The organism is Actinomadura sp. B10D3 (assembly GCF_039871695.1).
GTDB classification, from domain to species: domain Bacteria; phylum Actinomycetota; class Actinomycetes; order Streptosporangiales; family Streptosporangiaceae; genus Spirillospora; species Spirillospora madurae.
Genome location: NZ_JBDPLY010000047.1, coordinates 1 through 46622, shown reverse-complemented (window position 1 = coordinate 46622; position 46622 = coordinate 1). Strand labels below are relative to the sequence as shown.

The 46622-nt window shown below is 72.0% G+C and carries 47 protein-coding genes, 1 tRNA gene and 2 pseudogenes; 37 read left to right on the top strand and 13 right to left on the bottom strand.

The features are described from left to right. The coding region (locus ABGB11_RS40450; RefSeq protein ID WP_347640888.1) for an AAA family ATPase at positions 1-1412 on the top strand (1412 nt) is incomplete at its 5' end. Between the two features lie 215 nt (positions 1413-1627). Here the strand turns inward: ABGB11_RS40450 and ABGB11_RS40445 are convergent. Beyond that, positions 1628-1711, bottom strand: a pseudogene (locus ABGB11_RS40445) (IS200/IS605 family transposase); the annotation flags it as partial. Positions 1712-1733: 22 nt separating this feature from the next. Between ABGB11_RS40445 and ABGB11_RS40440 the strand changes: the two are divergent. The 5 genes from ABGB11_RS40440 to ABGB11_RS40420 all read left to right on the top strand — a co-directional run bounded on the left by ABGB11_RS40440 (position 1734) and on the right by ABGB11_RS40420 (position 6664). Next, positions 1734-2906 (top strand): transposase, encoded by a 1173-nt coding sequence (locus ABGB11_RS40440; RefSeq protein ID WP_347640887.1) that lies wholly within the window; start codon positions 1734-1736, stop codon positions 2904-2906. Between the two features lie 125 nt (positions 2907-3031). Continuing rightward, positions 3032-4993, top strand: a complete 1962-nt coding sequence (locus tag ABGB11_RS40435) for an AAA family ATPase (RefSeq protein WP_347640885.1) — start codon at positions 3032-3034, stop codon at positions 4991-4993. A 758-nt stretch (positions 4994-5751) separates the two neighbouring features. Beyond that, positions 5752-6129, top strand: coding sequence for a signal peptidase I (locus tag ABGB11_RS40430; protein ID WP_347640883.1), 378 nt, complete (start codon positions 5752-5754; stop codon positions 6127-6129). A 59-nt stretch (positions 6130-6188) separates the two neighbouring features. Then, positions 6189-6277: transfer RNA gene (locus ABGB11_RS40425), tRNA-Ser, on the top strand. Positions 6278-6499: 222 nt separating this feature from the next. After that, positions 6500-6664, top strand: a complete 165-nt coding sequence (locus tag ABGB11_RS40420; protein ID WP_347640882.1) for a hypothetical protein — start codon at positions 6500-6502, stop codon at positions 6662-6664. A gap of 3 nt (positions 6665-6667) precedes the next feature. Here the strand turns inward: ABGB11_RS40420 and ABGB11_RS40415 are convergent, their stop codons facing one another. Beyond that, positions 6668-7417: a M15 family metallopeptidase gene (locus ABGB11_RS40415; protein ID WP_347640880.1), complete on the bottom strand. Its 750-nt coding sequence runs from the start codon at positions 7415-7417 to the stop codon at positions 6668-6670. Positions 7418-7570: 153 nt separating this feature from the next. On the opposite strand from ABGB11_RS40415, the gene ABGB11_RS40410 reads away from it, so the two are divergent. After that, positions 7571-7993, top strand: a complete 423-nt coding sequence (locus ABGB11_RS40410) for a hypothetical protein (protein WP_347640878.1) — start codon at positions 7571-7573, stop codon at positions 7991-7993. Here ABGB11_RS40410 and ABGB11_RS40405 read toward each other — a convergent pair. Continuing rightward, the gene (locus ABGB11_RS40405) at positions 7990-8448 is read right to left on the bottom strand and encodes a MarR family transcriptional regulator (protein ID WP_347640876.1); all 459 of its coding nucleotides are present in this window, start codon (positions 8446-8448) and stop codon (positions 7990-7992) included. The genes ABGB11_RS40410 and ABGB11_RS40405 overlap by 4 nt on opposite strands. 141 nt (positions 8449-8589) lie before the next feature. Between ABGB11_RS40405 and ABGB11_RS40400 the strand changes: the two genes are divergently transcribed. From ABGB11_RS40400 to ABGB11_RS40390, 3 genes are all read left to right on the top strand, one after another. After that, the gene (locus ABGB11_RS40400; RefSeq protein ID WP_347640874.1) at positions 8590-9600 is read left to right on the top strand and encodes a pirin family protein; all 1011 of its coding nucleotides are present in this window, start codon (positions 8590-8592) and stop codon (positions 9598-9600) included. 287 nt (positions 9601-9887) lie between these two features. Beyond that, complete coding sequence (locus ABGB11_RS40395; protein WP_347640873.1) at positions 9888-11081, top strand: ATP-binding protein; 1194 nt, start codon at positions 9888-9890, stop codon at positions 11079-11081. 249 nt (positions 11082-11330) lie between these two features. Continuing rightward, positions 11331-11492: a hypothetical protein gene (locus ABGB11_RS40390; RefSeq protein ID WP_347640871.1), complete on the top strand. Its 162-nt coding sequence runs from the start codon at positions 11331-11333 to the stop codon at positions 11490-11492. A gap of 53 nt (positions 11493-11545) precedes the next feature. Here the strand turns inward: ABGB11_RS40390 and ABGB11_RS40385 are convergent, their stop codons facing one another. Together ABGB11_RS40385 and ABGB11_RS40380 are read right to left on the bottom strand one after the other, a co-directional pair. Continuing rightward, positions 11546-12361: a MauE/DoxX family redox-associated membrane protein gene (locus ABGB11_RS40385; protein WP_347640870.1), complete on the bottom strand. Its 816-nt coding sequence runs from the start codon at positions 12359-12361 to the stop codon at positions 11546-11548. Next, positions 12355-13293, bottom strand: a complete 939-nt coding sequence (locus tag ABGB11_RS40380; protein WP_347640869.1) for a hypothetical protein — start codon at positions 13291-13293, stop codon at positions 12355-12357. Before ABGB11_RS40380 ends, ABGB11_RS40385 begins: the two co-directional genes overlap by 7 nt. 278 nt (positions 13294-13571) lie before the next feature. Between ABGB11_RS40380 and ABGB11_RS40375 the strand changes: the two genes are divergently transcribed. The 3 genes from ABGB11_RS40375 (at position 13572) to ABGB11_RS40365 (ending at position 17683) form a co-directional block, all read left to right on the top strand. Next, a complete protein-coding gene (locus tag ABGB11_RS40375) occupies positions 13572-14051 on the top strand; it encodes a SigE family RNA polymerase sigma factor (RefSeq protein ID WP_347640868.1) in 480 nt (159 codons plus the stop codon). A gap of 201 nt (positions 14052-14252) precedes the next feature. After that, positions 14253-15875, top strand: a complete 1623-nt coding sequence (locus ABGB11_RS40370; RefSeq protein WP_347640867.1) for a long-chain fatty acid--CoA ligase — start codon at positions 14253-14255, stop codon at positions 15873-15875. A 206-nt stretch (positions 15876-16081) separates the two neighbouring features. Then, positions 16082-17683 (top strand): sigma-70 family RNA polymerase sigma factor, encoded by a 1602-nt coding sequence (locus ABGB11_RS40365; RefSeq protein ID WP_347640866.1) that lies wholly within the window; start codon positions 16082-16084, stop codon positions 17681-17683. Positions 17684-17687: 4 nt separating this feature from the next. Here the strand turns inward: ABGB11_RS40365 and ABGB11_RS40360 are convergent, their stop codons facing one another. After that, complete coding sequence (locus tag ABGB11_RS40360; RefSeq protein ID WP_347640865.1) at positions 17688-18458, bottom strand: MerR family transcriptional regulator; 771 nt, start codon at positions 18456-18458, stop codon at positions 17688-17690. A gap of 62 nt (positions 18459-18520) precedes the next feature. Here ABGB11_RS40360 and ABGB11_RS40355 point away from each other — a divergent pair, with 62 nt between their 5' ends. Both ABGB11_RS40355 and ABGB11_RS40350 read left to right on the top strand, forming a co-directional pair. After that, positions 18521-19498 (top strand): adenylate/guanylate cyclase domain-containing protein, encoded by a 978-nt coding sequence (locus ABGB11_RS40355; RefSeq protein WP_347640864.1) that lies wholly within the window; start codon positions 18521-18523, stop codon positions 19496-19498. Further along, a complete protein-coding gene (locus ABGB11_RS40350) occupies positions 19491-19766 on the top strand; it encodes a hypothetical protein (protein WP_347640863.1) in 276 nt (91 codons plus the stop codon). The genes ABGB11_RS40355 and ABGB11_RS40350 overlap by 8 nt, the downstream gene beginning before the upstream one ends. On the opposite strand, the gene ABGB11_RS40345 is transcribed toward ABGB11_RS40350, so the two are convergent. Then, positions 19763-20218: a MarR family transcriptional regulator gene (locus ABGB11_RS40345; protein WP_347640862.1), complete on the bottom strand. Its 456-nt coding sequence runs from the start codon at positions 20216-20218 to the stop codon at positions 19763-19765. The genes ABGB11_RS40350 and ABGB11_RS40345 overlap by 4 nt on opposite strands. A 114-nt stretch (positions 20219-20332) precedes the next feature. On the opposite strand from ABGB11_RS40345, the pseudogene ABGB11_RS40340 reads away from it, so the two are divergent. Next, positions 20333-20569: pseudogene (locus ABGB11_RS40340) on the top strand (SAM-dependent methyltransferase); the annotation flags it as partial. Between the two features lie 58 nt (positions 20570-20627). Here the strand turns inward: ABGB11_RS40340 and ABGB11_RS40335 are convergent. After that, positions 20628-21038 carry a hypothetical protein gene (locus ABGB11_RS40335; RefSeq protein WP_347640861.1) on the bottom strand — a complete coding sequence of 137 codons (411 nt, stop codon included), beginning with the start codon at positions 21036-21038 and terminating at the stop codon, positions 20628-20630. On the opposite strand from ABGB11_RS40335, the gene ABGB11_RS40330 reads away from it, so the two are divergent. Both ABGB11_RS40330 and ABGB11_RS40325 read left to right on the top strand, forming a co-directional pair. Further along, positions 21018-21392: a helix-turn-helix domain-containing protein gene (locus tag ABGB11_RS40330; RefSeq protein ID WP_347640860.1), complete on the top strand. Its 375-nt coding sequence runs from the start codon at positions 21018-21020 to the stop codon at positions 21390-21392. The genes ABGB11_RS40335 and ABGB11_RS40330 overlap by 21 nt on opposite strands. A gap of 104 nt (positions 21393-21496) precedes the next feature. Continuing rightward, complete coding sequence (locus tag ABGB11_RS40325) at positions 21497-22585, top strand: helix-turn-helix domain-containing protein (RefSeq protein WP_347640859.1); 1089 nt, start codon at positions 21497-21499, stop codon at positions 22583-22585. On the opposite strand, the gene ABGB11_RS40320 is transcribed toward ABGB11_RS40325, so the two are convergent. Continuing rightward, positions 22569-23474: a CocE/NonD family hydrolase gene (locus ABGB11_RS40320; RefSeq protein ID WP_347640858.1), complete on the bottom strand. Its 906-nt coding sequence runs from the start codon at positions 23472-23474 to the stop codon at positions 22569-22571. The genes ABGB11_RS40325 and ABGB11_RS40320 overlap by 17 nt on opposite strands. A 199-nt stretch (positions 23475-23673) precedes the next feature. Here ABGB11_RS40320 and ABGB11_RS40315 point away from each other — a divergent pair, with 199 nt between their 5' ends. The 12 genes from ABGB11_RS40315 (at position 23674) to ABGB11_RS40260 (ending at position 37935) form a co-directional block, all read left to right on the top strand. Then, a complete protein-coding gene (locus ABGB11_RS40315; protein WP_347640857.1) occupies positions 23674-24720 on the top strand; it encodes a hypothetical protein in 1047 nt (348 codons plus the stop codon). Between the two features lie 11 nt (positions 24721-24731). Further along, positions 24732-25772: a thiamine pyrophosphate-dependent dehydrogenase E1 component subunit alpha gene (locus ABGB11_RS40310; RefSeq protein WP_347640856.1), complete on the top strand. Its 1041-nt coding sequence runs from the start codon at positions 24732-24734 to the stop codon at positions 25770-25772. Further along, on the top strand, positions 25765-26742 hold the full coding sequence (locus ABGB11_RS40305; protein ID WP_347640855.1) for an alpha-ketoacid dehydrogenase subunit beta: 978 nt from the start codon (positions 25765-25767) through the stop codon (positions 26740-26742). The genes ABGB11_RS40310 and ABGB11_RS40305 overlap by 8 nt, the downstream gene beginning before the upstream one ends. A gap of 35 nt (positions 26743-26777) precedes the next feature. After that, the gene (locus ABGB11_RS40300; RefSeq protein WP_347640854.1) at positions 26778-28865 is read left to right on the top strand and encodes a hydantoinase/oxoprolinase family protein; all 2088 of its coding nucleotides are present in this window, start codon (positions 26778-26780) and stop codon (positions 28863-28865) included. Positions 28866-28867: 2 nt separating this feature from the next. Next, positions 28868-30619, top strand: a complete 1752-nt coding sequence (locus ABGB11_RS40295; RefSeq protein WP_347640853.1) for a hydantoinase B/oxoprolinase family protein — start codon at positions 28868-28870, stop codon at positions 30617-30619. A 33-nt stretch (positions 30620-30652) separates the two neighbouring features. After that, on the top strand, positions 30653-31972 hold the full coding sequence (sucB, locus tag ABGB11_RS40290) for a 2-oxoglutarate dehydrogenase, E2 component, dihydrolipoamide succinyltransferase (RefSeq protein ID WP_347640851.1): 1320 nt from the start codon (positions 30653-30655) through the stop codon (positions 31970-31972). A 150-nt stretch (positions 31973-32122) separates the two neighbouring features. After that, positions 32123-32980 (top strand): LLM class F420-dependent oxidoreductase, encoded by an 858-nt coding sequence (locus tag ABGB11_RS40285; RefSeq protein WP_347640850.1) that lies wholly within the window; start codon positions 32123-32125, stop codon positions 32978-32980. Between the two features lie 186 nt (positions 32981-33166). Next, positions 33167-34399, top strand: a complete 1233-nt coding sequence (locus ABGB11_RS40280; protein ID WP_347640848.1) for an ABC transporter substrate-binding protein — start codon at positions 33167-33169, stop codon at positions 34397-34399. Beyond that, entirely contained in the window at positions 34396-35160 is a 765-nt protein-coding gene (locus ABGB11_RS40275; RefSeq protein WP_347640847.1) for an ABC transporter ATP-binding protein, read from the top strand. Before ABGB11_RS40280 ends, ABGB11_RS40275 begins: the two co-directional genes overlap by 4 nt. After that, the gene (locus ABGB11_RS40270; protein ID WP_347640846.1) at positions 35157-35915 is read left to right on the top strand and encodes an ABC transporter ATP-binding protein; all 759 of its coding nucleotides are present in this window, start codon (positions 35157-35159) and stop codon (positions 35913-35915) included. Before ABGB11_RS40275 ends, ABGB11_RS40270 begins: the two co-directional genes overlap by 4 nt. Continuing rightward, entirely contained in the window at positions 35912-36796 is an 885-nt protein-coding gene (locus ABGB11_RS40265) for a branched-chain amino acid ABC transporter permease (protein ID WP_347640845.1), read from the top strand. The genes ABGB11_RS40270 and ABGB11_RS40265 overlap by 4 nt, the downstream gene beginning before the upstream one ends. Further along, on the top strand, positions 36796-37935 hold the full coding sequence (locus tag ABGB11_RS40260; RefSeq protein ID WP_347640843.1) for a branched-chain amino acid ABC transporter permease: 1140 nt from the start codon (positions 36796-36798) through the stop codon (positions 37933-37935). The genes ABGB11_RS40265 and ABGB11_RS40260 overlap by 1 nt, the downstream gene beginning before the upstream one ends. 71 nt (positions 37936-38006) lie before the next feature. Here ABGB11_RS40260 and ABGB11_RS40255 read toward each other — a convergent pair whose 3' ends face one another. After that, positions 38007-38948, bottom strand: coding sequence for a PDR/VanB family oxidoreductase (locus tag ABGB11_RS40255; protein ID WP_347640842.1), 942 nt, complete (start codon positions 38946-38948; stop codon positions 38007-38009). 1 nt (position 38949) lies between these two features. Further along, positions 38950-39675 (bottom strand): MSMEG_1061 family FMN-dependent PPOX-type flavoprotein, encoded by a 726-nt coding sequence (locus ABGB11_RS40250; protein ID WP_347640840.1) that lies wholly within the window; start codon positions 39673-39675, stop codon positions 38950-38952. Positions 39676-39890: 215 nt separating this feature from the next. Here ABGB11_RS40250 and ABGB11_RS40245 point away from each other — a divergent pair, with 215 nt between their 5' ends. After that, on the top strand, positions 39891-40715 hold the full coding sequence (locus ABGB11_RS40245; protein ID WP_347640839.1) for an IclR family transcriptional regulator: 825 nt from the start codon (positions 39891-39893) through the stop codon (positions 40713-40715). Between the two features lie 96 nt (positions 40716-40811). On the opposite strand, the gene ABGB11_RS40240 is transcribed toward ABGB11_RS40245, so the two are convergent. Continuing rightward, the gene (locus ABGB11_RS40240; RefSeq protein WP_347640838.1) at positions 40812-41333 is read right to left on the bottom strand and encodes an ATP-binding protein; all 522 of its coding nucleotides are present in this window, start codon (positions 41331-41333) and stop codon (positions 40812-40814) included. A 175-nt stretch (positions 41334-41508) separates the two neighbouring features. Between ABGB11_RS40240 and ABGB11_RS40235 the strand changes: the two genes are divergently transcribed. The 6 genes from ABGB11_RS40235 (at position 41509) to ABGB11_RS40210 (ending at position 45938) form a co-directional block, all read left to right on the top strand. Next, positions 41509-42585 (top strand): winged helix DNA-binding domain-containing protein, encoded by a 1077-nt coding sequence (locus ABGB11_RS40235; RefSeq protein ID WP_347640837.1) that lies wholly within the window; start codon positions 41509-41511, stop codon positions 42583-42585. A gap of 94 nt (positions 42586-42679) precedes the next feature. Beyond that, the gene (locus ABGB11_RS40230; RefSeq protein ID WP_347640836.1) at positions 42680-43678 is read left to right on the top strand and encodes an RNA polymerase subunit sigma-70; all 999 of its coding nucleotides are present in this window, start codon (positions 42680-42682) and stop codon (positions 43676-43678) included. A 4-nt stretch (positions 43679-43682) separates the two neighbouring features. Further along, positions 43683-43988: a hypothetical protein gene (locus ABGB11_RS40225; RefSeq protein WP_347640834.1), complete on the top strand. Its 306-nt coding sequence runs from the start codon at positions 43683-43685 to the stop codon at positions 43986-43988. A 96-nt stretch (positions 43989-44084) separates the two neighbouring features. Further along, entirely contained in the window at positions 44085-44795 is a 711-nt protein-coding gene (locus tag ABGB11_RS40220; RefSeq protein ID WP_347640833.1) for a DUF4386 domain-containing protein, read from the top strand. A 33-nt stretch (positions 44796-44828) separates the two neighbouring features. Then, positions 44829-44978: a VOC family protein gene (locus tag ABGB11_RS40215; protein WP_347640832.1), complete on the top strand. Its 150-nt coding sequence runs from the start codon at positions 44829-44831 to the stop codon at positions 44976-44978. A gap of 129 nt (positions 44979-45107) precedes the next feature. Beyond that, positions 45108-45938, top strand: coding sequence for an LLM class flavin-dependent oxidoreductase (locus ABGB11_RS40210; protein WP_347640830.1), 831 nt, complete (start codon positions 45108-45110; stop codon positions 45936-45938). Positions 45939-46236: 298 nt separating this feature from the next. Here ABGB11_RS40210 and ABGB11_RS40205 read toward each other — a convergent pair whose 3' ends face one another. Further along, entirely contained in the window at positions 46237-46455 is a 219-nt protein-coding gene (locus tag ABGB11_RS40205; RefSeq protein WP_347640829.1) for a hypothetical protein, read from the bottom strand. Between the last annotated feature and the right edge of the window lie 167 nt (positions 46456-46622).

Sequence of the window (46622 nt, the reverse complement as noted above, 5' to 3'; positions counted from 1 at the left end):
GCCAGCCGTTCCCGCCGGTCGACCCGAACACGGGCCAGCCGTACCAGCCGCCGGTTGATCCCAACACCGGCCAGCCGTTCCCGCCGGTCGATCCCAGCACGGGCCAGCCGTACCAGCCGCCGGTTGATCCCAACACCGGCCAGCCGTTCCCGCCGGTCGACCCGAACACGGGCCAGCCGTACCAGCCGCCGGTTGATCCCAACACCGGCCAGCCGTTCCCGCCGGTCGACCCGAACACGGGCCAGCCGTACCAGCCGCCGGTTGATCCCAACACCGGCCAGCCGTTCCCGCCGGTCGATCCCAGCACGGGCCAGCCGTACCAGCCGCCGGTTGACCCGAACACCGGCCAGCCGTACCCGCAGCCGGGCTACGGATACCCCGCCGGGCCCCCGCAGGACCAGTCGCAGTACCCGCACGCGCTCAACCAGATGATGCGGCCGGACCAGCCCGCCCAGCAGCAGCCGCTCCAGCCGCAGAGCACCGACAACCTCAGCTCCGAGAACCTGCTCGGCGAGCGCAAGATCGCGCCGTCCTCCGGCTGGCGGCGCGCGGTCTACAAGGCGACCGCCGGCAGCATCCACCCCGGCGAGTCGCAGAACGACCTGCGCCGCAAGGACCTCGTCGCGCGGGCGCGCACCCCCGTGATCGGCGGGCACCACCGGGTGGCCGTGATGTCGCTGAAGGGCGGCGTCGGCAAGACGACCACGACGACCGGCCTCGGCTCGATGCTGGGGTCGCTGCGCGGCGACCGGGTCATCGCGGTGGACGCCAACCCCGACCGCGGGACCCTGTCGGACAAGGTCCGGCTGGAGACCGCCGCGACCGTCCGCGACCTGCTGAACAACCGCGAGCAGATCCACCGGTACGCCGACGTCCGCGCGTTCACCTCGCAGAACGAGGCGCGCCTGGAGATCCTCGCGTCCGACCGCGACCCGGCGGTCAGCGAGGCGTTCAGCGCGGAGGACTACGCCGCCGTCGCGGTCGTTCTGGAGCGGTACTACTCGGTCTGCATCACCGACTGCGGCACCGGCCTGCTGCACTCGGCGATGGCGGGCGTGCTGAGCCTCGCCGACCAGCTCGTCCTGGTCAGCTCCCCGTCGGTGGACGGCGCCCGCTCCGCGAGCGCGACCCTCGACTGGCTGGAGGCGCACGACCACGGCCACCTCGTCCGCAACGGCGTCGTCGTGCTGTCGATGGTCCGCAACCGCACCCGCAGCCAGGTCGACCTGGACAAGCTCCAGTCCCACTTCGAGAGCCGCTGCCGCGCCGTCGTCCGCATCCCCTATGACGACCACCTGGAGGAGGGAGCCGAGGTCGAGCTGGAGCAGCTCGCCCCCGGGACCCGCGAGGCCTACCTGACCCTCGCCGCCGTGGTCGGCGACGGCTTCGCCTACCAGCGCCCGCAGACCTGACCGTCCCGCCGCGACCGGTACCGGTCTCCGCTTCTGTGCCCTTTTCTCACGTCCGCGCGCCGGATGGGTGGAAAAGTGGTCGGCCGGAGACGCTGCGTGGTCGAGGGGTGGCGGATTGGACGATCAGGAGCTGAAGGCGGCTCAGGGGAAGGTCGCGACGCGTCCCGCATGATCTGCTCCATGCGCCCCAGATGTGTCCCCCTGAACACCGGATGCCGGATTTTGGTCACAAAGACCAAGTGCGCGTGTAGTGCGGAAACGCAGTGCCTACCGGTTCTGATGTCGCCGTGTTCTGTCATAGGCCGGTAGGAGGATCGGGGTATGCAGCTCAGGTACCAGTTCCGGCTCTACCCGACCCCCGGCCAGCAACAGTCGCTGGCGCGGGCGTTCGGGTGTGCGCGGGTGGTGTTCAACGACGCACTGCGCGCACGGCAGGAGGCGCATGCGGCCGGGCTGCCGTACGTGTCGGACGGGGAGTTGTCCAAGCGGGTCATCACCCAGGCGAAGAAGACCGGCGAGCGGGCATGGTTGGGCGAGGTGTCGGCCGTTGTGCTCCAGCAGGCCTTGGCGGACTTGAGCACCGCGTACCGGAATTTCTTCGCGTCGGTGTCGGGGAAGCGCAACGGCCGCAAGGTCGCGCCGCCCCGGTTCCGGTCGCGCAAGGACCGGCGGCAGGCGATCCGGTTCACCCGCAACGCCCGCTTCACGGTCACGAAGAGTGGGAGGCTGCGCCTGCCGAAGATCGGGGATGTGCGGGTGCGGTGGTCGCGGGACCTGCCGTCCGCTCCGTCGTCGGTGACGGTGATCAAGGATGCGGCGGGCCGGTATTTCGCGTCGTTCGTGGTCGAGACGGCCGACGAGCCGTTGCCGGAGGTGGCGGCCGAGGTCGGTATCGATCTGGGATTGACGCATTTCGCGGTGTTATCGGACGGCCGGAAGATCACCAGCCCGAGGTTCCTGCGCCGCGCCGAACGCCGTCTCCGCAAGGCGCAGCAGGCGCTGTCTCGCAAGCAGAAGGGCTCGGCGAACCGCCGCAAGGCCGTTGCGAAAGTAGCGCGGCTGCATGCCCGCGTGGCGGACGCGCGGCGGGACCATCACCACAAGCTCTCCACACGACTGATCCGCGACAACCAAGCGGTCTACGTGGAGGACCTCGCGGTGAACGGTCTGGCCCGCACCCGGCTCGCCAAGTCCGTGCACGACGCGGGCTGGTCCACGTTCGTCGGGATGCTGGAGTACAAGGCGAAGCGGCACGGCCGTACCTTCGCGAAAGTCGACCGGTGGTTCCCCTCGTCCAAGCTGTGCTCGGCGTGCGGGGCTGTGGCCGAGTCGATGCCGCTGAGCGTCCGCGTGTGGGCCTGCCCATGCGGCACGGTCCACGACCGCGACATCAACGCAGCCGACAACATCCTCGCCGCCGGACGGGCGGAGAGACAAAACGCCTGCGGAGGGACCGTAAGCCCCGGCCGCCTAGCGGAGGGCAGGACCCGGTGAAACAGGAAGCCACAGAAGTGCCACGCACGCGGCACAGGCTGAATCCCCGGCCTTCAGGCCAGGGAGCGCGTCAAATCGTCCACAAGGAACAGAGAGACCCCGTCCCGACCGTCCTGCCGTACTCGATGATCGTCGGCCAGGAGGAGCTGCGCTCGGCCCTGGAGATCGCCTACGTCGCGGACGCGGTCGGCGGCGTGCTGGCGACCGGGCAGCGCGGCACCGCGAAGACCACCACGGTCCGCGCGTTCACGCGGATGCTGACCGACGAGCTCCCGGTCACGCTGCCGATCGGCGCCACCGACGACCGGGTGCTCGGCGGCTGGAAGATCGACAAGCTGATGAAGGGGGACCCGGAGCCTCAGGACGGGCTGCTGCTAGAGGCGTCCAGGTCCAAGGCCGGCATCCTCTACATCGACGAGGTCAACCTGCTCGACGACTACCTGGTGAACATCATCCTGGACGTCGTGTCCACGGGCGTGCTGAACGTCGAGCGCGACAACCTCGCGGCGAAGGCGGTCCCCGCGCGGTTCACGCTGGTCGGCACGATGAACCCGGACGAGGGCAGCCTGCGCCCCCAGCTGCTCGACCGGTTCGGGCTGGTCGCCGAGGTGCGGCCGGAGAACGACGCGGACCGCCGCGCCGAGATCATGGACGCGGTGCTGACCTTCCAGGACGACCCTGACTCCGCGCGGGTGGCTGAGGCGAGACGGCGCGACCTGGAGACGCGGGAGGCGCTGGCCGCGGCGAAGGAGCGGGTCGGGCAGGTCCGCTTCGCCGAGGGCGTGCTCGCGGGCTGCGCGCGGGTCGCGAAGGAGTTCGGGCTCGCCGGGCACCGCGGCGAGCTGGTGCTGGCCTGCGCGGCGCGTGCCGCGCGGCCCTCGACGGCGTGCCGGAGGTCACCGCCGCGCATGTCGCGCAGGTCGCCCGGCCCGCGCTGGTGCACCGCAGGTCGAGCGACGATTCCGGACGGCTGCCGGAGTGGGGCCCGGAGCAGACCGAGCGGGTCGTGGCACGGCTCCAGGGGACGTGAGGGTGGGCACGCTCGACCGGGTGCGCACGCTGCTGAGCTGCCTGGCGGCGGAACCCCGGCTGGGCGGTGTGCTGTTCCACGACCTCGACCCCTTCCTGCTGGCCCCGCTGGCGCGGCTGCTCACCGGCGCCCTGCCGGAGTCCCCGGCGACCGTGGTGCTCGGCCCGGGTTCCGCGGACGAGGGCCTGTGGGTCCGGATGCGGCCGGACGGGGACGCGCTGCGCCTCGCGCCGGGGCCGCTCGCCGCCGCCGGCGGCGCGGTGGTGCTCGTCCCCGACCTCGGGCAGGCCGACCCGGCGGTGGCGCGGTGGCGGAGGACGCGCTGCGGCGGGTCGTCGACCTGCTGCCGCCCGGCCCGAGCAGGCGGCGCGACCTCGCGCTCGCCCGGATCGCGCGGGCGGTCGGGGGCTTCGCGGGAGCGGCGGAGACCGGGGCGGCGCACGTCGACGAGGCGGCGGGGCTGCTCGGCATCGCGGTGGCGGGCGGCGGGCCCGGCGCCCCTCCGGCCTCGGAGCCGCCACCGCACGGGACGGCGCCGCTCGCGCCCCGCCGTCCGGAACCGGAACCGCCCGCGGCGGGCGCCCGTGTGGAGGCGACCGCGCCCGGGGCCGCCCGGCGGGTGGTGACGCGGACCGGGGAGCCCGTCACGCTGCCGGACGCCGCGGCGGCCGGCCCGTGGCCGTATCCGGAGGACGATCCCGGCGCGCTGTCGCGGATCGGCACGCTGCGGCCGCCGCCCGGCCGCCGGACCCGGGCGGGCCGGCTGCGCGGCCGCCCGGTCGGGGTGCGCCCGGCGTCCGGTCCCCGCGATCTCGCGATCGTCGCGACCGTGGTGGAGGCGGCGAAGTTCCAGGCGGTCCGGCGGGCGCACCGGCCGGACGCGCCGCCGGGGCTGCTGATCAGCCCGGCCGACCTGCGGCGCCCGCGGCGCGCCGCCGAGCCGGGGGCGGCGCTCGTCCTCGTCCTCGACCACTCCTGCTGGCGGCACTGGGACCGCGGCCCGGCCTCGCCGCGTTCCTGCGCGCGGCCCACCGCGACGACGCCGCCGTCACCGTGATCGAGTTCGGCCACCGGGACACGCCCGGAGAGCTGGCCGCCGTCGCTACCGGGCGCGGACGCTGCTTGACCCGCGGCTGCCGGTGTCCCTGCGGCGGCGCCCCGGCCGCGCCACCCCGCTCGCGCACGGGCTGGACCTCGCGGACCCGCGCCGGCGTCCAGCGGGTTGAGGGACGGGATGAGCTCGGGGTCCGTTGTGAGGTCCCGCAGCAGCTGAGCGGTCTCCGCGCGGACCCACGGGTCGTCGCTGCCGTGCAGCAGGCGGAGCGCCTCCGACCGTTCCGGCTCGGCGAAGTCGGTGTTCCGCAGGATCAGGTACTCGCCGTCCGGCTCGTGCAGGCGGCCCCACAGTCCCGGGTCGGCGGCGACCGCGCGGATGCCGAGCCGGATGACCCGCGCGGAGAACCGGTCGGCCCGCTGCTGACGTGCCGGCCCAGGAACACCTTTCCCATGCTCCCGGCGCCGAGCACCTTGAGCAGCCGGAACTTGCCGAGTTGGACGGGGGCGCCCGGGTCGAGTTCGCGCACGGCGCCCCTATGCGGGCTCTGCGGGAGAGACGTCGAAGATCATGGAACCCCCGTTCCGAATCGCCATGACCTGGCAGGACGCCCGAGCATCGCATCGCGACCCCGGTCGCTTGGCGTCATACGGCACAGATGGCCACATCGGGTCACGGAATGTGATCAAGTACAACCGGATCGTGGTCACGCGCGTCCCGGGCCGCCTCTCAGGGAACGCACCGCGCTAACGTTGCGGTCCGTGGACGGTGTGTACGTGGGGAAGGCGGGGCCGGACGCGGCCGGCGACCGCGGATGGCTGCTCGGTCACTTCAAGCCGTCCGGCGACCTCCGGTACAGCGAGGACGTCGAGATCAAGTGGGGCGTGCACCCCCGAGGCGAGCGCCGCGCCGAGTGGACGAACGGCGAGAAGCGCACCGCCCTCCTCGTCCTCATCAGCGGCCGCTTCCGCATGGAGTTCCCCGAACGCGACGTCGTCCTCAAGGAACAGGGCGACTACGTCGTCTGGGGACGCGGCGTCGATCACTCCTGGGAGGCCGAGGAGGAATCGATCGTGATGACCGTCCGCTGGCCCTCGATCCCCGGCTACCGCGTGGAACCGCCCGCGGCCTCAGGATGAAGTCGGGATATGCGGTCGAAGGACCAGGGTGCGCCCGCTATCGTTGGCGATGGTCACCAGGAGAGTTCGCATAGTGGACTAGTGCAGGCGCCTTGAAAGCGCCCAGGGCTGGGGACAGTCCTCGTGGGTTCGAATCCCACACTCTCCGCTGTGTTTCCCAGGGGGAGCGCCCCCCTGGAACCCCCCGTCACGACGCAGGGCATGCGTGCTGCGCTTGCTCCGCGCGCCTGCCCGTAACCCCGGCTGAGCTTCAAGCCCCAAAGGGGTTGATTCGTGCCATTCCCGGGAGCTGGGGTTCGGGGGTGGGTGTGGGGGTGTGCGTGACGAAACGGTCCGTCTGGGGCGGAAGGCATCCGTTACCCTCTTCGGCATGTCGCAGACACCGCAGGATCCGGCAGGTACGACGCACCAGTTCCAGAACTTCGCCAATCAGGCGCAGCCGGAGAAGTCCGGCCCCAATGTCGGCGTGATCGTGGGCATCGTCGCCGTGGTCGCCGTCGTCGCGATCCTCGCGGTCGCGCTCATGATGATGTGACGCTCAGCGTCCCGAGTCGGAGAAGTGCTGGTAGTCCTTGGCGCCGCTCCACTCGCCGCCCCATCCCCAGCCGATCGAGGCGAACGCCTTGACGACCTTGTCATCGGCGTGGATGACGCCCGGGTCGTCGTTCTTTCGGTTCTTGTACTTGGCGCAGTCCTTGTGGGCGGTGCGCCCGTCCGCGTAGACGTAGGGGTTCTCGCACGGGTTGATGTCCACCGCGAGGCCGTACGCGTGCTGGGAGAACGAGCTCGACCCGGTCGCCTGGCGGCAGTTGAACGCCGAGGTGTTGTCGGCCTCGATGGAGTCGAAGTCGCTGCCCTTGTACTTGTCGACCGGCTCCATGCGCTTGATCGGGTAGCGCATCGTGTAGAGCTTCTTGAACACCTTGACGAGGTCGTCGGCCGCCCTGGCGTTGACGACGAGGCGCCCGCCGGTGTGCGGCTTGTCGTCCATCCCCCAGTAGGTCATCTCGATCATGCGGAGCCCGGACGGCGCCACCGGGCAGCCCTTGCGCCAGGAGTGCTTCAGGTCCTTGGCGGTCACCTTCTTGACGGTCGCCTGGAAGCCCTGCTTCGTCGGGGACGGGGAGGGCGGGGCCGCGGACGGGGCGGACGCCGTCGGCGGCGTCGCGGGCGGTGCGGTGGCGTCGCCCCCGTCGTCGGAGCCGCGGCCACATCCGGCCGCGACGATGGGCACGGCCAGCAGCGCGGTCAGGAAAGTCGCGGTTCGACGTGTGCCTCTACCTGGCATCTTTGCAGCATACGCAGTCGGCGGAGGGCCGAGGATTCGCTACCGTGCGTTTGAAGGCGCGCCCGCCGGAAAGGGGCCGGGACGGACGGGCCGTGATCGATTACCTGCCGTTGGGCATGGCGTCCGGCGGCGTCCGGTCCCAAGGGAGCCGGGATGGCGGAGTCTCACGAGAGGGACCTCCCAAGCCTCGAAGACGAGATCTTCGCGGTGGCGCACAGCGTGGAGGTCGAGCCGGCGGCGCACGCGCAGCCGCGGCTGCGGACGGACAAGGCGCACGATCTCGCCGAGCGGGCGCGGGCGTACCTCGGCAGGGACGTCAAGGCGCTCGCGGCGGGCTTCGGCATGTTCGTGTTCGTCGACGCCGTGATGATGTACGCGCCGCTGATGATGAGCCGCCGGCCGAGCCTGCTGCCGCAGTTCATCACGCTGCTGGTGCTGGCGTTCGGGCTCGGCGGCCTGCTCGTGTGGAAGGTCGGCGGGCGGTGGCGAACGTTCGGCGTCGGGATGATGCTCGCCTGGACGTTCCTGACCCTGGTGTCCGTCGGCTTCCTGACCGGGGTGACCGTGCCGCTCTAGGAGGGGCCGAGCCGCTTGCGCACGAGGCTGAACGCACGCCCGATGGCTTCGAGGTCCTCGGGCTCGATGACGTCGATGAAGAACGTCCGGACCGTCTCGACGTGGTCGCGGGCGGCGCGTTCGAGCGTCGCGAAGCCCTCGTCGGTCAGCTGGGCGAAGACGCCGCGCTTGTCGTTGGGGCAGCTGTCCCGCTTGACCAGGCCCTTCTTCTCCAGGCGGGAGCAGGTGTGCGACAGGCGGCTGCGCGACTGGCTGGCGTTCTCGGCGAGCTCCGCCATCCGCAGCCGGCGGCCGGGAGCCTCCGACAGCCGGACGAGGATCTCGTACTCCGACACCGACAGCCCGTGCCTGGTCTTCAGGTCGCGGTCCATGGCCTCGGTGAGCCGGACGCTGCCGTCCACATACGCCCGCCAGTCGCGCTGCTGGGCGGCATCGAGCCAGCGAGGTTCGCTCATGTCGGAAGTATAGAACACATGTTGAAGATTCAACTAAGCCAGGCTATTGTCACGGTATCAGGACACCGCGGATCCGCCCGCGGAAATAGTTGAAGCATCAACTACGTTGCCCAGGGCAGACCCGAACGAGGGGAGAGCCCGATGCCCGCCGTGATCGCCGACCCGCTGACCCTGCCCCGCCTCCCGCTGCTGCCCGAGGGCGGCACCGGCTGGCGCCGCGTGGCGAAGGTCGTGACCGCCAAACGCCAGCTCGAAGGCGAGGGATTCGAGGTCAGGCGCCCGTTCCCGGGCATCGACCTGTCCCTGGCCGACCCGTTCCTGCTCCTCGACCACATGGGCGCCGTCGAGTACGCGCCGGGCGAGGCGAAAGGCACCCCGTGGCATCCGCACCGCGGGTTCGAGACCGTCACCTACATCATCGACGGGGCGTTCCAGCACCAGGACCCCACCGGCGGCGGCGGCCTCATCGCCGACGGCGCCACCCAGTGGATGACGGCCGCGTCCGGCATCCAGCACATCGAGCAGCCGCCGCCCGAACTCGTCGCCAAGGGCGGCCTGTTCCACGGCATACAGCTCTGGGTGAACCTGCCGCGCGCCCAGAAGTGGGTCCCGCCGCGCTACCAGGACATCGAGGCCCGCGACGTCAAGCTGCTGGCGTCCGACGACGGGTCGTCCCTCGTCCGCGTCATCGCCGGATCCGTCGCCGGTCATGACGGCCCCGGCGTCACCTACACGCCGATCAACTACCTGCACGCGACCGTGGCACCCGGTGCGCGTCTCGCGCTGCCGTGGCCGCACGACTTCAACGCGCTGGTCTACGTCCTCTCCGGGCGCGGGACGGTCGGCGTCGAGGAGGCCGGCCTGGACGAGGGGCAGCTGGCCGTCCTCGCCGGTTCCCACCACAAGGGCGACGGTGACGGCATCGTCGTCCGCGCCGCCGGCGGCCAGCCGCTCGCCAGCGCGAACGGGTGGGAGATCCTCATCCTCGGCGGCCTGCCGATCCGCGAGCCGATCGCCCGGTACGGCCCGTTCGTGATGAACACGCGCGACGAGATCATCCAGGCGTTCGAGGACTTCCAGGCCGGACGCATGGGCACGGTCCCCGCCGACAAGGTGCCCCACCGGTCGTCGGAGGACGAACCGCTCGCCTGAGCGGTTCCGCGCTCCCGGTCGCGGTGGTGGTGCCGCGACCGGGTTCTCCTTGCCGGGTTCGCGTGACGGGGGGAGAAGGCATGCGCTAGTGTGTTCGAATAGTCGAACAGAGATTCGACTGACGATGTTCGGACGCGCTCGCCCGGGGAGGCGGCATGGTGGCGACGGCCATGAGGGGAGCCGAGGCTCCCGCGCGCTGCGGGCGGCGCCGGGGGCCCGCGACACGCCGCAGCGTTTTCTACGCAAATCTACGGCCGCAGCTATATCGCCTCATAGAGTCCGAGAGCGTGGACCCCGTGCGCAATCCCTATGCCCCTGGCGCCGGGCAGCGCCCTCCCGAGCTGGCCGGCCGCGACCGCGAGCTCCGGCAGTTCGAGGTCGTGCTCGAACGCGTGGCCCGGGGCCGTCCCGAGCGCAGCATGATCGTCACCGGGCTGCGCGGGGTGGGCAAGACCGTGCTGCTCAACGCGTTCCGGTCGATGGCCATCCAGCGGCTGTGGGGGACGGGCAAGATCGAGGCCCGGCCCGACCAGTCGATCCGGCGGCCGGTCGCCTCGGCGCTGCACCGCGCCGTCCGGGAGCTGGCGCCCCGGCACCGCGCGCCCGACCGCATCGAGGAGTTCCTCGGCGTGCTCAAGGCGTTCGCGCAGGCCGAGCCGGAGCCGTCCGGCAAGGGCAAGGCGCGGGCGCACCGCTGGCAGCCCGGTATCGACGTGCCCGCCACCCGGGGCCGCGCCGACTCCGGCGACCTGGAGATCGACCTCACCGAGCTGTTCGTGGACGCCGCGTCCGTCGCCACCGACGTCGGCGTCGGCATCGCCCTGTTCGTCGACGAGATGCAGGACATCCCCGCCGACGACGTGTCCGCGCTGTGCGCCGCGTGCCACGAGCTGTCGCAGGTCGGCGGCCCGCTGATCGTGGTGGGGGCGGGGCTGCCGCACCTGCCGGCCGTCCTGTCCGCCAGCAAGTCCTACTCCGAGCGGCTCTTCCGGTACGCCCGCATCGACCGGCTCGACCGCGAGTCGGCCGACGTCGCCCTGCTCGCCCCGGCCGAGCGCGAGGACGTCACCTTCACCAAGGACGCCCTCGACGCGCTGTACGGCGCGGCCGACGGCTACCCCTACTTCGTCCAGGCGTACGCGAAGGTCGTCTGGGACGTCGCGCCCGACACCCCGATCACCGCCGACGACATCAAGGTCGCCGCGCCCGAGGCGGAGAGCGAGCTCGCCGTCGGCTTCTTCGGGAGCCGGTACGAGCGCGCCACGCCCGCCGAGCGCGACTACATGCGCGCCATGGCCATGCTCGGCGACGACCCGGTGCCCACCGCGTCCGTCGCGGACGAGCTGGGCCGCAAACCGTCCAGCCTGTCTCCCGCCCGCGACGGGCTCATCAAGAAGGGCCTCATCTACAGCGCCGAGCGCGGCCTGGTGGCGTTCACCGTCCCGCACTTCGGCAAGTTCCTCCGCTCCCAGCCCGCCTGACTACCGCCCATCGAGCTCTCTAGCGAGAAAGCTAGAGAGCGGTAGAAAGCTGCATCGAACACCGTCGTCCGGTGAGTATTCGGCTCTCTAGCGACCACCCTAGAAAGCCGTAGATTCCACTCGCCCGCCGTCTGCTTTTCTCTAAGTCTTTCTAGGGAAATTCCTAGAAAGACGTAGAGAGTCGAACTCGTGACCCGGGGTAGGACCCGCCCGGGTGCCCGTGAGCGGGCGCGCATCTCGGGGGGAACCATGACAGACCGATTCCGCGGCCAGAACCTGGACAGCGAGTTCACCAGCGAGGACGAGAACATCGCCTGGGACGCCGAGCACGACGAACCACCGATGCAGGAGGAACAGGACGAGGAAACGCAGCGTCCCGAGACCGACGAGGAGTCCCGCGCCGACTGGTGATCCACCCGATCGCAGGACTGTCTAACCGGTTATCGGACGTATCCAAGAAACCGCTAGACGGCCGCAGAGACCACGGGCCGCGCGACCCCGGACCGGACGACCCGGTCGCGTTCGGCGGTCGACACCGCGAACACGATCTCCGCGTCCCGCTCGTCCACCCGGGCCGGGAAGACCACGAACCGCCAGCAGCCCTCCCGCCACACGTCCAGCGGCACGGCGCTCGCGATCACGTTCTCGTGCTCGGCCCACGCGGGGCTCGCGTGGAGGGTCGCGTACGTCTCCCGCATCGGGCTGCGGCGCCGCTCGCACGGGACGGCCGCGCGCTGCCCGAGCCCGGCCAGCTCCGCCAGCTCGGGGGACAGGGCCGCGAACAGCGCCAGCTCCAGCGCGAACACCAGCCCCACCTGCACCTGGGCGTCCCGGAGCACGTCCACGCCGGCCAGCGGCGCGCCCAGCGACGCGATCGCCGCGCACGTGAACAGCACGGCCCGCAGCACGCTGCGGCGGTCGACCCTCTTGCTGCTCAGCGCGCCGAAACACCCGCACCCGGCGTCCGGCCGCCCCACCCGCAGCTCGCCGACGACCCACGTCGCCGCGGCGAAGGCCACCGTCGTCGCGAGCCGGACCGACAGGTGCGACGTCACCAGCAGCGCCAGCCCCAGCAGGCCCTCGCCCACACCGAGCCCGACCGTCATCCCCCGGCTGCGCCGCAGCGCCGTCAGCCGGGCGGCCCCCGCGGGCACCGGCACGCCGTGCACGTGGTCCGGCACGTCCGCCGCCCGCTCCCGGACCGTCAGCTTCGCCAGGCACGCGGCGAGCAGCACCGCCGCCAGCAGCAGCACCTGCGTGTTCTGGAACGCCGTCACCATTCCGCTTCCACCCCCCGTGGCACGTGCGGCCGGACGGCCGCGTTGAAACAGCCGGCCTCCAGCTCGCCGCCGAGCCCGGCGAACGCGGCCGGCGTCAGCTCGACGATCCGGCCGCGCGGCGACGCGGCGCACTCCACGCACCGGTCGCAGAACCGCGCCGCCGCGCACCCGCACTCGATCACCGGCAGGGTCGCGGACCGCCCCCGGCACTCGTTGCGGACGGTCACCTCCCCGCCCAGCGACAGGTACGGGAACGGCACGCAGGCGGACGGGGCGTCCGCGCATCCCCCGGCGTCCCCCTCGGAGTCGACCGCCGGGTAGGACGCCCCGTCCCGAACCTCCCCCTCCGTGGTGCCGAACCAGGTCGCCGTCCCGTGCAGGACGTCCGGCACGGGCTTCGCCGCCTCCGGCGCGGTGAGGTCGTCCACCCGGTACCCCGGCTGCGACGTGCCCGGCCGCACCGCCTGCGGCCCGCCCGGCGACCGGACGCAGATCACGTCGAACAGGTAGCCGGGCTCCAGCCGCGGATGCCGGACGAGCACCCGCTCGCGGGCGTGCGGGGGGATCGCCACATGGGCGCGCCCCCGGTGGGGGCCCATGTCCACCTCCACGGTGTCCCGCCCGCACGCCAGGATCGTGCCCCCGACCCGCCCGATGCCGACCCATACCTTCTCGGCGACGGACGAGCTCTTCCGGACGACCACCGGACGGCCCGGCCGCAGCGCGGCGGGGCCCCCGCGCCCGCCGTACCAGACCGCCGTGTCCTCGCGCATCGCGAGGCGTACCTCCGCCCCGTCCGCGTGCAGCACGAGCAGGTGCGGGCTCGCGTCCAGGACGACCCCGCTCAGCCCCCGCTGCGGACGCTCCGCGTCCGGACGCGGAGCAGAACCGAACACCGCCTCGCGGCGGCGCTGACGCTGGGTGGGCGACATCGCGACTCTCCGGAATCGATCATCGTCACGCTGGGCAACCGGTGTTAGGACAGTGAGTCAAGGGTCGCCGGGCCATGACTGGGCTGTCGACGGATTTGTCGCCATAAGTCAGCCTGCGGAGGACGTCTGATCTACCTCGGTTGAAGATTATGCACTGGTTGACCCGGAAATATCGTTCCTGTAGACCCAGAATTACGATCGCCCTGGGATCGTCGTGAATACCGGGAGTGCGCACGGCCGGGAGCGCGCGCTCCACAACCCCTGGTCCGGTGGTGGTGGTGAACGGGACGCGGCACGAGGAGTTCCGGACGTACGTCGCGGAACGCGGCCCCGTGCTGCTCCGCGCCGCCACCCAGCTGACCAGCGACCGCGCCGAAGCCGAAGACCTCCTCCAGGCGGCCCTCGCCAAGACCTACCTGGCCTGGGACCGCATCGAGGACCGCTCCGCCGTCGACGGCTACGTCCGCCGCGCCATGGTCAACACCCAGATCTCCTGGTGGCGCCGCCGCAAACTGGACGTCTACCCGACCGACCAGCTCCCCGACCGCCCCGTCGAGGACCACACCGACCGCAGCGAGATGCGCGACGCCCTCACCCGCGCCCTCCGCCGCCTCCCCGAACGCCAGCGCCTGGCCGTCATGCTCCGCTACTACGAAGACATGTCCGAACGAGAAATCGCCGAAGTCCTGGGCGTCAGCGTAGGCACGGTCAAATCCACGGTCTCCAGAGCAATGGCCCGCCTAAGAGAGGTGTATTAGCTGTGTTAGCCCAGGAGGGCGACCCCCTGGAACCCGCCCTGTAGCCCAGGGGGATCGCCCCTCTGGGTGAGCGCAGCCCCCTGGCCAACACAGTGCTGGGGACCACTCTGAGGGTCTTCTTAGTGGGTTGCAGGGGGTCGTCAGGGTGGGGTGGCGCTGCGAGAATCCGGCTTAGGCGGCTGTTTTGGCTGGAGGCGTGTCGTGTACAGCACCATGCAGGATTTTCCGCTGACCATTACGACGATCATGAAGTACGGGGCCGGGGTCTTCGGGGAGGCCGAGGTCGCGACGTGGACCGGGGGCGGGGCTCGGCGGCGGACGTACGCCGAGGTCGGGGAGCGGGCGGCTCGGCTGGCGGGGGCGCTGCGCGGGCTCGGGGTGGACGGTGACCAGCGGGTCGCCACGTTCATGTGGAACAACGCCGAGCACCTGGAGGCGTATCTCGCGGTCCCGTCGATGGGCGCGGTCCTGCACACGCTGAACCTGCGGCTGTTCCCCGACCAGCTCGTCTACATCGCGAACCACGCCGAGGACCGGGTGGTCATCGTGGACGGGTCGCTCATCCCGCTGCTGGCGCCGGTGCTGCCGCAGCTGAAGACGGTCCGGCACGTGGTCGTGGTCGGCGGGGGCGACACCGGGCCGCTGGAGGGGGCCGGCAAGGAGCTGCACGACTACGAGGGGCTGCTCGCCGCGGCGCCCGCGGAGTTCGAGTGGCCGGACGTCGGCGAGGACTGGGCCGCCGCGATGTGCTACACGAGCGGGACGACCGGCAACCCGAAGGGTGTCGTTTACTCGCACCGGTCGGCGTACCTGCACTCGATGGCGACGTGCACGGGGAACGCGATGGGGCTGAGCGCGTCCGATGTCGTGATGCCGGTGGTGCCGATGTTCCACGCGAACGCGTGGGGGCTGCCGTACGCGGCGCTGATGGCGGGTGCGTCGCTGGTCATGCCCGACCGGTTCCTCCAGGCGGAGCCGCTCGTCCGGATGATCGAGGCGGAGCGTCCGACGGTGGCGGGTGCGGTGCCGACGATCTGGGCGGACGTGCTGCGCCACACGAAGGAGCACGGGTCGGACCTGAGTTCGCTGCGGCTGGTGCCGTGCGGCGGGTCGGCGGTGCCCGAGTCGCTGATGCGCGGGTTCGACGAGATCGGTGTGCGGATCGTGCAGGCGTGGGGGATGACGGAGACGTCGCCGGTCGCGACGGTCGCGCATCCGCCGCCGAAGGCGGAGGGCGAGGACGCCTGGCGGGCGCGGGCCACCCAGGGGCGTGTCCTCGCGGGGCTGGAGATGCGGATCGTCGGGGACGGCGACGCCGTGGTGCCGAACGACGGAGAGTCGGTCGGGGAGGTGGAGATCCGCGGGCCGTGGATCACCGGCGCCTACCACTTGGACGAGGACCCCGGGAAGTTCCACGACGGCTGGCTGCGCACGGGCGATGTGGGGACGCTGTCGCCGGACGGCTTCCTGATCCTGACCGACCGGGCGAAGGACGTGATCAAGTCCGGCGGGGAGTGGATCTCGTCGGTGGAGCTGGAGAACCATCTGATGGCGCACCCGGACGTGGTCGAGGCGGCCGTGGTCGGGGTGCCGGACGACCGGTGGCAGGAGCGGCCGCTCGCGTCGGTGGTCGTCCGGGACGGGGCGCAGGTCTCGGCGGAGCAGCTGAAGGAGTTTCTCGCAGGGCGTATCGCGAAATGGCAGCTCCCGGAGCGGTGGGCGTTCATCCCCGAGGTCCCCAAGACGAGCGTGGGCAAGTTCGACAAGAAGGTGCTGCGCCGCAGGTACGCGGACGGTGAGCTGGAGGTCCGGCGGGCCGACTGAACCCGGCGGGGCCCTGACCGGATTCTGACGCCGAGTCATTCCGCTCGTGGTCACTCAGAGATGTCGACTCTCTCCGAGGTGTTACCTTAAAGGGGATTTCGGTGGATGAGTGGTGCGGATGGGGTTCGCGGGTGTATCCAAGGTGGGCTGAATGTCCGGATGGCCCTCAGTGGGGCCGGCCCCGCATGCCGCTGCCGGGAGCGTGAATGCCCAGGTTGTCGACCTCTGCGCACTCAGCCGACCGCACGCTGGTCAAAGGGCTGAGTGACGGCGACGAGGCTGCGCTGGCCGCACTCTATGACGAGTACGGTGAGCGCCTTTACGATTACGCACTGTCGATGTCGGGAGACGGGAAAACCGCCGCCGACATCGTGCACGACACGTTCATCGACGCCTGCCGCCGCGCACCTCGTATGCGCGATCACCTGTACCTGAGTTCCTGGCTTTACGGTGCGGCGCGGCGGCGGTGCGTCCGGCGGGGCCGCGCGAAGGTGCTGTTCTGGGACCGGGACGCCGAGTTCTCCGAGACGCCGTTTCTGGACCGTGCCGAACCGGACGGCCCGGTGCCGGAGTGGCCGCCGGCGGAGGAGCTGCACGAGCTGCTGCGCGGGTCCCTGGCCCGGCTGGCGCCGGTCGACCAGGAGGTCGTGCTCCTGGCGTTCCGGCACGGGCTGCGCCCCGCCCGGCTCGGCGCGACGCTCGGCCTGTCGGCGCGGCGGGCCGCGATGCGGGTGCGCAGGGGACGGGCGGAGCTGGAGGCCGCGCTCCAGCGGGAGCTGGACCGTGCCGGGCGCGCGTGCGCCGAGGGCCGTCCGGAGGAGGAGGTCCCGGCCACGGCGATCCCGGTCCTCGCCGCCCGGGGCGCGGTGGTGCGGGACGAGGAGCCGCCCGTACCGGAGAAGGCGGAGGGCAGGGGGCGCAGGCGCGCGTTCCGGCGGCGCGGGGAGGACTCCCCCGCCGACCCGTCCGCCGAGCTGCACGCCGCCGGGTGCGCCGGCTGCCGGCGCCGGGCCCGGGTGACCGCCGCCGCGCTGCTGCGCCGGGCGCCCGCGCCGATCCTGCCGGCGGCGCTGCGGCACCGCGTCATGCACACCGCGACGGACCCCGAGCTGGCCGGCTACCGCGCCGACATCGCGGCGCGCGGCGGGACGCTCACCCCGTCCGGCCTGCCGAGCCAGCCGGACGTGCCGTCGCCGTTCACCCGCCGGTGGCTGTTCACCGGGGGAGGGATGGCGGGCGCGCTGGCCGCCGCCCTGGTCGCGGTGTTCGTGATGGGGCCCGGCATCAGCGGGAACACGCTGTCGTGGCCGCCGTTCCGCACGCATCCGCAGCCGTCGATCACGCAAGAGAAGCCGCACGACGGCCCGTCCCGCGGCAAGGAGGGGCCGGAGGGCACGGGCGGCGGCGCGCAGGGGCGTCCCGCCCAGCCGCCGCCGAACCCGCAGACCGGTGGCGGGCCGGGGCAGTCGCAGGAGGCGTCGCCGTCCCAGCCGCAGCCGACGAATCCGCCCGAGAAGCCCGGGGTCCTCGTGGTGAACCCGGAGAAGGTGGAGCTGTACGGGACGAAGACGGCGAAGGTCGACCTGGCGGCGGAGAGCGGTCCGGTGACGTGGACGGCGATGACGTCGTCCAACCAGCTGATCCTGTCCGATACGCAGGGCGGGATGCAGGAGGACGGCAGGATGCGGCTGACGCTCACCCTGCGGACGGCGCTGATCGGCCTGCCCGGCCAGGGGACGATCACGTTCACCGACTCCGAGGGCGCGTCGCATGAGGTGAAGGTGCTCTGGGGCGCGTCGATCCTGTGACGGCTCAGCCGTCCGCGGCGGGCCGCTCCCCCAGGTGGTCCCGGATCGTCTCCAGGTGCTCGCCGAGCGAGGCCTGGACGCGGGCCTCCATCGCCCGCGCGATGAACGGCTCGACGACCATCTTCACGAGGGGCCGCATCCGGCGCACCACGGCGGCGATCTCGCGGATCTCGTCGCCGTCCGGGACGGGCTGCTCCTTCAGCCGGTCGAACACGTGCTCCTCGACGAGGCCGACGAACCGGCCGGCGATGACGTCGCAGTCGTCGCGGATCTGCCCGGCGATGTCGAGGACGGCGCCGAGCGGGATGCCCGCGGCGACGAGCTCCGCGCCGACGTGCAGCAGCCGCGGGCTCGGCACCCGGAACGCCTCCCCGTCCGGTTCGATCAGGCCGAGCTCGACGGTGCGCTCGACCATCCGGGCGACCTCGTCCTCGTCCAGCCCGGTGCCGAACTTCTCGACGAGCTCCTCGTAGGTGGCGGTGCCGGGGATCTCGTCCGACCACGGGTCGGTGAGGACCTTCTCCAGCCCGAGGACGTCGCCGACGTCCTTGCCGGTCTCCCACGCGGACAGCAGGTCCTTGATGATCGCGAACGTGTAGCCGCGGCCGAGCAGGTTGCCGATCAGCCGGAGCCGCGCCAGGTGCGAGTCGTCGTACAGGCCGACCCGGCCGGCGAGGCGGGGCGGCGGCAGCAGCCCGCGGTCCTGGTACGCGCGGATGTTGCGCACCGTGCTGCCGGCCAGCCGCGCCAGCTCGTCGATCCGGTACTCGCTCATGACAGGCGTGATCTTACCCCCGCACCATTGTGACATTGATCGATGGCACATAGGGTCGGCGCATGGCGGACGACATCGAGGAGACCCTCCTCGGCGGGCCCCTGCGCTACACGCGCACGGAGGTCGAGGACCTCTCGGGCGTCCCGGACGAGTACGCGCGCCGCATCTGGCAGGCGCTCGGATTCCCGGCGCCGCCCGACGACGAGGTGGCCTTCACCGACGGCGACGTGGCCGCGCTCCGCGAGATCCGCGACCTGCTCGGCCACGCGATGGTGAACGAGGACATGGTCCTGCAGCTCGCCCGCGCCGTCGGGCAGACGATGGGGCGGCTGGCGAGCTGGCTCGGCGACGTCTGGTTGCAGCGGCTCGGGGAGGAGCCGTCCGGCGAGCCGATCACGCCCGAGGTGGTCACCGCGGCGCTCGCCGCGACCGAGGAGCTGCGCCCGGCGTTCGAGCGGCTGCTGCTGCACGGCTGGCGCCGCCAGCTCACCGCCGCCGGGATGCGCGCCGCGGCGACGACGGCGTCCGCGCGGTCCGACCCCGCGGCGGGCATCGCGCAGCTCGCCGTCGGGTTCGCCGACGTGGTGTCGTTCACCCGGCTGAGCCGCCGCCTGAACGGGGAGGCGCTGGCCGCGTTCGTCGAGAGCTTCGAGGCGTCCGCCGCGGAGATCGTCGCCGACCAGGGCGGCCGGGTGGTGAAGACGCTCGGGGACGAGGTGCTGTTCGTCGCGTCCGACCCGTCCGCCGCCGCCGAGATCGGGCTGCGCATCGCGGAGCGGTTCGGCGAGCCCGACGGCCCGAAGGTGCGGGTGGGGCTCGCGTACGGCGAGGTCATCCAGCGGCTGGGCGACGTCTTCGGCACCCCGGTCAACCTGGCCGCCCGCCTGACCTCCACCGCCTACCCGGGAACGGTCCTGGCCGACTCCGGCCTTGTCTCGGCCCTGCCGTCCGGCGGGTATGACATCTCCGGTCTGCGCCCTCGTCCTCTCCAGGGGCTGGGCCGGGTCAAGCCGTACCTTCTGCGTCGCAACGGTGGATGAGGTCGCATGGACGAACCGCTGGTTCGCGGCGCGCGGCATCGACTGGATGCCGTTCGAGAACGATGACATCGTCATCGACCTCGTCTGCGGGCCGGGCGACGACGGCCACTGGCGCGGCTGGTTCATGGTCCGGGTGCGGGCGGACGCCCTGCGGCGGCTCGGGCTGCATCCCGACCAGCCGCTGTCGCGCCGGGTCGGCCCGTCCCCGCCCGGCTGGTGGCACGCCGCCGCGGAGCGGGCCTTCCGGGACGGGCGCCGCCGGGGCTAGGCGGCCGCGGTGGCCGCGTCGAGGTGCTCGGTCATGCGCTGCAGGGTGCCGCGCAGGTCGGCCAGCTCGGCCGGGCTGAGGCCGGTCGAGCCGAGCATCCGCCGCGGCACGTCCAGCGCCCGCGTCCGCAGGGCGGCGCCCTCGCCGGTGAGGTGCACCGAGACCGAGCGCTCGTCCTCCCGGCTCCGGCGGCGCTCCACCAGCCCGGCGGCCTCCAGCCGCTTGAGCAGCGGTGACAGGGTGCCGGAGTCGAGGCGGAGGCGCTCGCCCAGCCGCTTGACGGTGAGCCCGTCGGTCTCCCAGAGGACGAGCATCGCCAGGTACTGCGGGTAGGTGAGGCCCAGGTCGCGCAGGACGGTGCGGTAGAGCGCGTCGAACGCCCGCGACGTCGCGTGCAGCGCGAAGCAGACCTGCGCGTCCAGCTTCAGGTGGTCGTCGAGCGTTCCTGTCATGCCCCCAGTCTACGTTTGCGCCGATTGAGTTGCCCGCAATCGAAACCGGGCGGAATGCGGCCGATCTTGGACAGAGATCTACATGGCCGCCGGACGGCTCGTTAGGATCTCGCCATGGCCGCCGGCATCGACGACTCGGTTCCGCACTCCGCCCGCATCTGGAACCACTGGATCGGCGGCAAGGACAACTATCCGATCGACCGCGAGATGGGCGACCGGATCGCGGAGAGCTACCCGCAGATCAAGAAGCAGGCGATCGCCGACCGCGCGTTCATCGGCCGCGCCGTCCGGTACCTCGCGCAGGACGAGGGCGTCCGGGACTTCCTCGACATCGGCACGGGCCTGCCCACCGTCGCCGCGCCGGAGGCCGCCGGGACCAGGAGCCGCACGCCCTAGCGGCGACCGGCCGCTACAGCTCCGTGGAGATGTGCGGGGACAGCGCGCGGAGGAAGTCCGGGGCGTCGAAGATCGCGCCCGCGGAGGCGACGCCGGCGGTGCGGGTCCGCCCGGTGAGGACGCGGTCGACCGCTTCCACGGCGAGCGGGGCGGTGACGGCGTAGATGTCCTGCCCGCTCGCCATTGCGCGCCGCTCCTCGCCCCCCGACCGCAGGACGACGTCGACGAGGAAGGTCTGCGCGGACCGTCCCCGCTCGTCGACTGCGGTCGGCGCCGGCGTGTCCGGGGACGAGATGTCCCTGGCCGCCTCGACCACGGCTCGTCGGTCGCCAACGCGGTCGCCCGCCGCCTGGTCGTCCCGCCGCACCGGGCCGGCGGGCAGGCCCAGTTCGTCCCCACCCCGGTGCCCGCCCAGGACGACCACCCGCTCGCCGCCCTGCTCCCCTGGGTGATCGAGCGGCTGGACCAGCCGCTGACCGTGGAGGACCTCGCCCGCCAGGCACGGATGAGCTCCCGCCATCTGGGCCGCCATTTCAAGGCGGTGACCGGCACCACGCCGTTGCGATGGCTGCTGACCCAGCGGATCCGCCACGCCCAAGAACTACTGGAGAAGACCGACGACGGTATCGACGCCATCGCGGCGTCCACCGGCATGGGCACCGCCACGACACTGCGCCGCCACTTCAACCGGACGCTCGGCGTGCCTCCCGACACTTACCGCCGCACTTTCCGCACCCGGTCCGGCGCGCAGGGACCCACCGGACCTGCTTTGCCATAATGCTTGCATTTGGCAAAAGTCTCCGCGCAGATCGCTAAATAAAGTCACTCCGCAGCGACGAACACGTCTTGTAAATCCCGCTCTGACCAGCCTAAAGTCAAGGCATGGGACGGGTGTTCTCCACCGACCAGGTCCCGCCGCAGGAGCGACTCGCCTATTGGCACGAGGTCATCTGCAGAACCTTCATCCAGCTCGATGTCGCACAGGCCGGCGGCGGGGCGTTCCGTGGCCAGGTGCGCGACCATGACATCGGACCCGTCCAGGCGACCCGCATCCTCACCGACCCGATGACCGCCGAGCGCGGAAACCGGCACCTGCGGTCCCTGGAAGAGCCCGAGTGCCTGCTCGCCGTGCAGCTGCACGGCCGGACCATCGCGCAACAGGACGGCCGTCAGGCCATCCTCGCACCCGGCGACATGACCCTGTTCGACAGCACCCGCCCCTACCGGGTGGACTTCCAGGGGCGCCAGTTCGATCACCTGGTGCTGCAGTTCCCGCGCACGGCCCTCGAGGACCGGGGTATCGAGACGAGAGCGGTCACCATCCGGCGGATCGCGATGGATTCTGCGCTCGGCCGGCTGGTCACGCCGTTCCTCCTCAACGTCGTGCAGGTCGCGGACACCCTCGACCCGGAGACCGGGGACCGGCTCGCCGGCATGTCGCTCGACCTCATCGCGACCGCCCTCGCGTCCGTCTCCGGCGTGGAGCGGCCGCCCGCCTCCCCGGGAGAGGAACTGCTGCGCCGCGTCCGGCTCTACATCGGCCTGCACCTGTCCGATCCGCGGCTCGCACCGCCGAAGGTCGCCGCTGCCCACAACATCTCGCTGCGCCAGCTTCACCGGCTGTTCGCCCGCGAAGGCACCACCTTCGGCCGGTGGGTACGGGAGGAGCGGCTGAACCGATGTTGCGAGGATCTCGGCGACCCGCGGCTCGCCGGACTCCCCATCGCCGAGATCGGCGCGCGCTGGGGCTTCCCGGACGCGTCCTCCCTCAGCCGGTCGTTCCGCGCCCGGTACGGCGTCAGCCCCAGCGAATACCGCCGCGCCGCGGCCCTGGAACCGGTCCCGGACGCCGCCGGTGGTCCGGACCTGCGGGCCCATCGCCTCGCCGGCCCGGTGGCGGACGGCCCGGCGTCCCCCGTGAGGCCGGCGGGCCGCGGCGGACGGCCTGCCCTCGTTACAGGTGCTCGATGAACCATCGGGCGGCCACGGCGGCCGTCTGCCGCCGGACGTCGGCGTCCTCGTAGAGGGTCAGGTGCGTGGAGCGGGGCACGACGTGGAACTTCTTCCGCGGTCCGGGGATCTGCTCGAACGCGTCCGCGGCGAGGTCCCAGTGGGTGTGGTCGTCGCCCTCGGCGACGCACATGAGGGTGGGGGTGGCGACGAGCCGGGTGAGGAAGGGGCGGACGCTGTAGGCGAGGAGCATCTCGGTCGACCGGGCGGTAGCGCTCCCCTCGTACGCCGGGGCCTCCGACGCCCTGATGCGGGCGAACGTCCCGCGGCTGGCAGGGAAGGGGAAGGTGCCGACGGCGCCGAGCTCGACGGGCTGATGGTCGATGTAGGTGTGCTCGCCGGTCTGGAAGAGCGTGGTGCGCGCCTCCTCCAGGGCCCGCAGGAGGGCGCGGAAGCTCACCGTGCCATGGGAGAGGCGCAGGTTGTCCCAGCCGTCGATGACCGGGACCACCGAGCACACGGCACGGACGCGCGGGTCGATCGCGCCCAGGATGAGGACGTGGCCGCCGCTGTAGGAGATGCCCCAGGCCCCGATCCGGTCCCCGTCGATGGCGTCGTCGGCCTGGAGGTAGGAGACCGCGTTGCGGTAGTCCTCGATCTGCCGCCAGGGGTCGATGTGGCGCCGCGGCTCGCCCGTGCTGCCGCCGAAGTGGCGGTAGTCGATGACGAGGGCGGCCAGGCCCGCCTCCGCGAAGACCTCGGCGAACAGCGGCTGGGCCACCTCCTTGACGTAGCACCATCCGCCGGCGAGGACCACGGCGGGATGGGGGCCGGGGCCGTCCGGCAGGTAGAGCAGCCCGCTCAGGCGCTCGCCCTCGCTGGGGACGGTGACCTCCTGCGGCTCTGGCATTCCTTCTCCTCGATCGTCGGGGCGGACCATTCTTGATCTATGCGGTCATGTGTACGAATGATGAACATATCCCATGGCCGGCGACCGGGGCCGTCCGACGTCCTGCCGGGTCATGGCCGAGCCGCCGCACCCTTGACACGCGCGCGGCGGATTTTCATAATACGTACCTATGTTCACGAATCGCACAGAGGAGGCGACCATGAACGGCCCTCCGGTCCGGATCGGCCTGTGCGGGCTCGGCAGCATCGGCCGCGCGGCCGCCCGCCTGCTGCTGGAGCACCGAACAGGATTCGAGATCATCGGGGCGGCGACCAAGGAGCCCGAGGCCCTGGGCCGCCCGCTCCACGAGGTCGTCGGGTCCTCCGTCCCCGGCGGGCCCGCGGTCGTGGGCGACATGGAGGAGGTCCTGGCCGCGGCGCCGCAGGTGATGGTCTACGCGACGGGCTCCTTCCTGAAGGAGACCGAGGACGACATCGCCGACTGCGCGTGGGCGGGCGTCAACGTCGTCTCCCCCTGCGAGGAGCTGGCGTTCCCGTTCAACCGCTACGCCGAGGCGGCGGCGCGGATCGACGCCGCGGCGCGCAAGGGCGGCGCGTCCGTCCTCGGCACCGGGGTGAACCCGGGCTTCCTGTTCGACTCGCTGCTCGTGGCCGCGACCGGCGTGTCCTGGGACGTGCGCTCGATCCGCGGGCGGCGCGCCGTGGACGTGTCCGGCTTCGGGGAGAACATCCACCGCCGTCTGGGCATCGGCTACACCCCCGAGGAGTTCGACGAGGGCCACCGGACCGGCGCGATCGCCGGCCATGTCGGGTTCCCCGAGTCGATCGAGCTCGTCTGCGAGCGCCTCGGGCTGTGGCTGGACTCGCCGGTGTCGGAGGTGTTCGAGCCGTTCGTCGCCGCGACCCCCGCCCCGACCCGGTACGGGCACGTGGCCGCCGGGCGCACGGAGGGCTTCCTCCAGCGGGCCGTCGGGCACGTCGGCGGCGACGTCTTCATCGAGATCGAGCTGATCCTGCACCTGCGGCCGGAGGAGGCCGGGTTCGCGACCGTCGACGAGCTGACCATCGACGGGCAGCACACCGTGAACCTCACGCTGTCGCCCGGCATGGACGCCATTCCGGCCACCTCGGCGCAGCTGGTCAACAGCATCCCCGGGGTCCTGCACGCGGCGCCCGGCCTGCGGACCGTGAAGGATCTGCCGGTCGCCGCCGCCTGGCACGACCTGCAAAACCACCCGTTTCGGTGAAGTGAGCTTCCATGACCCAAATCGCGTCGCCCCCGCACCCCCCGGAAGGGTCCTTCAGCGGCCTTCCGATCGGTGAAGCGGACCTTCCCTCCGCCCATGAGCTCTACCGCGGCATGTCGATCGTGCGCGCCGTGGAGCTGGAGATCGAGAAGATGCACCGGCTCGGACGCATGTCGGGCTCGTTCCATTCCTCGCTGGGACAGGAGGCGGCGGCCGTCGGCGTCTGCTCGGCCCTGCGCGCCGGTGACATGGTCACCAGCACGCACCGCGGGCACGGGCACGCGCTCGCCAAGGGCGTGCCGATCGAGGGCGTCTTCGCCGAGCTGTTCGGCCGCTCGGCCGGGGTGAGCGGCGGACGCGGCGGCTCGATGCACCTGCACCACCGGGCCAGCGGGTTCCTCGGCGAGAACGCCATCGTCGCGGGCGGGCTGCCGTGGGCGGCCGGCGCGGCGTGGGCCCGCAGGCGCCGGGGCGGCGACGACATCGCGGTCGCGTTCATCGGCGACGGCGGCTTCGCGCAGGGCGTCACCCACGAGACGCTGCTGCTCGCGCGGTTCTGGAAGAGCCCGTGCCTGATCGTCTGCGAGAACAACGGGCTGGCCCACTCGATGCCGTCCGACCGCCTGTTCGGCGCCCCGGGGACCATCGCCCGCACCGTCGAGGGCGCCGGGATCACCTCGCGCTACGTCGACGGACGGGACGTGATCGCCGTCGCGCAGGCGGCCCGGGAGCTGGTCGCGCACGTGCGGGCGGGATCACCGGCCTTCCTGGAGTGCGGGGTGTTCCGCGTCCGGCCGCACAGCCTCTCCGATCCCGACTACCGGTACCGGCCCAAGTCGGCCGGCCGGGACTGGATGGCGCTCAACGACCCGATGGCCAACCTCCGGACGAGGCTGGAGCGCTTCGCCGGCAACCAGGTCGCGCGGATCGACGCTGAGGTGGCCGCGGACGTCGACGCGGCGCTGGCCCGCGCGGAGGCCGGGCCGCGGCCCCCCGTGACCGAGGCGAAGTCGTTCGTCTACACCTCCCCGGAGCTGCAGAACCATGCGTGAGGTCAAGTACGCCGAGGCGGTCCGCGCCGCCTTGGAGGCCGAGATGGAAGCCGACGAGAACGTCGTGATCATGGGGGAGGAGGTCGGGCCGCTGGGCGGGGTGTTCACCGTCACCCAGGGTCTGATCGACCGGTTCGGGGAGCACCGGGTGCTGGACTCGCCGATCTCCGAGGCGGGCGTGGTGGGCTTCGCGATCGGGGCGGCGGCCGAGGGCATGCGGCCGGTCGTCGAGATCATGTTCTCCGACTTCGTGCTGCTGGCGCTCGACCAGATCGTCAACCTCGGGGCGAAGATCCGCTACATGAGCAACGGGCAGTTCAGCGTGCCGCTGACCATCCGGATGCCGGGGGGCGGGGGGACCAACCACGGCCCGCAGCACTCGCAGAGCCTGGAAAGCCTGTTCGCGCACGTCCCGGGGCTGGTGGTGGCGATGCCCAGCAACCCGTCGGACGCCTACTGGATGCTCCGGGAGGCTATACGTTCCGACGATCCCGTGATTTTCTTGGAAAGCAAGAACCTGTATTTCCGCACGTCGGGGGACATCGACACCCGCACCGGGCCCGAGGGGTTCGCGGCGAGCGTCGTGCGGCCGGGGGACGACCTGACCGTCGTGACCGCCGGCCGGATGGTCGAACGCTGCGTGCAGGCGGCGGAGGAACTCGCCGCAGAGAACGTGGCGTGCGAGGTCATCGACCTGCGTTACCTGTGGCCCCTGGACACCGCGTCGGTCGAGGCGTCGCTACGGCGGACGGGGAAGCTCGCCGTGGTCCACGAGGCCGTCGAGTTCTGCGGCTGGGGCGGGGAGGTGGCCGCCTGGGCCGGCGAGCACTGCTTCGAGAGCCTGGACGGGCCGGTCGTCCGCGTCGGGGCCGAGCGCGTGCCCATCCCATTCGGCCACGCGCTGGAGGACGAGGTCGTGCCCACCACCGAACGCATCGTCGCCGAGCTGCGCAAGCTCGCCACCTACTGATCGTCGCCGCGGCGACCTATGAGCAGGAACGCACCATGAGGTTTGCAGTCGACACCGGTGGCACCTTCACCGACCTCGTCGTCGAGGACGAGGGCCACCTGAGCGTCCACAAGAGCTCGACCGTCCCGTCCGACCCGGTCCAGGGCATCCTCGACGCCTTCGACGTCGCCGCCGCCGAGCGGGGCTGCTCGCGGCGCGACCTGCTGGGCCGGGGGAGCATGCTCGTCCACGGCACGACCCGCGGGTTGAACGCCGTCCTGACGAAGAAGGTCGCGCGCACGGCGTTCCTCACCACCGAGGGCCATCCGGACGTCCTGCTCCTGCGCGAGGGCGGCAGGCACGACATCTTCGACCAGCGGCAGCCCTACCCCGAGCCCTACGTCCCGCGTTCCCTGACGTTCGAGGTGCCCGAACGCGTCGGCGCTCAGGGGGAGGTGGTCCGGGAGCTGGACGAGGCGGCGGTGGCCGCCCTCGCCGACCGGATGCGGCGGGAGGACGTCGAGGCGGTCGCCGTCTGCCTGCTGTGGTCGATCGTCAACCCGGTCCACGAGCTGCGCGTGGGCGAGCTGCTGGAGGAGCTGCTGCCGGGCGTGCCGGTGACGCTGTCGCACCAGGTGAACCCGTGCGTGCGCGAGTACCGCCGGGCGTCGGCGACCGCGATCGACGCCTCGCTGAAACCCCTCATGACCGCCTACATCAGCGGGCTGCAGGGCCGCCTGCGCGACGCGGGCTTCACCGGGCGGGTGCTCATGGTCACCTCCGCGGGCGGGGCGCTGGACGCCGACGACGTGGCCCGGGCGCCGATCCACTCGCTCAACTCCGGCCCCGCGATGGCGCCGGTGGCCGGGCGCTACTTCGCCGACCTGGACGCCGCGGCCCCGATGGCGATCGTCGCCGACACCGGCGGGACCAGCTACGACGTGAGCGTCGTCCGGAACGGCCGGATCCCGTGGACGCGCGAGTCCTGGATCGGCGAGCCGTTCCGCGGCCACATGACCGGCTTCCCGTCCGTCGACGTGCGCAGCGTCGGCGCGGGCGGCGGCAGCATCGCCTGGGTGGACGGGGGCGGGCTGCTGCACGTCGGCCCGCAGAGCGCCGGCGCCGTTCCCGGCCCGGTCTGCTACGGGCGGGGCGGTACCCGTCCCACGATGACCGACGCCTGCCTCGTCCTCGGCTACCTGGACCCCGGCTACTTCCTGGGCGGGCGCTCGGCGCTCGACCTGGACGCGGCGCGCGCGGCGATCAGGGAGCAGATCGCCGAGCCGCTCGGGCTGGACGTGCTGGAGGCGGCGGGCGCCGTCTACCGGCTCGCGACCGAGCGGATGGTCGGCGCCATCGAGGAGATCACCGGGCAGAAGGGCGTTGACCCGGCGCAGGCCGTCCTCGTCGGGGGCGGCGGGGCGGCCGGGTTCAACACCGTGGCGATCGCGCGCCGGCTCGGCTGCCGGGAGGTCATCGTCCCGGTCATGGGTCCGGCCCTCAGCGCGGCCGGGGCGCTGATCTCCGAGCTGTCGCGCGGCTTCGAGACGACCTTCCGCACCACCTCGGAGGCGTTCGACTTCGCCGGCGTCAACGCGGTCCTGGAGGACCTGGCGGCCGAGGCCCGCGACTTCGTCGACGGCCCCGGCGCGGGGGCGGTCGAGACGTCCGTCGAGTTCTCCGTCGAGGCGCGGTACCCGAGCCAGGTCTGGGAGCTGGAAGTGCAGCTCGGCGAGCAGGGCTCCCTGGACGGCGAAGGGCTCGAACGGCTGAAGAAGGCCTTCCACGAAGTCCACCGGGACGCCTTCGCGGTCGACGACCCCGGCTCGCCGATCGAGTTCGAGAGCTGGCACGCCAAGGCGCGCTGCCGCATCACCGATCCCGTCCTGCCCGAGGCCGTGACGAACGACGGCGTGCGACGGGAGCGCGACGTCTACCTGCCCGGCACCGGGCTGGTCCGGGCGGACGTCTGGCGGCTGGACGCGGTCCCCGTCGGCGCGGAGTTGCGAGGGCCGGCGGTCGTCGAGTCGGCGACCACCACGATCGTCATCGACGACGGCGCCGCGTTCACCCGCCGCGGCAGCGGAACGATCCATGTCGTACCCGGGGCGCCCGCCGCCCCGGCCGAGCGAGGGGGGAAGTGACGATGGACGGCGTCCGCATGGCGGTGATCAGCAACCGCCTGAACGTGGTCGTGGAAGGCATGATGAACACCGTCTTCCGCTCCAGCCGGTCGGGGGTCCTCAACAGCGCGCACGACTTCTCCTGCTGCATCGTGAGCGCCGACCACGAGCTGGTGATGGGCGCCGAGAGCCTGCCCATCCACATGATGAGCGGGCCCGACCTGATCTCGAAGGCCGTCCTGCACTTCCACCCCGAGATGCGGCGCGGCGACGCGTACCTGCACAACTCGCCGTACAACGGCAACTCGCACGCCGCCGACCACGCGATGCTGGTGCCGGTCGTCGACGACGACGGCGTCCACCGGTTCTCCGTCCTCGCCAAGGCCCACCAGGCCGACTGCGGCAACTCCCAGCCGACGACCTACATGGCCGGCGCCCGGGACGTCTACGAGGAGGGCACCCTCCTGTTCGACGCCTGCCGCGTCCAGACCGACTACCAGGACAACGACGACATCCTGCGCATGCTGCGGCTGCGGGTCCGGGTGCCCGAGCAGTGGTGGGGCGACTACCTCGCGCTCCTCGGCGCGGTGCGCCTGGGCGAGCGCCGGATCACGGAGCTGGGCGAGGAGCTCGGCTGGGACGTCCTCCAGGAGTTCGTGGACGAGTGGCTGGCCTACAGCGAGGGCCGCATGCGGGCGGCCATCGCCGGGCTGCCCGCCGGACGGCTCACCCTGACCACCCGGCACGACCCCTTCCCCGGGATCCCCGAGGGCGTCGACATCAAGATCGACATCGACGTGCGGCCGGAGGAGCAGGAGATCGCCATCGATCTCACCGACAACGTCGACTGCCTGCCGAACGGCCTGAACCTCACCGAGTCGACCGCCGCCACGGCGGCCCTGATCGGCGTCTTCAACTCCATCGGCGAGGACGTCCCGCCGAACGCCGGGAGCCTGCGCCGTGTCAGCGTCGAACTGCGGGACGGGTGCGCGGTGGGCATCCCGGCCCACCCGCACAGCTGCTCGGCGGCGACCACCAATCTGGCCGACCGGGTCACCAACGCGGTGCAGCGCGGCATGGCGGAGCTGGCCGAGGGCATCGGGCTCGCCGAGTGCGGGGCCGTCATCCCCGCGGCGGCGGCGGTGGTGTCCGGCACCGACCCGAGGGCGGGCGGCAGGCCGTTCGTCAACCAGATCTTCCTCGCCGTCACCGGCGGGGCCGCCACGCCGTGGACCGACGCCTGGCTGACGATCTTCCATGTGGGCTGCGCCGGAATGCTCCGCCGCGACAGCGTGGAGATCGCCGAGATGACGCACCCGATCCGTGTGGAGCGGCAGCGGCTCGTCCCGGACACCGAGGGCGCGGGCCGGTTCCGCGGTGCGCCGTCGGCGGCGGTCGAGTACGGGCCGGTCGGCACGTCGATGACGGTGGCCTACGGGTCCGACGGCGCGGTCCACCCCGCGCTCGGCGTGCGCGGCGGGCTCGCGGGCGGCCTCACCCGGCACGAGCGCCGCGACCGGTCGGGCCGGCTGACCGTCCTGCCGTCCCAGGGCCTGGTCGAGCTGGCGGACGGCGAGCGCATCGTGTCGATCACCGCGGGAGGCGGGGGGTACGGGCCGCCCGCGGACCGGGAACCGGAACGGGTCCGCGACGACGTGCGGGAGGGGTGGATCAGCGCCGGGCGCGCCCGCGACGTCTACGGCGTCGCGCTGCGCGCGGACCTGTCGATCGACGAGGCGGAGACCGCGCGGCTGCGCGCGGGCTCCGCGTCCTAGCCGCCGAGGCCCGTCTTGAGAGAGGACTCCGACATGGCGGTCCCCGTCACCATGCCGCAACTGGGCGAGAGCGTCACCGAGGGCACCGTCACCCGCTGGTTGAAGCAGGTGGGCGAGCATGTCGAGGCCGACGAGCCGCTGCTGGAGGTGTCGACGGACAAGGTCGACACCGAGATCCCCGCGCCCGTGTCGGGGGTCCTGCGGTCGATCAGCGTCCAGGAGGACGAGACGGTCGCCACCGGCACCGAGCTCGCCCGGATCGGCGCCGCCGAGCGCGTGCCGGAACCCGCCGCGGCGACGGTTCCCGGCCCGCCGCCCGCGTCGCCCGCGGCCGGACCCGCCCCGGCATCGGCCGCCCCGCCCGTTCCCGCCGGGACGCCCCCGGCTGCGCCGGCCTCGCATCGGACCGGCGCCCCCGGGAGGCGGCGGACCGGCGGCGGTCACATCACGCCGTTCGTCCGGCGCCTCGCCTTCGAGCACGGCGTGGACCTGGCGTCGGTGCGACCCGCCAAGCCCGGCGACCGCATCAGGAGGCAGGACGTACTGGCGGCCCGGAAGAGCCGGGACGAGGCCGTCCCGGCGAGTCCGGCCGGGCCGGTCGCCGGGCGGGGCCCGGAGGCGGAGGGAGGTGTCCGGGGGACGACCGGGGTGATGGATCCCGCGCGGCGGGCGCTCGCCGCGCGCCTGAAGGAGTCGCTGCGCACCAGCGCTCACCTGACCACCGTCGTCGAGGCCGACGTCACGAAGATCGTCGAATGGTGCGCGTCCGCCGGGGAGAGGTTCCGGGCGCGCGAGGGCATCGAGCTGACGCCGCGGCCCTTCCTCGCGCTGGCCGCGCTCGCGGCCCTCGCGGAGTCACCGGAGATCAACTGCCGGGTCGACCCGGAGGCAGGGGTGATCGTCCATCCGGACGGTCGGCATCTCGCGGTCACGGTGGACGTTCCCGGCGGCACGGTGAAGCCGGTCATCCGGGACGCCGCGAGCCTCAACCTGGCCGGGCTGGCGCATGCGCTGGCGGACCTGTCGGAGCGGGCGCGGGCCGGCCGCCTCGATCCCGCGGAACTGACCGGCGGCACGTTCACCCTGGCGGACACGGGCGCGGCGGGAGCGCTGTTCGCCACCGCGGTCATCGACCAGCCGCAGGTCGCGGTGCTGTGCACCGGAGCCATCGGCAGGCGGCCCGTCGTCGTCCGGACCCCGGCGCTGGGCGAGGTCGTGGCCGTCCGGTCGATGGTCCATCTCGCCCTGACCTACGACCACCGGGTCATCGACGGCGCCGACGCGGCGCGCTTCCTCGAACGGGTGAGGAAGCGCCTGGAGACCGGCGACCTTCCGGTCGGCCCGGGACTCTGACGACCCGCGGATCCCCGGCCGGCGCAGTCCGGGGACCCGCGGGGCCAGGCGGGCCGCTTCCCGCCCGCCCGGCCACAACGTTCGCATGGCACACATGCCATTCACATCGCGCAGTACGCGCTCCACATCCTCGCGGACCAGGAGTTTCGCATGAAGTTCGGTCTTGCCGTCTTTGCCACGGACCAGGGCATGGGCCCGGCCGACCTCGCCCGCATGGCCGAGAAGGGCGGTTTCGAGTCGCTCTTCTTCCCCGAGCACACCCATATGCCCGTCGAGCGCACCGCGCATTTCAAGCCGGAGGGCGGCGACGTTCCCCCCGAGTACTCGCGGACGCTCGACCCGTTCCTCGCGCTCACGGCGGCGGCGTGCGCGACCCGCACGCTGAACCTGGGCACGGGCATCTGCCTGGTCTCCCAGCGGGACCCCATCACCACGGCGAAGGAGGCCGCCACGCTGGACCACCTGTCCGGCGGACGTTTCCTCTTCGGCGTGGCGGCGGGGTGGAACCGCGAGGAGCTGCTGAACCACGGCACCGATCCCCGGCGCCGGCTGGCGGTGCTCGCGGACCGCGTCCGGGCCATGCGGGCGATCTGGACGCAGGAGGTGGCGTCCTACGAGGGCCCGTACATCTCGTTCGACCGCATCCAGTCGTGGCCCAAGCCCGTCCAGGAGCCGCTTCCCATCCTCATCGGCGGAAACGGTCCCACCGTCGTGGACCGGATCTTGGCGTACGGGACCGAATGGCTGCCCGAACCCGCTCCCGACCTGCTCGACCGCATCGCCGAGTACCGGAAGAGGGCACGGGAGGCGGGCTGGGCGGGCGCGCCGGTCACCGTGTACGGCGCGGACCCGGCGGACGTCCCCCGGTACGCCGAGGCCGGCGTGCACCGGTGCGTCTTCTGGCTGCCTCCCGGCGATGCCGAGGCGGCCCGCCGGCGGGTGGACGAGCTGCGGGACGCCCTCGGCCTGGCGGGGCGAGACCCGGCCGCCGACCCTGGGAGGTGCTGATCATGTGAACGGACGTTCTTTTAATGAACATGACAGCCACACCGACGTAACACAAAATCCCTCCCTCCTTCTCCTTGCCTGCGTTAATACTGCGGCATTCGAATCTTGACCTGCAAAAACACGTGCGTTAGTGTGCTTTCACGAAGCGAACGACTGCACGTATACCGATCAAACCTTGGAGGCGGTATGTCGTTCCCCCACATGATGAGGCGCCGGTGGCCCGTGCTGGTCGCCGCCGGCCTGACAGTGTCCGCGGCGGCCGCGTGCGCAGGCGGCGCCACGTCGGCGTCCGGCGGACGCGAGGGCTCCCTCGCCTGCCGGGACGGCCGGATCCTCATCGGCATCGCCAAGGCCGACAGCGGCTTCGCCTCCTTCTTCGACGTCGCCGGCAAGCGCGGGCTGCAGGTCGCGATCGAGGAGATCAACGCGCAGGGCGGCATCAAGGGCTGCCCCATCAAGACCGTCACCGGCGACACCAAGTCCGATCCCGCGGTCGCCGCCCAGGTGGCGCGCTCGCTCATCGGCAAGGGCGCCCAGATCCTCGTCGTCGCCGACGACTTCGACACCGGCGTCGCCGCGGCCCGGATCGGGCAGCGGCAGGGGGTGCTGACCCTGTCGCTGGCGGCCTCCTCGACCGTCTTCGGCAAGGCCGTCGGCGACCGCTTCTTCAGCGGCGGCATCACCACCACCGAGCTCGGCCTCGCGCAGGCCAGGTACGCGCTCGACCGCAGGTGGCGCACGACCTTCCAGGTCCTCGACCCCGGCCTCGCCTACTTCACCGAACAGGACACCGCCTACCGGAAGCTGTACGAGCCCGGCGGCGGCGCCGTGGCGGGCGTGGACCGGGTCGACTCGCTGGCCGGCCAGTCCGACTTCAGCTCCACCATCTCCAAGATCAAGGCCGCGAAGCCCGACGTGATCCAGGCCCTGGCCGTCTTCCCCGCGGTCGGCACCTTTGTCAAGCAGCTGCGCGCCGCCGGGGTCGACACCCCGGTGGTCGGCAACATCACGCTGCAGACCCGCGAACTGCCGAAGCTCGTCGGGACGAAGCGTTCGAACGCGATCGCCTTCGCGGCACAGGTCGCCTTCGACGGCGCGGGCGTCGACCCCGCCATCGCGGCGTTCACCGCGAAGTACGAGAAGACCTTCGGGCACTTCCCCGAGCAGGCCAACGCACCGGGCGCCTACCAGACCTTCATGGCGGTGAACCAGGCTCTGCAGCGCAAGGACGTCACCGACGCCGCCTCGGCCGCGAACGCGATCCGGGCGCAGCGCGGCCTGAAGGTCCCGGGCGGCACCCTGGCCCACTGGAAGGACGGGTACGCCGTCTGGAGCACGACCGTCGTCGGGGTGGAGAACGGCAAGTTCAAGGTCGTCGCCGACTACGACCCGACCACGCTGCGGAACGGGGCGTCGTGAGCGCTTCACCCGTGCCGGGTCCGCGCGTCCGGGGGACCGCCCCGGACGCGGACCCGCCGCTGCTCCGCGTGACGGGCGCGGTCAAGCGGTTCGCCGGCGTCACCGCGCTGGCCGGGGCGGACCTGACCCTGGCCGCGGGCGAGGTGCTGGGGCTCATCGGGCCGAACGGCTCGGGCAAGACCACGCTCGTCAACTGCATCTCAGGCGCGCTGCGCGTCGACGGCGGCGACATCCGGCTCCAGGGCCGCGACATCACCCGCGCCTCCCGGGCCCGGCGGGCCCGCGGGGGCATCGCCAGGACCTTCCAGAACCTCAAGCTCTTCGGCGACCTGACGGTCCGCGAGAACGTGACGGTCGGCGGCAACGCGTCCGCCCGGACGTCCCGGGACGAGGTCGAGCGGCTGCTCGCGGGCCTGCACCTGGACGGCGTCGCCCGCGAGGTCGTCTCCGACCTGCCGTACGGGACGCAGCGTCGCGTGGAGATCGCGCGGGCCCTCGCCGGAGACCCCCGCGTGCTGCTCCTGGACGAACCGGCCGCCGGCCTGAACGACGGCGAGACCGGCGAGTTGCGCGACCAGCTCCGTCGGATCCGGGACGAGCGCGGCTGCGGGATCGTCGTCATCGACCACGATATGAACCTCGTGCTCAGCATCAGCGACCGGGTGCAGGTCCTGGACGAGGGGCGGGTCATCTACGAGGGCCCGCCGCAGGAGGCGTTCGAGCAGCCCCACGTCGTCGAGGCGTATCTGGGGGCGTCATGACCGCGGAACCGCTGCTGCGGGTCACGGACCTGGTGGTCGGCTACGGGGCGACCAGGGTGCTCAAGGGCGTCTCCCTCGACGTCCGGCGCGGCGAGGCGGTGGCCGTCCTCGGCGCGAACGGCGCGGGCAAGTCGACCCTGATGAAGGTGATCTCCGGGCTGGTCGCCCCGTGGGAGGGAGCCGTCCGGTTCGACGGCGCCGACGTGACGGGCATGCCCGCCGAGGAGCGCGCCGGGCTCGGCATCGCGCTCGTCCCCGAGGGCCGCGGCATCTTCGCCACGCTCTCGATCGAGGAGAACCTGCTGATCGGCGCGACCAGCCTGCGGGGGCGCATGTCGCGGGCGCGGCTGCGGCGGCACCACGCGGAGGTGCTCGACCGCGTGTACGGGACGTTCCCGGTGCTGGCCAAGCGGCGGGCGGACCGGGGCTGCAACCTGTCCGGCGGCCAGCAGCAGATGCTGGCCATCGGCCGGGCCCTGATGGCCGACCCGAAGCTGCTCGTGCTGGACGAGCCGTGCCTCGGCCTGGCCCCGAAGATGGGAAACGAGGTCTATGCCGTGCTGCGCACGCTTCGCGAGCAGGGCCAGAGCCTGATCGTGGTGGAGGAGTCGTCCCGGCGGGCGCTCGACTTCGTCGACCGCGCCTGCTGCTTGAAGCTGGGCGAGAAGGTGCTGGACGGCGACGCCGCGGAGATGAGGGCCGACGAACTGCTCATCGAGGCGTACTTCGGGCTCAAGGGGGCGGAGTCGCCGTGACCGCGTTCGTCCAGCACCTGCTCGACGCCCTCAGCGTCGGATCCACCTACGCCCTGCTGGCCCTCGGCCTGACGCTGGTGTTCAGCGTCATGAACCTGATCAATTTCGCCTACGGGCTGCTGCTGGTCTGGGGCGGCTACGGCGCCTGCGTCCTGGTGGACGCCGGAGTGCCGTTCGCCCTGGTCGTGCCGTTGTGCATCCTGTTCGTCACGGTCCTGTCCATGGCGATGGGGCGCGTCGCCTTCCGGCCCTTCATCGGTGCGCCGCCGATCACGCTGCTCATCACCTCGTTCGGGGTGCTCCTCGTCGTCCAGTACATCGCGATCCTCGTGTTCGGGGAGAAGCCGCGGGTCCTGGACGTGCCGGGCTTCCTCACCGGGGTTGTCGCGACCGGCGGCCTGCGGATCCCGGTGTTGCAGGTGGTCACGATCGCCAGCGGCGCGCTCGTCGTCGCGGCGTTCTACGCCTTGCTGAACAGGACGGCGTTCGGCGCGCAGCTGCGGGCCGCCGCGGAGCTGCCGCAGACCGCGCGGCTGATGGGCATCCGGCCCGACCGCGTCCTGATGATCGCGTTCGCGGTGAGCGGGGCGATCGCCGGCGTGGTGGGCCTGCTGTGGTTCGCCAAGGTCGGCGCGGTCACCCCGCGGTCGGACCTGGAGCCCACCCTGAAGGCGTTCACCGCGATCGTCCTCGGCGGGCTCGGCCGGATCTCCGGCGCGATGCTCGGGGGCCTCGCCCTCGGCGCGATCGAGGTCGCGATGAACATCGTCCTGCCCGCCGGGGCGATCACCTACGCGCAGGCGATCGTGTTCGCGATCGTCATCGCCCTGCTGGTCCTGCGGCCCGGAGGGCTCAGCGGCGCCAGAACGGAGGCCACCTGATGTTCAGGCTCGCACTGCGCGCGGACAGGCTGCCGGGCCCCGCCGGCCGGCTCGGAGCGCTCGCGGGGGCGGTGCTCGCCGCCGGAGCGGTGACGCTGCTCGGCGCCCTGCTGTTCCTGGCGCCGACGATGCGGGAGATCGTCCTGCTCTTCGGGATCAACGCCATCCTGGTGGTCGGCTTCCAGGTGTTCGTCGGCAACACCGGCATCGTCTCCTTCGGCCACGTCGCGTTCATGGCCGTCGGGGCGTACGCGGGCGGCGTCGCGGCCATCCCGATGTTCGACAAGGAGCTGGTCCTGCCCGACCTGCCGGGACCGCTCGCGTCCGTCGAGGTCGGGTTCGTGCCCGCCCTGCTGATCGGCGGCGCGGCGGCCGCGCTGGTCGCGCTGCTCACCGGGCCGGCCCTCATGCGCCTGTCGGGGGCGGCCGCGTCCATCGCCACCCTCGGGCTGCTGATCATCGTCACGAACGTGCTCGCCCAGGCGACCCCGTTCACGCGGGGCCCGCAGTCGCTCTTCGGCGTCCCGGAGAACACCACGTTCACGGGCGTGTTCGCGACCCTCGCCGTGGCGGTGGCCCTGAGCGCGCTGTTCAAGTGGTCGGGCGCCGGGCTGCGGGCGCGCGCCGTCCGCGACCAGCCCACGGCGGCCGAGTCGGCCGGGGTGTCGGTGCTGCGCTCCCGGCTGTGGGCGTTCGCGCTGTCGGCCTTCGTCACCGGTGTGGCGGGGGCCCTGTACGCCCAGCTCCTCACCGCGTTCTCCCCCGCGTCGTTCTACATCGCGCAGCTCGTCCTGGTGATCGCCATGGCGATCGTCGGCGGGATCGGCGGGATCAGCGGAGCCCTGCTGGGCGCCGCGGTCATCACCGTGCTCAACGAGCTGCTGCGCCGGGTCGAGACCGGGGTGTCGGTCGCCGGAACCGAGATCCACGCCCCGACGGGGATCTCTTCGGCGGTTCTCGGCGTCGCCCTGATCGTCATGCTGCGATGGCGCCCGCACGGGCTGCTCGGTTCGGCGGAGCTCCAGTTCGAGGGCCGGGCCGCGGCCCGCACGGAGCCGGAGGAGGCGCGACCGGCGCCCGAGGAGGCGCCGGAGACGGTCGGGCGGACGACCGGCGCGTCCCGAGCCGACGACGGCTGACCTTCGCCCCTCGTCACGAGATCCGGCCGGTGTCCCTGACACCGGCCGCGTCCCTTTCCGCGACCGTGGGTTCAGAGGTCGAGGACGATCTCCGGTGTGGCCGCCCGCGACACGCAGGGGTGGATGCGGTCCATGGCGTCCGGCGGCAGGAGCGCGTCGCGGTGCTGCGGGACGCCCGAGAGCACCTTCACCGAGCACGAACCGCAGGTGCCGCGCAGGCAGGCGCCGGGGACCGGCACCTTCGCACGCCGCAGCGCGGTCATCAGGCTGACGTCGGCGCCGACCTGGACCCGCGTGCCCGTCCGGGCGCACACGGCGGTGAACGGTTCGGCGGGCCCGTGGTCCACGGGGGCGGGCACGAACCGTTCGACCCTGAGCGCCCCGGCCGGCCGGTCGGCCATGGCCTTCTGCACGGCGTCGACGAAGCTCGGGGGACCGCAGCAGTAGACGCCCGTCCCCGCCTCGCCCGGTCCGAGGTAGGCGGAGAGGTCGAGACGCCCCTCGGTGGCGGTGGCGCGCATCGTCACGTCACCGCCGAGCGCGGCCAGCTCGTCGCGGAACGCCGCGTCCTCGTGGTGCCGGACGCTGTAGGCGAGCTTCCACGGGACGCCCGCACGGGCGGCGCGCACGGCCATCGGCAGGATCGGCGTGATCCCGATTCCCCCCGCCAGAAAGACGTAGCGTTCGGCGGGCTCCAGAGCGAAGTGGTTGCGCGGCTCCCAGACGCGCACCCGCTTGCCGGGGCGCAGAAACGAGTGCACGTACGCCGAGGCTCCGCGGGACAGGGGCTCCCGGAGGACGGCGATGCGGTAGCGGCTTCCGTCGTCCGGGTCGCCGCACAGCGAGTACTGGCGCAGATGCCGGGTGACGAGCTGGACGTCGATGTGCGCTCCCGGCTCCCACGCGGGAAGCGGTTCGCCCGCCGGGTCGGCGAGGTCCAGAGCCACGATGTCGCGGGCCTGCCGCTCGGTCTCCACCACGGTGAGGAGGCGGCCGCCTTCACGGAGCATCATCTCAGTAGAGCTCCTGGTAGCCGGCCTCGAACAGGCCGTCCAGGCGTGCCGCGTCCAGGCCGTCGCCACCGGTCGCGCCCGCCGCCTTCGCCGCGTCCGCCCAGAAGGTTCCGGGGGACGGGATCTCGGCGGCCAGGTCCTTCATGTCCGGCTCCCAGAACCTGGACCTCAGGAGCGCCCGGCCGCAGTGCAGGTACGCCTCGTCCACCTCGACGACGGTGACCATCTGCGGGCGCACCCCGTCCTGTTCGAGCATCGTCCGCAGGTCGTCATCGTCGGTGATGTAGGCGCGCCCGTTCACGCGCAGCGTCTCCACCGCGCCGGGGACGAAGAACAGCAGCCCGAGGTGCGGATTCTCGATGATGTTTCCGAAGGAGTCGCCGAGTTTGTTGCCGAGCCGGTCGGGGACGGCGATGGTGTTCTCGTCCAGGACCCGCACGAATCCCGGGTAGTCGCCGCGCGGCGAGCAGTCCGCCGCACCGGCGGCGTTCGACGTGGCCAGGCAGCAGAATGGCGCATGGGCGATGAAGGCGCGGCAATTGTGGTCGAGATGGTCCAGGATTTTCAGCCGCGTCTCCGGGTCGGGCTCGCCGAGCAGGTCGCGCGCCTCCGCGCCGCCGAGCCGTCGGAAGCGTGTCGCCCACGCCGCCGGGACCCCGTCGCGGACCGGGTCCGCGGACCCGCGAGACGCCGGACGAGACTGCTCATATTCCGACGCATCGTTCATATGATGAGCATACCGTCCTCAGGTCTGCCGGTGAAGATGCGTCCGGGCTGGATCGTCCGCGCTGCCTCACCCGTCGTCCCAGGGGCCCGCGAAGTCCCGTGAGGCCGGTGTATTCCCATGTAGATCGTGGTTCCGGGCTGCGGGGCGGCGGCCCGGGACGCCCGGGGGCGGTCACCGAGATGAAGTGGTCGCTGACGTGCGATAGCATCGATGTCGTGGCTCGCAAATCGAACTCCCATTCGCTTGATGATGGGGATGTCGGCAAGAAGGACGGCATCCAGTCCGTCTCGCGCGCCCTCGGGATCCTGGAGCTGTTCGACGAGAGGCGTCCCGCGCTCACGACGAGCGACATCGCGACGCTCACCGGCCTCAACCGCGCCACGGCGTACCGTTTCTGCCGGACGCTGCTGAACCTCGGTTATCTCGAAGAGACCAGCTCCAGGACATTCCGCCCTGGACTCAAGGCGATCTCTCTTGCGCGCGCCGCGCTGAGCAGCCGGGAGCTGCCGGAAATGGCGCGGCCCTATCTCCAGAGGCTTCGCGAGAGCACCGGCGAAACGGTCAACATGGCGCTGCTGAACGGCGCCGAGGTGGTCTATGTGGCGCGCCTGCTCAATGACGACCTGCTCGCCTTGCGGCTCTTCGTCGGCAGCCGCCTGCCCGTCCACGCCACCTCCCTCGGCCGCGCGATCCTGGCGTTCCTGCCCCGCGAGGAGATCGAGGCGATCATCGGCGACCGCGAGCTGGAGGCCGTCACCCAGTACACGATCACCGACCACGACAAGCTCGTGCGCGAGCTCGACCTCATCCGCAGCCGCGGGTACTCGCTCAACGACGAGGAGATGGTCCTCGGCATCCGCGGGGTCGGCGCCCCGGTCTTCAACGCCGCGGGCCGCCCCATCGCCGCGATCAACGTCTCCATCGCCCGCCCGCTGGACAAAACGGAGCTGCGGGACGTGATCGCCCCCCAGGTCGTCGAGACCGCCCGCGCGATCAGCACCCTCGTCACCGAACTGGCCATCGACTTCTACCACCGCTGACGCGCCCCGGACGCCCGGCCCGGAGCCTCCGCACCGTGGCACCGCCGCCACAATGTGGACGCATGTGCACTATGCGAGCCGAGAGTCGACCCTGGATCATCCGGCGTACTCGAACCACACCGTCGAACCCGTCGGGCCCGGGATGACGCCCCAGCGGGCCGCGAGGGCGTCGACGACCATCAGCCCGCGCCCGTGCTCGGCGGAGGGGTCGTCCATCACATGCGGCGCACTGCCCGCATCGCCGTCGTCGGTGACCTCGACCCGGACGCGGTCGCCGTTCACGCCGATGGCGACGGTGACCTGACCGCCGTCTCCGCTGGCCGAATGGCACACGGCGTTGGCGACCAGCTCGCTGACGCACAGCTCCACCGTGTCGGCCGACGCGTTCGTTCCGAGGACCTCGCGGACGAACGCGCGTGCACGCCCCGCCGAGCGGCTGACACCGGGGAAGGTGGCCACCCCGGACAGCCCGCGGCAGATCGCGTCCGCCTCGCGGCGGCCGGGCGTTGCGGCGTCCCGAACGCTCCGGTGCTGTTCTAGGCCGATCTTGTGCGCCGTCTCCACGGCCCCGTGCACCGGGAGCCCGATGGGCGGGGCGGCATGCTCGTTCGCTGACATATCTATCACTCGCAGAGACACCGTTCGTTGGCTGTTGCGGCAGGTATGTCCAACGCTACGGAGCAGGCACGACATGGGAAGCCCTTTGCGCGGTGTGTCAACCGGTCTGGCACGTGGTGCCAACCCCGGGCTTGGCTAGGCTGGTCCCGCTTCGGTTCCAGAGGACGGTGGCGTGATGCGGGACATCGACGTTGCCCGCTGGCGGTTGCGCAGCCAGCATCTGGTCAGGCCCCATGCCGGGTCGGCCGGTGAGGTGGTGGGCTCGCTGCTGGCCGTCCAGGCGGAGAACCCCGGTCAGGCGGCGTGGGCGGTGGCCTCGCGCACGCGGAACCCCGACGAGGCCGATCTGGCGGCCCTCCTCGCGTCCGGTGCCGTCGTCCGCACGCACGTGCTGCGCCCGACCTGGCACTTCGCGCGGGCCGAGGACATCGGCTGGCTGCTCGACCTGACCGGCCCTCGCGTACGCCGGCTCACCGGCCAGCAGTTGCGCAACGCGCACGGTCTCGACGAAGGTTCCATCGACCGGGCTATCGCCGCCGTCCTGGAGGCCCTGGAGAGCCGGGGGCAGCTCACCCGCGCGCAACTGGCCGAAGAGCTGCGCGAGCGCGGTGTCACGAGCGACGGGCAGATGCTGATGATCCTGCTCGCCCACGCCGAGCTGGACGGGCTGATCTGCAGCGGACGGGTCGCCGGTGGCGAGCACACCTACGCGCTCATGGCCGAGCGCGTCCCCGCACCGCGGCGGCTCTCCCGGACCGAGGCCCTGGCCGAGCTCGCGCTGCGCTACTACACCGGGCACGGCCCCGCGACCGAACGCGATCTCGCCTACTGGGCGACGCTCACCCTCACCGACGTGCGCACCGGCCTGCACGAGGTGCGTGATCGGCTGGACTCGTTCGAGCACGACGGGCGCACCTTCTGGCACGCCCCAGGCGAACCTCCCGGCGGGCCGCAGGAGCCCGCGGGCCATCTCCTGCAGATCCTCGACGAGACCTACCGCGGCTACCAGGACTCCCGCTGGGTGCTGGACGCCGCCGGGGACGTCCCGCGCTCCCGGGAGGCCACGACCGGAATGGCGCTGGTCGACGGGCAGCTCGTCGCGCCCATGCGGCGCACCATCGGCCGCGACCGCGTGCGGTTCGACCTGCGGCCCTACCGGGCCCTGACGCCTCCGCAGATCGAAGCCCTCGACCAGGCCGCCGGACGGTACGGCGAATACCTCCGGCTCAAGGCCGAACTCACCCTTCCCTGACCGCCGTCCGGTGCAGCGGATCACCCGAGTGATGAGTTCTCGGGCCCGCACCCGTCACACATACGACGGACACGACGAGTGGGAAGGATACGTGATGGGTGCGGACAGGCAGATGGAGGAGCTGGGCGTCAGCGGTCTGGCCGAGGTCGACGAGCCGGCGTTCACGGGGCTGGCGGAGCGGCACCGTCGGGAGCTGCACGTGCACTGCTACCGGATGCTCGGATCATTCGAGGACGCCGAGGACACCGTCCAGGAGACGTTCCTGCGCGCCTGGCGGCGGCGGGAGACCTTCGAGGGGCGGTCGACGTTCCGCGCCTGGCTGTACCGGATCGCCACCAACGCCTGCCTGGACCTGCTCGCCAAGCGCCGCCCGGACCCCGCGACCGGCGGCGAGGTGCTGTGGCTCCAGCCCTACCCGGACCGGCTGCTCGACGAGCTGCCCGCGGGCGGCGCGGACGAGCCGGAGGCGGTCGCCGTCGCGCGGGAGACGATCGAGCTCGCGTACCTGGTCGCGGTCCAGCACCTCGCCCCGCGCCCGCGGGCCGTGCTGATCCTGCGGGACGTGCTCGGCTGGCCGGCCAAGGACGTCGCGGAACTCCTCGGCGACTCCGTCAACTCGGTGAACAGCGCGCTGCAGCGGGCCCGCGCCGGGATGCGGGAGCACCTGCCCGCCGAGCGGCAGGACTGGACCGGCGGCGAGGAGGACGCCGGGACGCGCGAGGTGGTGCGCCGCTACACCGACGCCAGCGTGGCCACGGACATCGACACGCTCGCGACGCTGCTGCGCGACGACGTCCGGTGCTCGATGCCGCCGACCCCCGGCCTGTACATCGGCCGCGACGCCGTGGTGAACGACTGGGTCGAGAGCGGCTTCGGGGAGATGACGGGCCTGCGCGCCGTCCCCACCTCCGTGAACCGGCAGCCCGCCGTCGCCTTCTACCAGAAGCGGGAGAGCGGCGGCCCGTACCTGCCGCTGACGATCGACGTCCTGCGCGTCGCGGGCGGGGCGATCGCCGAGATCACCACCTTCCACGACGACCAGTTCCCCCGGCTCGGGCTGCCGGAGCGGCTGCCGGCGGACGGCACGGAGTAGTCCCGTGCGGACGCTCGCGCTGCGCGGTGGCGCGCGTGTCGCGGTCGTCGCGGCCGAGTGGTCGGACGCGTTCGGCGTCGTCGCCCGCGGGCGGGTGCAGCTGGAGCTGCGCGACGGCGAACCCGGACCGGTCCTCGGCCGCGGCGCCGGGTTCTGGCTGCACGGCACCGGAGTCCGCGCCCTGCGGAACCCCGATCGCGCCACGGCGACGCTGCACATCGTCACCCCCGAAACCCTCACTCGCCGGTCACCACACCCTCACGCGGAGGACGACATGGACAGGACGGACGACACCGGGAACGCGGCTTGATCCGGCCACGGGCGGGTGCGGACAGCGCCCGCCCAGCGTGGTTTTCTACGACCATCCCGGTAGTCGGCGGGGCGGATCGAGGCCTTGGAGCGTCGCGTGGACACGATCGAAGCTCGGAGGCCGGGAGGATCGGCGGACGCCGTTCAGCGGACCGCCAGGATCGCCGGTGTCTGGTTCGTCGTCACCTTCGTCTTCTCGATCCCGGCGGTCTTCCTGTACGACCCGGTGATCAACGAGGCGAACTACATCGTGGGCGTGGGCGCGGACACGCAGGTGCGGTTCGGAGCCTTCCTTGAGGTGCTGACCGCCGTCGCGAACATCGCCACCGCGGTCGTGCTGTTCCCGGTCCTGAAGCGGCAGAGCGAGAGCATCGCCTTGGGCTACGTCGGCCTGCGCATCGTCGAGTCGACTCTCATCCTGATCGGCGTCGTCAGCGTCCTCGCCGTCGTGGCACTGCGGCAGGACCTGGCGGGCGGCGGCGCCGACGCGACGCTGATCGGCCAGTCGCTCGTGGCGTTGAAAGACCAGACGTTCCTGCTCGGTCCCGCTTTCTGTGCGGGCTTCGGCAACGGTCTGTTGCTGGGCTATCTGATGTATCGCTCGGGCCTGGTGCCACGTCCGATGGCACTCATCGGGCCCATCGGAGGCCCGATCGCCTGCGCCACCGCGACCGCCGTCCTCTTCGGCGCCTACGAGCAGCAGTCTCCGGTGAATTTCCTGTTCACGGCGCCGGAAATCGTCTGGGAGGCTTCCCTGGGCATCTGGCTCATCACCAAGGGCTTCCGTTCCGCCGGGTTTGATGGGTAGGGACCGTGGTGGTGCGACCGTCAGGGGGACGACATGCTGCAACTCCAGTTCATCGACCTCGGAGCGACCAGGGTCGACTGGGACCTGTACCCGCCGGACCCGGACTTCGTCGTCCTCGCCGACCCTGACGGGAACGTCTTCTGCGTCGTGGACCTGAGCCGGGCACCCTCCGGCTCGGGCTGACGAACCCGGAGAATCCTCGCCAGAGATTCGGCAGCGGTGTCGAATCGGGGCGTCGTCGTTCGTAGCGAGGGTGAGACGCCTCCCAGGGCGCTCGACGGAACCATCCCTACGAACGATGAGGACAGGACGATGACCGACTCGACGGCGACCAGCGGTACCAGGCCCTTCCGATTCGGGGGCGTCGCCCCGCTCACCACCGATCTGCGGACGTGGCGCGACCGGGTGCGCCGCATCGCCGACAGCGGCTACTCCACGCTCCTGATGCCCGACGTCCCGCGATGGCAGCCGGCTCCCGCCCCCACGCTGGCCGTCGCGGCCACCATCACGGACCTGCGGGTGGGCACCTGGGTGTACGCCTCGCCGCTGCGTCCGGCCTGGAGCACCGCGTGGGAGGCGCACTCGCTGTCGGTGCTCACCGACGGCCGCTTCGAGCTGGGCATCGGCACCGGCAGGCCCGGCATCGAGGAGGAACTGCGCGAGCGGGGCCTGCCCGCCCCGCCGCCGGGCGAGCGGCTGGGCCAGGTGCGCGACACCGTCACGGAGCTGCGGGATCTCGACGGTTCCGACCTGCACACGCCGGTGGTGATGGCCGCGCGCGGGCCGAAGGCGCTGGCTCTGGCCGCCGACGTCGCGGACACGGTCGCCATCGCGCTGATGCCGGGAGACGAGCGGGACGAGATCACCCGGGTGGTCCGCGACTTCCGCGCCGCCCACGACCTCGAACTCGCGCAGCACGTGGCGGTGACCGGCGACACCGTCGCCCCGTTCATGGCGTCCCCTGACACCGACCCCGCCGCGCTCCGCGCGGCGGACTCGCTGGCGGTGCTCCCGGAGGACCCCGCGGCGGCCGCCGACGAGATCCAGCGCCGGCGCGAGGAGATCGGCCTCTCCTACTTCGTCTTCGGCGCCAACGCCGCCGAAACCTTCGCCCCGATCGTGGCCGAGCTGAACGGACGGTAGACCCGAGATCCGTCCGGCGGCGCCTGCCGTGGAGCGCGCGGAGCAGGTGGGCGCGGGGCGACGCCGCGGCCTACGCCTCGTTCCACACGCCCGACGCCGACCTCATCGACTTCCGCGGCACCCATGCCCGGGGCCGCCAGGCGATCATCGGCCTGCTCCAGCCGGCCTTCAAGGTCGTGGCCGCCCGCAGCTTGGACGTGGCGGACATCGGTCAGCGCATCGCGTTCATCACCGACAATCTCGGCACCATCATCGAGCTCGCCGAGCCCGGTACCTGGGGGCCTGCGGGCCGAGACGCTCAGGCGGGAGCGGTCTGAGCCTTCGTCTCTTCCAGGGACCAGGTGCCGTGGCCTCCGGTGACCTGGAGGAGCGTGTGAGAGCGGAGCCGGATCTCCGTGTCGCCGTCCGGGAGAGCGAGTGTCCGAACAGGGGTCAGGGCGGCGTCGAGGTGCAGGAGGCCGAAGGCGTCTCCGCTGCGGAACAGCACGCGTCCCGGCGGGCCCAGGTAGCGGACCACTGCGGCCCGGTCGCCTGTGATGGAGTGCTCGCTTGTTGACCTAGGAGTGTGCTGAACAAGGGGTGATGTGGGCGGGAAGGGCGCCGAGATGGCCGTCTGTGCGGCCGGTTGGGTCAGGCCCCGTGGGGTCGACAGAGTGGTCGCCCTTCCCGCGTGGTCCAGGTTGG

Bases quoted from the DNA above. Each gene is read 5' to 3' on its own strand.
- ABGB11_RS40440 (WP_347640887.1), top strand. From the start codon at position 1,734: ATGCAGCTCAGGTACCAGTTCCGGCTCTACCCGACCCCCGGCCAGCAA.
- ABGB11_RS40435 (WP_347640885.1), top strand. From the start codon at position 3,032: ATGATCGTCGGCCAGGAGGAGCTGCGCTCGGCCCTGGAGATCGCCTAC.
- ABGB11_RS40420 (WP_347640882.1), top strand. From the start codon at position 6,500: ATGTCGCAGACACCGCAGGATCCGGCAGGTACGACGCACCAGTTCCAG.
- ABGB11_RS40415 (WP_347640880.1), bottom strand. From the start codon at position 7,417: ATGCCAGGTAGAGGCACACGTCGAACCGCGACTTTCCTGACCGCGCTG.
- ABGB11_RS40410 (WP_347640878.1), top strand. From the start codon at position 7,571: ATGGCGGAGTCTCACGAGAGGGACCTCCCAAGCCTCGAAGACGAGATC.
- ABGB11_RS40405 (WP_347640876.1), bottom strand. From the start codon at position 8,448: ATGAGCGAACCTCGCTGGCTCGATGCCGCCCAGCAGCGCGACTGGCGG.
- ABGB11_RS40400 (WP_347640874.1), top strand. From the start codon at position 8,590: ATGCCCGCCGTGATCGCCGACCCGCTGACCCTGCCCCGCCTCCCGCTG.
- ABGB11_RS40390 (WP_347640871.1), top strand. From the start codon at position 11,331: ATGACAGACCGATTCCGCGGCCAGAACCTGGACAGCGAGTTCACCAGC.
- ABGB11_RS40385 (WP_347640870.1), bottom strand. From the start codon at position 12,361: ATGGTGACGGCGTTCCAGAACACGCAGGTGCTGCTGCTGGCGGCGGTG.
- ABGB11_RS40380 (WP_347640869.1), bottom strand. From the start codon at position 13,293: ATGTCGCCCACCCAGCGTCAGCGCCGCCGCGAGGCGGTGTTCGGTTCT.
- ABGB11_RS40365 (WP_347640866.1), top strand. From the start codon at position 16,082: ATGCCCAGGTTGTCGACCTCTGCGCACTCAGCCGACCGCACGCTGGTC.
- ABGB11_RS40360 (WP_347640865.1), bottom strand. From the start codon at position 18,458: ATGAGCGAGTACCGGATCGACGAGCTGGCGCGGCTGGCCGGCAGCACG.
- ABGB11_RS40355 (WP_347640864.1), top strand. From the start codon at position 18,521: ATGGCGGACGACATCGAGGAGACCCTCCTCGGCGGGCCCCTGCGCTAC.
- ABGB11_RS40345 (WP_347640862.1), bottom strand. From the start codon at position 20,218: ATGACAGGAACGCTCGACGACCACCTGAAGCTGGACGCGCAGGTCTGC.
- ABGB11_RS40325 (WP_347640859.1), top strand. From the start codon at position 21,497: ATGGGACGGGTGTTCTCCACCGACCAGGTCCCGCCGCAGGAGCGACTC.
- ABGB11_RS40320 (WP_347640858.1), bottom strand. From the start codon at position 23,474: ATGCCAGAGCCGCAGGAGGTCACCGTCCCCAGCGAGGGCGAGCGCCTG.
- ABGB11_RS40315 (WP_347640857.1), top strand. From the start codon at position 23,674: ATGAACGGCCCTCCGGTCCGGATCGGCCTGTGCGGGCTCGGCAGCATC.
- ABGB11_RS40310 (WP_347640856.1), top strand. From the start codon at position 24,732: ATGACCCAAATCGCGTCGCCCCCGCACCCCCCGGAAGGGTCCTTCAGC.
- ABGB11_RS40305 (WP_347640855.1), top strand. From the start codon at position 25,765: ATGCGTGAGGTCAAGTACGCCGAGGCGGTCCGCGCCGCCTTGGAGGCC.
- ABGB11_RS40300 (WP_347640854.1), top strand. From the start codon at position 26,778: ATGAGGTTTGCAGTCGACACCGGTGGCACCTTCACCGACCTCGTCGTC.
- ABGB11_RS40295 (WP_347640853.1), top strand. From the start codon at position 28,868: ATGGACGGCGTCCGCATGGCGGTGATCAGCAACCGCCTGAACGTGGTC.
- sucB (WP_347640851.1), top strand. From the start codon at position 30,653: ATGGCGGTCCCCGTCACCATGCCGCAACTGGGCGAGAGCGTCACCGAG.
- ABGB11_RS40285 (WP_347640850.1), top strand. From the start codon at position 32,123: ATGAAGTTCGGTCTTGCCGTCTTTGCCACGGACCAGGGCATGGGCCCG.
- ABGB11_RS40280 (WP_347640848.1), top strand. From the start codon at position 33,167: ATGTCGTTCCCCCACATGATGAGGCGCCGGTGGCCCGTGCTGGTCGCC.
- ABGB11_RS40270 (WP_347640846.1), top strand. From the start codon at position 35,157: ATGACCGCGGAACCGCTGCTGCGGGTCACGGACCTGGTGGTCGGCTAC.
- ABGB11_RS40260 (WP_347640843.1), top strand. From the start codon at position 36,796: ATGTTCAGGCTCGCACTGCGCGCGGACAGGCTGCCGGGCCCCGCCGGC.
- ABGB11_RS40255 (WP_347640842.1), bottom strand. From the start codon at position 38,948: ATGATGCTCCGTGAAGGCGGCCGCCTCCTCACCGTGGTGGAGACCGAG.
- ABGB11_RS40250 (WP_347640840.1), bottom strand. From the start codon at position 39,675: ATGAACGATGCGTCGGAATATGAGCAGTCTCGTCCGGCGTCTCGCGGG.
- ABGB11_RS40240 (WP_347640838.1), bottom strand. From the start codon at position 41,333: ATGTCAGCGAACGAGCATGCCGCCCCGCCCATCGGGCTCCCGGTGCAC.
- ABGB11_RS40235 (WP_347640837.1), top strand. From the start codon at position 41,509: ATGCGGGACATCGACGTTGCCCGCTGGCGGTTGCGCAGCCAGCATCTG.
- ABGB11_RS40230 (WP_347640836.1), top strand. From the start codon at position 42,680: ATGGGTGCGGACAGGCAGATGGAGGAGCTGGGCGTCAGCGGTCTGGCC.
- ABGB11_RS40215 (WP_347640832.1), top strand. From the start codon at position 44,829: ATGCTGCAACTCCAGTTCATCGACCTCGGAGCGACCAGGGTCGACTGG.
- ABGB11_RS40210 (WP_347640830.1), top strand. From the start codon at position 45,108: ATGACCGACTCGACGGCGACCAGCGGTACCAGGCCCTTCCGATTCGGG.